Source organism: Verminephrobacter eiseniae EF01-2, assembly GCF_000015565.1.
Classification (GTDB): Bacteria; Pseudomonadota; Gammaproteobacteria; order Burkholderiales; family Burkholderiaceae_C; genus Acidovorax; species Acidovorax eiseniae.
In genome coordinates this window covers 4,769,314-4,826,397 of the sequence record NC_008786.1, presented here as the reverse complement: position 1 = coordinate 4,826,397, position 57,084 = coordinate 4,769,314, and the positions used below count along the sequence as shown (strand labels likewise).

The window sequence follows — 57,084 nt, the reverse complement described above, 5'->3', positions numbered from 1 at the left end:
AGAAACCGATGCCGGTGCGCAGCTTGGCCTGGCCGGTGCCGTCGAGGTTGACGCGCACGCTGACGCGGGTCTCGGCGGTGTTGCGGCTGACCTCGGCGATGCGGTCGAGCGAACCGGGCAGGCCCGAGGGCACGAGGGCGGAGGAGGTCATGAAGAGGCCTGGAGTGCAGCCAGCATTTGTGCGTTGTCGTCGGCACTGCCGACCGTCAGGCGCAGGCAGTTGCTCAGCAAGGGGTGCATTGTAGAAACGTTCCGGACCAAGACCTTCAGGGTTTTCATGCCCTCGTAGGTGCGGCTGGCATCGGCCACCCGCACCAGCACCATGTTGGCCTGGCTGTCCCAGCATTTTGCGATGCCGGGCAACTGGCGCAGCGCACCGATCAGCAGGTCGCGCTGGGTGCGCAGTTCGGCCGCCTGGGCGGCGAACACCGGGGCATGTTCGAGCGCAAACAGCGCGGTTTCGCAACTGAGCAGGTTCACGTTGTAGGGCGGGCGCACCTTGTCGATCTCGTTGACCAGGGCCGCCGGGCCGATCAGGTAGCCCAGGCGCACACCGGCCAGGCCGAACTTGCTGAGCGTGCGCATCAGCAGCACATGGGCATTGCGCCCGGGTTCGGCGTGCAGGCGCCCGATCCAGCTACGGCAGGCAAAGGGCTGATAGGCTTCATCCATCACCACGATGCCGCCCTGCGTGCCGACCGCGTCGATGATGCGCTGCACCGCGCCTTCGTCCCACAGCGTGGCCGTGGGGTTGTTGGGGTAGGCGATGTAGGTGAGCGCGGGCCGGTGCCGGGCGATGGCGGCCAGCATCGCCGGCTCGTCCAGCTCGAAATCGGCCGTCAGCGGCACGCCGACGAAGTCCAGGCCCTGCAATTGCGCGCTCAACGCATACATCACAAAGCCGGGCAGCGGAGCCAGCACGCCGGGGCGCTCGCCGCTGCCGGGCCGGGCGCAGGCCAGGGCCAGCAGCGCGATGAGTTCGTCCGAGCCATTGCCGAGCATGATGCGATGGCCTTCGGGCAGGCCGGCGTAGCGCGCCAGCGCGGCCTGCAGCTCGGCCAGGCGCGCGTCGCTCGGGTAGCGGTTGAGCGCCAGAGCGCCCAGGCGCTGGCCGAGCGCGGTTTGCAGATCGGCCGGCAGCCGGAACGGGTTTTCCATCGCGTCCATCTTGAGCATGCCGGTGGCCGGCTGCACATGGTATGCGCGCATGGCGCGCACATCGGGGCGGATATGGGTCAGGGGGGTCGGGGATGGAGCGGGCATTCGGGGGAGTCTGCAGTGCGCGGGCTGAATCGGGGTGCGGCAAGCAGCCAAGCGTGGCGGGCTGCAAAAAGCCATTGTTCCATGGCGCAGCCGCTGCGTTGCGTTCCTGCCTGTGGCTATCGGCCGGTGTCGCGGTCTGCCCTGGTCCGGATGCCACTTCGCGCGTGCACATGCAGCGACGGGTCAACGGGGCCGTGGAGCGGGGCGCGCGATTCTTGCGATCGAGGCTGGGCTGGACGGACTGCGGTATCGGTGAGAACCGTCGTGTGCTGCAACACAGGCGTCCGTGTGGATCTGAAAGGCGCGGTCCGGAGTCGAACCGGACTGACCGGATTTGCAATCCGGGGCATAACCGCTTTGCTACCGCGCCGAAACCAGGCTCCTCTGACAAAAAAAGAAGGGAAGCGGTTGCTTCCCTTGCTTGGAAATTGGAGCGGGAAAAGAGTCTCGAACTCTCGACCTCAACCTTGGCAAGGTTGCGCTCTACCAACTGAGCTACTCCCGCAGGTCTCGCGCTGATCGCCAGCGCTCTACCGAAGCCTTGCATTGTAAATGCAGTTGGCCGCGATGGCTTCGATTGTAGCGTGTTTTTTTGGGGTGCCTGGAAAAAATGGGGCGTCAATGCTTCAGGCCATCGGTGAGCACCGCTGCGGCCACGGTCTTGTCTGCCGCAGCGGCGGCGACCATCACGGTCACTTCTTCGTCTGTCAGCGGCACGGGCTTGCGTTCCAGCGCCACTTCCAGCACCTTGTCGATCCAGCGCACGGGCACGATCTCCAGGCCGTTTTTGACGTTGTCCGGAATTTCCTGCAAGTCCTTGACATTTTCCTGGGGGATCAGCACGGTCTTGATGCCGCCGCGCAATGCGGCCAGCAGTTTTTCCTTCAGGCCACCAATGGCCGTGACTTCGCCGCGCAGCGTGATTTCGCCGGTCATCGCCACATCGCCGCGCACGGGGATGCCGGTGAGGGCCGAAACGAACGCCGTGGTCATCGCGGCGCCGGCGCTCGGGCCGTCTTTGGGCGTGGCGCCGTCCGGCACATGGATATGGATGTCGCGCTTCTCGAAGGTCTCATCCTTGATGCCGAGCATGCGCGAGCGGCTGCGCACCACCGTGCGTGCCGCCTCGACGGATTCCTTCATCACATCGCCGAGCGAGCCGGTGCGCGTGATCACGCCCTTGCCGGGCATGGTGGCCACTTCGATGGTCAGCAGGTCGCCGCCGACTTCGGTCCAGGCCAGGCCCACCACCTGCCCGACCTGGTTTTGCAGTTCGGCGCGGCCGTAGGTGTATTTGTGCACGCCCAGGTAGTCGGGCAGGTTGTCGGCTGTCAGCACCACCTGCGGTTCGAGCTTCTTGAGTTGCAGGCCCTTGACCAGTTTGCGGCAGATCTTGGACAGCTCGCGTTCGAGCGAGCGCACGCCGGCCTCGCGGGTGTAGTAGCGCACCATGTCGCGCACGGCGGCCTCGGTGACCAGCAGTTCCTCGTCCTTGACGCCATTGTTCTTGAGCTGCTTGGGCAGCAGGTACTTCATCGCGATGCTGATCTTTTCGTCCTCGGTGTAGCCCGACAGGCGGATGACTTCCATGCGGTCGAGCAACGCGGGCGGGATGCTCATCGAGTTCGAGGTGGCGACGAACATCACGTCCGAGAGGTCGAAGTCGACCTCCACATAGTGGTCGCCGAAGGTGTGGTTCTGTTCCGGATCCAGCACCTCCAGCAGCGCACTGGCGGGGTCGCCCCGGAAGTCGGTGCCCAGTTTGTCGATCTCGTCGAGCAGGAACAGCGGGTTGCGCGTGCCGACCTTGGACAGGCTTTGCAGCACCTTGCCCGGCAGCGCGCCGATGTAGGTGCGGCGGTGGCCGCGAATCTCGGCCTCGTCGCGCATGCCGCCCAGGGCCATGCGCACATATTTGCGGCCGGTGGCCCGGGCGATCGACTGGCCCAGCGAGGTCTTGCCCACGCCGGGCGGGCCGACCAGACACAGGATCGGCGCTTTGACCTTGTCCACGCGCTGCTGCACGGCCAGGTATTCCAGGATGCGGTCCTTGACCTTGTCCAGGCCGAAGTGGTCGGCGTTGAGCACCTCCTCGGCATTGACCAGGTCGTACTTGATCTTGGTTTTCTTGCTCCAGGGCAGGTTGGAGAGCACGTCGATGTAGTTGCGCACCACGGTCGCCTCGGCAGACATGGGCGACATCAGCTTGAGTTTTTTGAGCTCGCCATCGGCCTTCTTGCGCGCTTCGGCGGGCATCTTGGCGAGTTTGATTTTTTTCTCGATCTCGTCGATGTCGGCGCCTTCTTCGCCCTCGCCGAGTTCCTTTTGTATGGCCTTGACCTGCTCGTTCAGGTAGAAGTCGCGCTGGTTCTTTTCCATCTGGCGCTTCACGCGCCCGCGGATTTTCCGGTCCACGTTCAGGATGTCGACCTCGCGGTCGAGCTGCTCGAACAGGTATTCCAGACGGGCTTTCACGTCGGCCAGGTCCAGCACCAACTGTTTGTTTTCCAGCTTGAGCGGCAGATGGGCGGCAATGGTGTCGGCCAGGCGGCCGGGATCATCGATGCTGGCGATCGAGGTCAGGATCTCCGGCGGAATCTTCTTGTTGATCTTGACGTATTGGTCAAACTGCTGCATTACCGCGCGGCGCAGGGCTTCTATCTCCCGGGAGGGCATGCGGGTCTCGGTCTCGCCGGGCTTGCTCGCCTCGACCGGTGTCACGGTGGCCGTGAAATGGGTCTGGGCGTCTTCGATCGCTGCCACCTGGGCACGCTGCTGGCCTTCGACCAGCACCTTGACCGTGCCGTCGGGCAGCTTGAGCATCTGCAAGATGGTCGAGACGCAGCCGACATCGAACATGTCCGACACCGAGGGCTCGTCCTTGGCCGCCGCTTTCTGCGCCACCAGCATGATGCGGCGGTCGGCCTCCATCGCTTTTTCCAGCGCCTTGATGCTCTTGGGGCGGCCGACGAACAGCGGGATGACCATGTGGGGGAACACCACCACATCGCGCAGCGGCAACAGCGGCAGGTTCAGGGCGATGGCTGGCAGGGGGGTATATCCGGGCATGGGAGTCCTCAAAGTGCTCTGTGGAATATGGCCCGCAAGCGGGGTTTTTCAATCCCTTGCACGGCAACTGTATCCGGGGTGCAGGGGCTGCGGGCAGCAAAGGCGCCCGCGATCCGGGGATTTCAGGCTTTCCTGGCCGTCTCGCGGTAAACGAGCAGCGGGGGTTTGTTTTCTTCGATGGTGGACTCGTCGATCACCACCCTTTCGACATTGCTGGTGTTGGGCAGGTCGAACATGGTGCCGATCAGCGATTGCTCCAGGATCGAGCGCAGGCCGCGGGCGCCGGTCTTGCGTGCCAGGGCCTTGCGGGCAATCGACTGCATCGCTGCCGGGCGAATCTCCAGGTTCACGCCTTCCATCGCCAACAGCTTGCCGTACTGCTTGATCAGCGCGTTTCTCGGCTCGGTCAGGATCTGTATCAGCGCTTGCTCGCTCAGTTCGGCCAGGGCCGTCACCACCGGCATGCGGCCCACCAACTCGGGGATCAGGCCGAACTTGATCAGGTCTTCCGGTTCGACCTCGGCAAACACATCGGTCAGCGAGCGCTGCTTTTTGCTTTTGACCGAGGCGCCGAAACCGATGCCCGAGGCTTCGGTGCGGTTTTCTATGACCTTTTCCAGCCCGGCAAACGCGCCTCCGCAAATGAACAGGATGTCGCTGGTGTCGATTTGCAGGAAGTCCTGGTTCGGGTGCTTGCGCCCGCCCTGCGGCGGCACGCTGACCATGGTGCCTTCGATGAGCTTGAGCAACGCCTGCTGCACCCCCTCGCCCGATACATCGCGGGTGATGCTGGGGTTGTCCGACTTGCGCGAGATCTTGTCGATCTCGTCGATGTAGACGATGCCGCGCTGGGCCGGTTCGACTTTGTAGCCGCAGCTTTGCAGCAGCTTCTGGATGATGTTCTCCACATCTTCGCCCACATAACCGGCCTCGGTCAGCGTCGTGGCGTCTGCCATCACGAAGGGCACATCGAGCATGCGGGCCAGGGTTTGCGCCAGCAGCGTCTTGCCCGAGCCTGTGGGGCCGATCAGCAAGATGTTGCTCTTGGACAGCTCGACATCGTTCTTGCGCGCCTTTTCCTTGTAGCGCAGGCGCTTGTAGTGGTTGTACACCGCCACGGCCAGCGTGCGCTTGGCCTCCTCCTGGCCGATCACATAGTTGTCCAGGTTGTTCTTGATCTCTGCCGGGGTGGGCAGGCCATTGAGGATTTCCCGCGCCGGATGAGCCACCGGCAAGTCATGGCGGATGATCTCGTTGCACAGGTCGATGCACTCGTCGCAGATAAAGACCGACGGGCCAGCGATCAGCTTTCGCACTTCATGCTGGCTTTTGCTGCAGAAAGAGCAGTAAAGGGATTTTTCGCTGGGGGCGCCTTTTATCTCGGCCATGGGGGCAATGCCTTGCTTGTGACGGAAAGTGGTCGGGATGATAACCAAATGACAGTGGCGCCCTGCCCAACAGGACAATGCCGCCGTGACCCGGCGGGCGTCAGGATCGTCGGTGGATCACCTGATCGACCAGACCGTATTCCCGCGACTCGTCGGCCGACAGGAAATAGTCGCGCTCGGTGTCGCGCTGGATCTTCTCCAGCGGCTGGCCGGTGCGCTCGGCCAGTATCTTGTTGAGCTGCTCGCGGGTCTTGAGGATTTCGCGCGCGTGGATCTCGATCTCGGTCGCCTGGCCCTGCATGCCGCCCAGGGGCTGGTGGATCATGACCTTGGAGTTGGGCAGTGCAAAACGCTTGCCCTTGGCCCCGGCCGCCAGCAGGAAGGCGCCCATGCTGGCCGCCATGCCGGTGCACAGGGTCGAGACATCGGGCTTGATGAAATTCATGGTGTCGAAGATCGCCATGCCCGCGCTCACCGAGCCGCCCGGGGAGTTGATGTAAAACGAGATGTCCTTGTCCGGGTTCTCGCTTTCGAGAAACAGCAACTGCGCCACCACCAGGTTGGCGGTCTGGTCATTGACCGGTCCGACCAGAAAAATCACGCGCTCCTTGAGCAGGCGCGAGTAGATGTCGTAGGACCGCTCGCCACGGCCCGACTGCTCGATGACCATGGGGATCATCCCCAGGCCCTGTGTTTCCAATGCATTCATGTCTTTTCTCCCGTCGGGCAGATGCCTGTAGTCAGAAACCGGTCCGTGGCGTCAGTCCTTTGGATCCTTTGGATTGAGCAACTCGTCGACCGAGATGGTCCTTGCGACCACTTTGGCCCGGGCGAAAACGAATTCGGTCACGTTGTCCTCGCTCACGGAGGATTCGATTTCGAGCATCCGCCGACGGTCGCCGTAGTACCCGCGCACCATCTCGGCGGGCTTTTCGTAGCTGGCCGCCAATTCCTCGACATAGGCCCTGACCTGCTCGGGCTTGGCCCGCAGTCCATGGGCGCGCACCATTTCCGAAAAGATCAGTCGCAGGCGCACATTGCGCTCGGCCGTGGGCCGCACCTTGTCTTCGGGAATCTCGAGCCTTTCGGGGTCCTTGACGCCTCTTTGCTTGAGGTCGGCGTAGGCGTTGGCCTTCAGGCGGGCGATTTCGTCCTGCACGCTGGCCTTGGGCAGTTCCAGATCGGCGTTGGCGAGCAGGGCGTTCATTACGGCCCGCCTGTTGCGCGCGCGCAGGTGGGATCTGATTTCGCGCTCCAGGGTCTTCCTGATGTCAGCGCGCAGGCCCTCGATGGAACCGTCGGCGCTACCGAGCGACCTGGCCAGGGCCTCGCCCACTTCGGGCAGGTGGGCGGATTCGATCTTCTTGACCGTCACCAGGAAGTCCGCCGTCTTGCCGGCCACCTCCTGGCCATGGTATTGGGTCGGGAATGCCAGCGGAAAGGTCTTGCTCTCGCCCGACTTCATGCCGCGCACGGCGTCCTCGAATTCCTTGGGCATCGGGCCTTCGCCGATCACGAAACGGAAGTTCTCCGCCTTGCCATTGGCAAACGGCTCGCCATCGATCTTGCCCTCGAAGTCGACCGTCACGCCGTCGCCATCTTGCGCCGGCGCATCATGGGCGCGCTGCGCAAAGCTGCGGCGCTGCTTGCGCAGCCCCTGCAGCGTCTTGTCGATGGAGGCTTCGGTCACTTCGGTAGACAGCTTTTCGATTTCGACATTGGCCAGATCGGCAATCCTGACTTCAGGGAACACCTCGAAGATGGCGTCAAACGTGACATGGCCTTCGGCAGTGCCTTGCGTCTCGGTGATGCGCGGCCGGCCGGCGACGCGCAGATTGGCCTCGTTGGCCGCCACGGTAAAGGCTTCGCCGACCTTGTTGGTGAGCACTTCGTACTGCACCGCGTCGCCATAGCGCCGGGCGACCACGGCCATCGGCACCTTGCCCGGACGAAAGCCATCCATCTTGACCGTGCGTGCCATGCGCCGCAGGCGCATGTCGACTTCGGACTGGATCAGGGTGACGGGCAGGCTCAGCGTCATCTTGCGCTCGAGCTTGTCAAGGGTTTCAACAGTAACGGCCATGGCTCTTCCTCTGTATGACTCTGTATGAATGTGGACCGTGCCGGCTGCGCAAAGTCTCGCATGGATGGTGCGCGGGGGGGGACTCGAACCCCCACACCATTGCTGGCGTCAGGACCTAAACCTGGTGCGTCTACCAATTTCGCCACCCGCGCAGATCTTGCAGCCCTGCCCACAGGCGGCCGACTGAACTGCCGCCTGCGTGAAATCGGCCAAGCCCGCGATTTTACCCTGTGATGCGGGCAGGCCCGAAGTCATGCAGGCCCATGCCGTGATGCGGCCGCTACCCCCTTGTCCGGCGACAATCCGGGCGGTGAACCAACGCTTCGATTCCATGCCCGGCGCCGCCACGGCCGCGCCGGTGACGCATTACGAGAATTTCCCGGTGGCGTCGCTGCTCTGCCCGGCGCCGTTGCGCCAGCCGATTGCCGCCATCTATGCCTTTGCGCGCACCGCCGACGACATCGCCGACGAGGGCGACGCCCCCGCTGCCAGCCGTCTGGCGGACTTGGCCGCCTACCAGGCCGACCTGCAGGCCATTGCGCGGGATCTGCCGCCCTCGCCCCGATGGCCCGGGGTGTTCGTGCCGCTGCGCGCCTGGCTGCGCAGCCGGCATTTGCCGCTGCCGCTGCTGGCCGACCTGCTGAGCGCCTTTGTCCAAGATGTGGAGAAAACCCGGGATGGCGCAGGCTATGCCGACCGCGCCGAACTGCTGGACTATTGCCGCCGCTCCGCCAACCCCGTGGGCCGCCTGTTATTGCACCTGTATCGCGTGACGGACGCCCGGTCGCTGCAAGAAAGCGACGCCATCTGCACCGCCTTGCAACTGACCAACTTCTGGCAAGACCTGAGCCTGGACATCCCGCGCGGGCGCTACTACCTGCCGCGCGCCGATTGCGCCGCGCATGGCGTCAGCCCGGCGCAGCTACTGGCGCTGCATGGCACCCCGCAGAGCGCCCGCCTGATCGCTGACTGCATCGACTGGGCCCGCGCCTGCATGCACGGCGGCGCCCCGCTGGTGCACCGCCTGCCCGGCCGCGCAGGCTGGGAACTGCGCCTGGTCGTGCAAGGCGGCCTGCGCATTCTCGACAAGCTCGACGCGCTCCAGGGCCGCAACCTGCGCATTCGCCCCCGGCTGCATGCCCGGGACTGGTGGGGCATGATCGGCCGCGCGTTGGTGATGTGAAAAAACGAGCAACGAGCAACAACCGGAGCGAACAGCACCGGCAGCACCGGCAGCACCGGCAACGGCGCGCTGCACACGCGCGTCAGCTCATGAATTGGCCGCCTTGAGCAACGGCGGCAACTGTGCGACGGCCCTGAGCGCGCCTCTGTGGCGCCCGGTGCTGGTGGGCTGGGAGGAAATTTCCAGCCGGTAGGCCAGCGCAACGAACAGGCTTTGCGCCAGACCCATGGTGGCCGTGAGGGCGCGAAAACCGAAGGTGGCGCTGTCTTGCACGATCAGCGTCGCCTCGGCCGTGCGCGCCAGCGGGCCCATGCGGCTGTCGGTGATGGCGATCACCCGCGCGCCGCGCTGCGTGGCCTGCTGCGCCACCTGCAGGGTTTCTTCGGCGTAGGGGTTGAACGAGATCGCGATCAGCACATCGCCGGCGCGCACCGAGCGTATCTGCCCCTGCTGCATGCTGCCCAGCGCATTGAGCAGGCCGATGCGCTTTTCGGTGTGCTGCAAGGCGTAGTCCAGGTACACCGCCACCGGAAAAGAGCGGCGCGAGCCGGCGATCCAGATCGCCTGCGTGTCCGCCAGCAGTTCCACGGCGCGGGCGAAGGCCTGCTGGTCCAACTCCTGGCGCAACTGCTGCATCCCGGCGATGCTGCCTTTGATGAACTCATCGGCGATCTGCGGCGACTGCAGGCTGGTCGAGCCAGCCTCGATCACGTCGCGCAAGCGCAGGTTGTAAGCGCGCCCCGGCGCGATCTGCTCGGCCAGCCCTTCGCGAAACAGCCGCTGCATCTCCGAAAAACCCGAAAAACCGAAATGCTTGGCAAAGCGCACCATCGCCGACGGCTGCACACCGCATTGCTCGGCCACCGACTGTATGCCCTGCAGCCCCAGGTGGTCGCGGTGGGCCTCGACATGGCGCGAGATAGCCTTGAGCTGTTTGCTCAGGCCCTCGTATTCCTGCGAGATGCATTGCAGGAACTGCTCGACGGATGCGGGTGGTGTATGGGGTGGATTCATCGCAACGCGCGCAGTGGATGATTGCAAAATGCTCCGGGCCGTAATCGCATGTGTCTGCCCGATGGCCAATGATGCCACGAAGACCCATGCGGCCCATGACCCTGGTGGTCGATGCCCCTGCCGAAAAACCGCGCACGCCGTTCATCCACGAACGGAAATGACGAAGACGACAAGCAGGGCGCGTGATACGCCGGAATGCAAGCAACAGGCAGTGCCGGCTGGTGCACGCCGTCCCCGGCGCTCTGCTCCGCCCCGAAATGTCAGGCGTCGGCGTACTTGCGCATCGATGGCCGTGGGAACGATTCGAGCACCTGATCGCAGCCGCGCCGTTGTCGCGTACCCGACAGCGCGGGTCGTTGACCGGCCGAGTCGCCGTCAGGTCGTTGCCGGCGCTGGACCCCAGGAAACGAGAGGCGTCTGTCGGTCAGTAAGCGCGTAGAAATACGCGCGAACATGGCCGTATTCCGTCACGGTCGCCTGCGATTTGGCGATGGCGCCGTCGGTGCGGAACGCCTGCACCGCAGAGGCGCCATAACGTCCAACGAAAGCCCGCGAGCGGTGGACCCTTCGGGGCGGAAAACGAAAAACGGGTTACAGCGACAGCGCTGTAACCCGTTGATTTCATTGGTAGGCGCGATTGGACTCGAACCAACGACCCCCACCATGTCAAGGTGGTGCTCTAACCAGCTGAGCTACGCGCCTGTCGTTTGTCTGGCCGGCGATTATAGCCAGCAAAATCGGGCTGTGATCACCACTCTCCAAGGCCGCCCATCGGCTGCGGCGGTCTCAGGGGCGGCGCGCCGAGCGCACGCCCGGCACGTCGGCCACGATGCCCAGCACCTTGTTCAGGCGGATGGCGTCGGTGACCTCCACGGTAAAGGTCATCCATGCCGTGCCTTTGACCGAGCGGGTCTGCACGCCGATCACATTGGTCTTTTCGCGCGCGAAGACTTCCGAGATGTCGCGCAGCAGGCCCTGGCGGTCGGCGGCCTGCACCGCGACGTTGACCGGGTAGACGGCGGCCGATACGGCTGGCCGGGGCTGGCCCCACTCGACATCGATCACGCGCTCGATGCTGCGCGCGGCCATCTCGCGCAGGTTGCTGCAATCGGCGCGGTGCACGCTGACCCCCTTGCCGCGTGTGACGAAGCCGACGATGGCGTCGGGCGGCGCGGGGCGGCAGCATTTGGCCAGTTCGGTCAGCAGCGATTCGATGCCCACCACCAGCACGCCGTCTTTGCGCGGCGGGTCGTGGCTGCGCGTCTTTTTGTGCAGCAACTGCGTGCTCGGTGGCGGGGCGGGTTCGGGCGGGCGCAGCACGGCCTCGATGCTGCGCAGCGAGAACTCGTCCTTGCCCACCACCTCGAACAGCGCGTCGGCCGATTTGAAGCCCAACTGTGCGGCCAGGTCGTCGAGCTTGAGGGCGGTCTTGCCCTCACGCTGCAACAGTTTTTCTACCGCTTCGCGGCCCCGGGCCATGGTTTCGTGCGTGGCCTGGGCGTTGAACCAGGCGCGCACCTTGGCCTTGGCGCGGTAGCTGACCAGGTAGCCCAACTCGGCGTTGAGCCAGTCGCGCGAGGGGCGGCCTTCCTTGACGGTGGAGATCTCCACCGTCTGCCCGTTTTGCAACGCCGTGTTCAGCGGCACGATGGCGCCGTCCACGCGCGCGCCCCGGCAGCGGTGCCCGACGCTGGTGTGCACGGCATAGGCAAAGTCGACCGGCGTCGCGCCCTGGGGCAGTTCCACCACGGCGGCATCGGGCGTCAGCACGTAGATGCGGTCTTCGAACAGGGCCCGCTGGGGCAGGGCGCCTGACAGGTCACGCTCCCAGGCCAGCAGTTGGCGCAGCACGGCAATCTTGGCGTCATAGGCGCTGCTGGCAGACACGCCGGCGTAACCTTTGCTGCCGGCCTCCTTGTAGACCCAGTGCGCGGCCATGCCATGCTCGGCATGTCGGTGCATGGCCTGGGTGCGGAGCTGGATCTCGATCGGCTTGCCGTTGTCGTCGCGCACGACGGTGTGCAGCGACTGATAGCCGTTGGGCTTGGGCCGGGCGATGTAGTCGTCGAATTCTTGCTCGATGGGCTTGAACTGCTGGTGCACCCAACTCAGCGCGGCGTAGCAGTCCTTGACCGTGGGCACCACCACGCGCAGCGCGCGGATGTCGAACACCTGGTCGAAGTTCAGCGCCTTGCCGCGCATCTTTCTGACGATGCTGTAGATATGCTTGGGGCGCCCCTGCACGCTGGCGCTGATGCTGCGCGCGCGCAACTCGGCTTCGAGCCGGGCGCGCAACTGCTCTATGCACAGTTCGCGTTCGCCGCGCTTTTCGTCGAGCAGGCGGGCCACCTGCTTGTAGACATCGGGTTCGAGAAAGCGCAGGCACAGGTCTTCCAACTCCCATTTCATCTGCCAGATGCCCAGGCGGTTGGCCAGCGGCGCAAATACCTGCAGCGATTCGCGCACCAGGCCGGGTGAGACGGGGCGTTTGCTGGCCGCATGAAAGCGCAGCGTCTGCAAGCGCGAGGCCAGGTGCAGCAGCACCACGCGCAGGTCGCGCGAGAAGGCCAGCAGCATCTTGCGCACGTTCTCGGTCTGTAGCGCAGGGTCGTCGACCGGCTGCGCCGCGCGCGCTTGCCGCTGCACGCGCATGAGTTGGGTGGTCTCCAGCGCCAGCGTGGCAAAGTTGGCGCCAAAGGTCTTGGTGATCAGTTCTTCGGGTTTGTTCAGGTGGATGCAGGCTTGCACCAGGTAGCTGGCGGCCTGCATCGCCTCGGAGCCGCCAATGCCTTTGAGGATGGCGGCCACGGCGTCGGCGTGGGCCAAGGTGTTCTCGCCGGAGTCCAGGCTTGCGCCGGCCAGCAGCGGCTCGGCAAAGGCGCGCGCGTGCGCCAGCGCATGCGCTGGCTCGGGCAACGGGTGTGGTGCGGTGGCGGCGATGAGCTGCGCCGCAGCGTCGGACAGGGCTGGGGGCTGGGTTGGCGGGTGGATTTTCATTGCGCCAGCAGGAACTGCGTGACGGCGGCGAGTTGATCGGCCGCCATCAGCATGGGGGCATGCCCCACGCCTTCGAACTCGACGACATGCGCCCGGGGTCCGCGCCCGGCCATCGCCTGCGCCGTCGCTGGCGCGAGCAGGTCGGACTGCACGCCGCGCAGCAGCAGCGTGCGGGCCGTGATCTGATCGTACAAGCGCCACAGGGCGGCCTCGCCCGCAGTGACAGACTCTGGCGTGGAGTACGCGGACCTGAATGGCACGGCAATCGCCGGGTCGTAGTGCAGTGCCAACCCGCCTTGCGGCAGGGGCCGCACCATGGCGCGCGACAGCTCCAGCCACTGCGCGGGCGTGTGCGGCCCGAAACTGCTGGAAACGCTCCACAGCGCGTCGGCGGCCTGCTGCAACGAATCGAACTGCCCCCACCGGCCCAGGTACTGTGCAATGCGCTGCAATGCCTGCCACTGAATCACCGGGCCTACATCGTTGAGCACCAGTCGGCGCACCGGCACCGGCAACGGCAGCCCCGGCTGGCCGGCGATGACCAGGCCGATCAGCCCCCCCATGCTGGTGCCCACCCAGTCCAGCGTGCTGATCGGGCCGCTTTGCTGCAGTTGCGCCAGCAGGGCCAGCATGTCGCTGGCGTACTGCGGGATCTGGTAGGCCATCGGGTCGGCCAGCCAGTCGCTTTGGCCGCGCCCGGCCACGTCGGGGCAAATCACGCGCGCATGCGGGCTGAGGGCGCGGGCCAGGCTGTCGAAATCCCGCCCCTGGCGCGCCAGGCCATGCACGCACACCACCACCCGGGAATGGGCCGGGTGGCCGGTGTCATTCCACGCTCCCCACCCGCGCCACTCCCAATAGGCCATGCGGTGCATGCCTGCCGGGGCGGGCGCATCGGTGCCGGATGTGGCCGGGGTGGCCGGCGACGCAGGGCCGGGGCACAGTACGCGATGGAGCCTGGGTTCGATCATGGGTGTAGCATCCGGCAAGAGCGCGCTGGCGCTGGAATAATGGGCGGCAGGTGCATCGTTAATTGCATCGTAATTGCATCGTAATTCATTCGGAGGAAATCCCATGCTACAAGGCAAAACCGCCCTCGTCACCGGCTCCACCAGTGGCATTGGCCTGGGCCTGGCCAAGGCCCTGGCGCGCCAGGGCGCGAACATCGTGCTCAACGGCTTTGGCGACATCGACGGCGCGCGCGCCGAACTGCTGGCCATCGGCGTTCAGGTGGCCTACCACGGCGCCGACATGGGCCGCATGGCCGACATCGAAGACCTGATGAAGTACAGCGCCGCGCAGTTCGGGCGCGTCGACATCCTGGTGAACAACGCCGGCATACAGCATGTGGACGATGTGCAGGATTTTCCGCCCGCGCGCTGGGATGCGGTGATCGCCATCAACCTCACGAGCGCCTTTCACACCGCCCGCCTGGCGCTGCCGGCGATGAGAAGCGCCAACTGGGGCCGCATCATCAACCTGGCATCGGTGCATGGCCTGGTCGGCTCGGCCGGCAAATCGGCCTATGTGGCCGCCAAGCATGGCCTGGTGGGCCTGACCAAGGTCATCGCGCTGGAGAACGCCACCACCGGCGTCACCTGCAACGCCATCTGCCCCGGCTGGGTGCTGACGCCGCTGGTGCAGCAGCAGGTGGACGCCAAGGCCGTGCAGCATGGCCTGTCGAACGAACAAGCCAAGCAACAGCTGCTGCGCGAGAAAGAGCCCTCGATGCAGTTCACCACGCCCGAAGAACTGGGCGAGTTGGCCCTGTTCCTGTGTTCCCCCGCCGCCAACAACGTGCGCGGCGTGGCCTGGAACATGGACGGCGGCTGGGCTGCGCAGTGACTTCGGTTCAAAGGGAGAAATCGTGTCGATCCACGAGATGCCCGGCGACGGCATCGCGATAGGCGGGGTCGGTGTCCGAAAGTTCAAGGAGCGCCTGGCGCAAGAGCGCGCAGCGGCAGGCCAGCCGAAACAAGTCTGAATGAGGCGCTCCCGTGGCGCTGCCCGACGCGCCGCCACGGGATGACAACAGCGGGTTACTGTTTCCCCGGGTACCCGGATGGGGTGTGCCAAGGCCCATGGCCGACCGGATTCCGCTCGCCCGGCCCGTGGCGTGTTCATATCGGCCCTGCCGTTCCCCGGAAACCCCGGTGGTTCGTGTCGCCGTCCGGCTACCGGCGTGGTCTGTCCTGGCAAACCCCACGGTCAGACCGGGATTGCCCGCGCCTTGACAGCCGCCGCTGAGCGACAACAAAATCCGGCCCTGCCCCAACGGGGCGGCCCGTGTTTCAGACGTTTGAAACACTTGAATCCGGATGGCGCTGCCATTTTTGATAGCTGATGGAGCGTATGCCTCCTGCGCCCGGCGGCCGTCTTTGCAGCGAAATCGGGTGAGCGCGTGCGCGCCCGGGATACAACATTCAAGCGCCGACCCTCGCCGTGGCAAGCTGGTGCAAAGCTTGTAACAGTTGGTCAGGTTGCGCGACGAAACCGGAATTTCGGTTTTCAAAGTGGTCAGAATCGGCTTACAAATTCGACCAAGGATTGACAGATGACCACAACAACCAATCGCACCGACAAAGTGCTGGTGGTAGATGACGATGCCCGCATTCGTGATCTGCTGCACCGATACCTGACGCAGGAGGGCTTCGATGTCATGGCCGCCGAGGACGGCAAGGCGCTCAACCGCCTGTTGCTGCGCGAAACGGTGGACATCATCGTGCTCGACCTGATGATGCCCGGCGAAGACGGCCTATCGATCTGCCGCCGTCTGCGCGCGGCCAATGACCGCACGCCGATCATCATGCTCACCGCCAAGGGCGAGGATGTCGATCGCATCGTCGGCCTGGAGGTGGGGGCCGACGACTACCTGGGCAAGCCCTTCAACCCGCGCGAGTTGCTCGCGCGCATCCACGCGGTGCTGCGCCGCCGGCCGGCGCAGGAAGCGCCGGGCGCGCCCTCCGGGGACAACGAGGTGGTCACCTTCGGCCCCTTCGTCTTCGACCTGGGCACCCGCGCGCTGCAGCGCAATGGCGAGGAACTGGTCCTGACCACCGGCGAATTCGCGATGCTCAAGGCCCTGGTGCGCCACCCGCGCCAGCCGCTGTCGCGCGAAAAGCTGGCCTTGCTGGCGCGTGGCCGCGAGTTCGAGCCGTTCGACCGCAGCCTCGACGTGCAGGTCTCGCGCCTGCGCAAGATGGTCGAGGCAGACGCCGCCGCGCCGCGCTATATACAGACCGTGTGGGGTGTGGGCTACGTGTTCGTGCCGGACGGAACCAATTGATCGCGCATGCCCATGCACATGGACATGCACATGGACATACACATGGGCAAAGGCTGGTGGGTGCCGCTGACGGCCCTGCGCCGGGCGCGCGAGCAATGCACGCGCCTGGGCAAGAGCCTTTTTTGGCGCACCTTCTTCCTGCTGGCCGTGCTGCTGGTGGGCAGCATCCTGGCCTGGTTGCAGACGCTGCGCGCGCTGGAGTTCGAGCCGCGCACGCTGCAAACCGCGCAGCAGATCGCTTCGCTGGTCAACCTGAGTCGGGCGGCGCTGGTGCATGCGGACGCGATAACGCGCGTGTCGCTGATGAAAACCATGGTCGACCAAGAGAGCGTGCGCATCCTGCCGCGCGAGCCCAGGGACAAATATGCGCTGCTCGACCCGACAGCGCTGGGCCATCGCCTGACCGAGGAACTGACGCAGCGCCTCGGGCCTGACACCATCGTCGCCCAGAGCGTCAACGGCGAAGACGGGCTGTGGGTCGGATTCGACATCAATGGCGCCCCCAACTGGCTGCTGATGGAGCGCTCGCGCTTCAGTCCGACCGATGGCGGCACCTGGCTGGTCTGGCTGATCATGGCGACAGCACTGTCGCTGACCGGGGCCGCCGCGATTGCGCGGCTGGTCAACCGGCCGCTGAAACAACTGTCATACGCCGCCAACCGGGTCAAGGACGGCGACTTTGCCGCCAGCCATCTGGACGAAGAAGTGGCGGCCAGCGAGATCCGCGAGGTCAACATCGGCTTCAACCGCATGGCCCAAAAGCTGGCCAAACTCGAACAAGACCGGGCCGTGATGCTGGCCGGCATTTCGCACGACCTGCGCACGCCGCTGGCGCGGCTGCGGCTGGAAACCGAAATGAGCGTCGCCGACGAGGTGGCGCGCGAGCATATGGTGGCCGACATCGTGCAGCTCGACGCCACCATCGACAAATTCCTGGACTACGCCCGGCCCGACCATGTGACGCTGGAGCCGATCAACCTGCATGCCGTGGTGTCATCGTGCGTCTACGCCGTGCAGGAGCACCACGAGTTGCAAATCACGCTGTCGGTGCCCGAAGACCTGAACGTGCTGGTCGACGAAGTGGAACTCGCGCGCGTGATCTCCAACCTGCTGGAGAACGCCAGGCGCTATGGCAAGACGCCAGACACCGGCATCGCCAGCGTGGACATCGAGGCCAAAAGCAGCGAGGACCAGGTGCTGGTCAAACTGCGCGACCATGGCGCAGGGGTGCCGCCCGAGCAACTGTCTTACCTGATCAAGCCGTTCTTTCGCGGCGACATGGCGCGCACATCGGCCACCGGCGCGGGCCTGGGGCTATCGATCGTCGACAAGACCATGCAGCGCATGGGCGGCGTTCTGTCGTTGACCAATGCCAACGACAGCGCCGGCGGCCTGGTGGTCCTTTTGCGATTGCAGCGCGCCATCGTGCCGCCCAAGGCGACGGGCCTCAAGCAGCGCCTGCTGCGGCCTGCGATCAAGCGCCAACTGCCGCCGCTTCAGGCGCCCGAGCCCGACCAGGCGCTCGACACGCGCTGAGCCGCCGGCCCGATTGCGCCGGCCCCCGGCGTGGCGCAGATCAGTGCCACGGCCCGCGCCTCGATCGCCAGATTCTGCCCCACCGGCCCCAAGCCCTCGGCCGTCTTGGCCTTCACGTTGACCTGGCCCTGATCCACGCCCAGCGCGCGGGCGATGGCCAGGCGCATCGCCGGAATATGCGCCGCCAGGCGCGGCGCCTGCGCCACCACGGTGCTGTCGATGTTGCCGATCTCGTAGCCGGCAGCGCGCACGCGCCGCGCCGCCTCGGCCAGCAGCAGGCGCGAATCCGCAGCCCGAAACGCGGCATCGGTGTCGGGGAAATGGCGGCCGATATCGCCCAACGCGGCGGCGCCCAGCAGCGCATCGGTGATCGCATGCAGCAGCACATCGGCATCCGAGTGGCCGAGCAACCCCAACCCCATCGGGTGCTCCAACTCCACGCCGCCGATGACCAACCTGCGGCCGGGCACCAGGGCGTGCACATCCCAACCTTCGCCGATTCTGAGATTCATCATCTGCTCCCGTGTCGTCATCGCACGAGCGACTCTGCCCGCTGCCCGCCCGGCACGCGCTGTGCCAGCACCGCCGCCGCCAGCGCGAAGTCATCGGGATAAGTCACCTTGAAGTTCTGCGCCCCGCCGGGCACCAGGCGCGGCCGCAGGCCCTGCGCCTCCATCGCGCTGGCCTCGTCGGTAATGTCGCCGCCCGCTTGCTCGATGGCCGCCAGCAGCGGGCCGATGCGAAACATCTGCGGCGTCTGCGCCAGCCATTTGTCGCTGCGCTCGAGCGTGCCGGCCACGCGCAGGCCGCCCGGGCCGTCGCTGGCGGCCTTCAGGGTATCGGTCAGCCGCAGCGCCAGCAAGCCGCCGACGCTGTCGTTGGCGCATTGCTCCATCAGCGCCTCGATCTGCCCGGAGGTCACCAGACAGCGCGCGGCATCGTGCACCAGCACCCAGTCATCGGGCTGCGCGCCGCGCGCGAGCAAGGCCCGCAGACCGCCCAGCACCGTGTCGGCACGCCGGGGGCCGCCGCATGGCACGACAAAGAAAGCCGGCTGCGCATGCTGCGCCAGAAAATGATCCCCGGGCGCCACCGCCACCAGCGTGCCCAGCAGCCGACCCACCCCGGCAAAAGCGGCCAGCGTGTGCAGCACCATCGGGCGCCCGGCGAGCAACTGGTACTGCTTGGGCAGCGCAGGCGCGAGGGCAGGGCAGGGGGCCGACACGGGGCAGGAACTGGCAGCGCCGCCCGCCGCCGCAGCCCGCGTGCCCACCCCGGCGCAGGGCAGCAGCGCCCAAAAGCGCGCCGGGGCAGACCGGGATGGAGACGGCGGCAAAGAAGGGGCGAGCGGGGAAGATGACGGCAAGGGATCGGTCATCGGGCCATTGTAAGAAGCGCAAGACGCGCAAAAAGCACGGCCCCCGGGCCGGCGCTGCCAGCCTTGGCCCGCCCGGCAGGGGTTTGAACGGGGGCCTGGCACGCTCCATCCGCTTTCTGTCGCACATGGTGTCATGCATGGCGCTCTGCCGCAGGCCGTGGTTTGCCGTGGCGTGCCATGGCGGTGCGGGCAGCGGGCGGCCAAGCGCCCTGGCGGCGGAATTTAAAATGGCCGCTGCTTGCCCATCTGGCCCGTGCGCGCTCCGCGTCCCGGGGGGTGCGGCGAGTTCGACACCAGCGTCTGCATGGAACTGCCCACACTCTCCCCCGGAAAACGATTCACCCTGGCCCGCCCTGCGGGCAGCGCCGATTCCCTGCTGCTGGCCCGCCTGGCCGAACGCGAACGCGCCGCCGGGCGCGCCACGGCCATCGTGGTGGCCGACGCCAGCGACGCGCAGCGCCTGATCGACGAGTTCGCGTTTTTTGCCCCGGCCCTGCGCTGCGCGCTGTTTCCCGACTGGGAAACGCTGCCCTATGACAGTTTCTCGCCGCACCAGGACCTGATCAGCGAGCGGCTGGCGACGCTGTGGCGCATCCGGCAGGGCCAGGCCGATGTGGTGCTGGTGCCGGCCACCACGGCGCTGTACCGGCTGGCGCCGCCGGCGTTTCTGGCCGGCTATACCTTTCACTTTGCGCTCGGGCAAAAGCTCGATGCGGCCCAATTCAAGGCCCAGCTCACGCTGGCCGGCTACAGCCATGTATCGCAGGTGGTCAGCCCCGGCGAGTACGCAGTGCGCGGCGGGCTGATCGACCTGTTCCCGATGGGCGCGAGCGTGCCGTACCGGGTGGACCTGTTCGACGACGAGATCGACTCGATCCGCAGCTTCGACCCCGACAACCAGCGCAGCCTGCACCCGGTGCCCGAAGTGCGCCTGCTGCCCGGGCGCGAGTTTCCGATGGACGAGGCCGCGCGCGCCAAGTTCAGAAGCCGCTGGCGCGAACTGATCGAGGGCGACCCGACCAAGAGCCGCATCTACAAGGACATGGGCAACGGCGTGGCCACGGCCGGTATCGAGTATTACCTGCCGTTGTTCTTTGACGACACCGCCAGCATGTTCGACTACCTGGGCAGCGCCGCCATCGTGGTGCTGCATGGCGACCTGGAGCCGGTTTTCCAGCGCTTCTGGCAAGACACCAAAGAGCGCTTTCGCCTGACCAGCGCCGACCCTGAACGCCCCGCGCTGCCGCCCGAGGCGCTGTTTTTGTCGATCGAGCAGTTCTACACCCGGGCCAATGCGTATGCGCAGTTGTCGCTGCGCCCGGGCGCGCCGGAGCAGGCCGGGGACGGGGCTTTTTGCCGCTTGGGCGATTTGTCCGTGCTGCGCGCCGCCGATGACCCGCTGGCCCGCTTGCAGGCCCATATCCGCAGCACGCCGCGCCGCGTGCTGCTGCTGGCCGAAAGCGCTGGCCGGCGCGAGAGCCTGCTCGATTTTCTGCGCGCCGCGCAGATCGACCCGCCGGTGTTCGACTCGCTGGCCGCGTTCCAGGGCGCCGCCGGCGCGCCGCTGGGCATTGCCACGGCAGCGCTGAGCGTGGGCTTTGGCGCCATCGCCGAGGGCATCGATTTCGTCACCGAAACCGAGCTGTTCGCCGCCGGCCCGAGCACGCGCCGGCGCAAAAAGCAAGAGCAGGTCAGCGATGTCGAGGCGCTGATCAAAGACCTGGCGGAACTGAACCTTGGCGACCCGGTGGTGCACAGCGCGCATGGCATTGGCCGCTACCGGGGGCTGGTCCATATGGACCTGGGCCAGCCGAACCCCGACGGCACACCGGCGCTGCAGGAGTTCTTGCACCTGGAATACGCCGACCAGGCCGTGCTGTACGTGCCCGTGAGCCAGTTGCAGCAGATCAGCCGCTACACCGGCGTAGGCGCCGACGAGGCCCCGCTGCACAAGCTCGGCAGCGGCCAGTGGGAAAAGGCCAGGCGCAAGGCCGCCGAGCAGGTGCGCGACAGCGCCGCCGAACTGCTCGACATCTACGCGCGCCGTGCCGCGCGCGAGGGCCATGCGTTTCGCCTGGCAACGCAGGACTACGAGGCTTTTGCCGACGAATTCGGTTTCGAGGAAACCGCCGACCAGCGCGCCGCGATCGAGGCCGTGATCCAGGACATGGTCTCGCCGCGCCCGATGGACCGCCTGGTCTGCGGCGATGTCGGCTTCGGCAAAACCGAGGTGGCGCTGCGCGCGGCCTTCGTGGCGGTCAGCGGCGGCCGGCAGGTGGCGTTCCTGGCGCCGACCACGCTGCTGGCCGAGCAGCATTACCAGACCCTGCTCGACCGCTTTGGCCCATGGCCGGTGAAGGTGGCCGAGGTCTCGCGCTTTCGCTCGGGCAAGGAGGTCGCGGCCAGCCTGGCGGGCATTGGCGACGGCACGGTGGACATCGTGGTCGGCACGCACAAGCTGCTGTCCGGCGCGATCCGGTTCCACGACCTGGGCCTGTTGATCATCGACGAGGAGCACCGCTTTGGCGTGCGCCACAAGGAGCAGATGAAGCAGTTGCGCGCCGAGGTCGACGTGCTCACCCTCACCGCCACGCCGATCCCGCGCACGCTGGGCATGGCGCTCGAAGGACTGCGCGACCTGAGCGTGATCGCCACCGCGCCGCAGCGGCGCCTGGCCATCAAGACCTTCGTGCGCAACGAAGGCACGGGCGTGATCCGCGAGGCCGTGCTGCGCGAGCTCAAGCGCGGCGGGCAGGTGTACTTCCTGCACAACGAGGTCGAGACCATAGAACACCGGCGCCAAAGGCTCGAAGAAATACTGCCCGAGGCGCGCATCGCCGTGGCCCATGGCCAGATGCCCGAGCGCGCGCTCGAGCGCGTGATGCGCGACTTCGTGGCCCAGCGCTACAACCTGCTGCTGTGCTCGACCATCATCGAGACCGGCATCGATGTGCCCACGGCCAACACCATCCTGATGAGCCGGGCCGACAAGTTCGGCCTGGCGCAGTTGCACCAGTTGCGCGGGCGCGTGGGCCGCAGCCACCACCAGGCCTACGCCTACCTGATGGTGCCCGACACCGAGGGCCTGACCAGGCAGGCGGCCCAGCGGCTCGACGCGATACAGCAGATGGAGGAATTGGGCAGCGGCTTTTACCTGGCGCTGCACGACCTGGAGATCCGTGGCGCGGGCCAGGTGCTGGGCGAAAACCAGAGCGGCAACATGCTGGAGGTGGGCTTTCAGTTGTACAACGAAATGCTGGCCGAAGCCGTCAAGGCGCTGCGGGCCGGCAAGGAGCCCGACCTGCTCGGCCCGTTGAGCGCGACCACCGACATCAACCTGCACGCCCCGGCATTGCTGCCCGAGCACTACTGCGGCGACGTGCAACTGCGCCTGTCGTTCTACAAGAAACTGGCCAGCGCGAAGACGCCCGAGCAGATCGACGGCCTGCTCGAAGAACTCGTCGACCGCTTCGGCAAACTGCCGCCGCAGGCGCAAACGCTGATCGACGTGCACCGCCTGCGCGTGCTCAGCCGGCCCTATGGCGTGGTGAAGGTGGATGCGGCGCCGGGCGTGATCCACATCACCTTCCGCCCCCAGCCCCCGGTGGACAGCCTGCGCATCATCGAACTGATCCGCAAGAACGCGCACATCAAACTGGTGGGCAACGAAAAGCTGCGCATCGAGCGCGCCACCGCGCAGCCCGCAGAACGCGCCCGGCTGGTGCGCGAGGTGCTGCGCCAGTTCGGCGCGCCGCTCGCCGAGGTCGCGCCGCCGTGAGGTGGCCCATGTGGCCCATATGGCCAACGGCGTTGCGGCCTAGGCCGCAACGCCGTTGGCCGCGCTGGCGTATTCCTCGATCTGGTCGAAGTTCAGATAGCGGTAGGTGTCGGCCGCATCCTGGGCGATGATGCCCATGGCCTGCTGGTACTCGGCCAGCGTCGGCAGCCGGCCCAGCTTGGACGCCACCGCAGCCAGTTCCGCCGAGGCCAGGAACACCTGGGTGTTCTTGCCCAGGCGGTTCGGGAAGTTGCGCGTGGAGGTCGAGACCACAGTGGCGCCTTCCCGAACCTGGGCCTGATTGCCCATGCACAGCGAGCAGCCGGGCATTTCGGTGCGGGCGCCGGCGGCGCCGAAGCTCGCATAGTGGCCTTCCTTGATCAACTCGCTCTGGTCCATCCGGGTCGGCGGCGCCACCCACAGCTTGACGGGAATGTCGCGGCTGCCGCCGAGCAGCTTCGCGGCGGCACGGAAATGGCCGATATTGGTCATGCAGGAACCGATGAACGCCTCATCGATCTTCGTGCCGGCCACCTCGGACAGGGTCTTGGCGTCGTCCGGGTCGTTCGGGCAGCACAAGACAGGCTCCTCGATGTCGGCCAGATCGATGTCGATCACGGCCGCGTATTCGGCGTCCCGGTCGGCTTGGAGCAACTTGGGCTGGTCCAGCCAGGCCTGAACCTTGTCGATGCGCCGTTGCAGCGTGCGGGCGTCGGCATAACCGTCGGCAATCATGCGCTTCATCAGCACCAGGTTGCTGCGCAGATACTCTTGGACCGGGGCCGGGTTCAGCGCAATCGTGCAGCCTGCGGCAGAGCGCTCTGCCGACGCATCCGACAGCTCGAAAGCCTGCTCGACCTTCAAGTCCGGCAGACCCTCGATTTCCAGAATGCGGCCCGAGAAGATGTTCTTCTTGCCGGCCTTGGCCACGGTCAGCAGACCGGCGCGGATCGCGTACAGCGCAATCGCGTGCACCAGGTCGCGCAGCGTCACGCCCGGCTGCATCCGGCCTTTGAAGCGCACCAGCACCGATTCGGGCATGTCCAGCGGCATCACGCCGGTGGCCGCGCCGAAGGCCACCAGGCCCGAGCCTGCGGGGAATGAAATGCCGATCGGAAAGCGCGTGTGCGAGTCGGCGCCGGTGCCCACGGTGTCGGGCAGCAACAAGCGGTTGAGCCAACTGTGGATCACGCCGTCGCCGGGGCGCAGCGCCACGCCGCCACGGTGGCTGATGAAGGCCGGCAGTTCGCGGTGCGTCTTCACGTCCACCGGCTTGGGGTAAGCGGCGGTGTGGCAAAACGACTGCATCACCAGATCGGCCGAAAAACCCAGGCAGGCCAGGTCTTTCAACTCATCGCGGGTCATCGGGCCGGTGGTGTCTTGCGAGCCTACGGTCGTCATCCGGGGCTCGCAGTAGGTGCCGGGGCGCACGCCCTGGCCTTCGGGCAGGCCGACGGCGCGGCCGACCATCTTTTGCGCCAGCGTGAAACCGGCCTGGGTGGCCACCGGGGCGGCCGGCAGACGAAAGCAGGTGGCGGCCGCCAGGCCCAGGAATTCGCGCGCCTTGGCGGTCAGCGAGCGGCCAATGATCAGGTTGATGCGGCCGCCGGCGCGTACTTCGTCCAACAGCACCTGGCTCTTGAGCCGGAACTCGGCCACGGTCTGGCCACCGCGCAGGATCAGTCCCTCGTAGGGCAGGATGTCGAGCACATCGCCCATTTCCAGCCGCGACACATCGACCTCGATCGGCAGCGCGCCGGAATCTTCCTGGGTGTTGAAAAAGATCGGCGCGATCTTGCCGCCCAAAGTCACCCCGCCAAAGCGCTTGTTCGGCACGAACGGAATGTCCTGGCCCGTGGCCCAGATCAGACTGTTGGAGGCGGACTTGCGGCTCGACCCCGTGCCCACCACATCGCCCACATAGGCCACCAGATGGCCCCGGCTCTTGAGGTCTGCAATGAACTGCATCGGGCCGCGCTGGCCGTCTTTTTCGGGCGTGAAGGCCGCGCCCTCGCGGCGGTTCTTGAGCATCGCCAGCGCGTGCAGCGGAATGTCCGGGCGGCTCCAGGCGTCAGGCGCCGGCGACAGGTCATCGGTATTGGTCTCGCCGGGCACCTTGAACACGGTGACGGTGATCTTTTGGGCGACCTCGGGCCGGCAGGTGAACCACTGGGCATCGGCCCAGCCGTGCATCACCTCCAGCGCCTTGGCGTGGCCGGCCCGGGCCTTGGCCGCGACATCGTTGAAGAAGTCGAACATCAGCAGGGTTTTCTTCAGGCCCTCGGCGGCCACGTCAGCCACTGGCGCGTCATCGAGCAACTCGATCAACGGCTGCACGTTGTAGCCGCCGACCATGGTGCCCAACAACTCGGTCGCCCGGGCCTTGGAGATCGACTCGACCGCCAACTCGCCATGCGCGACCGCAGCCAGAAAACTGGCCTTGACCTTGGCCGCGTCGTCCACCCCCGGCGGCACGCGCCGGGCCAGCAGATCGAGCAAGAAAGCGGCTTCGCCAGCCGGCGGATTCCGGATCAGATCGACCAATGCGGCAACCTGCCCGGCATTCAGGGGCAGCGGGGGAATGCCCAGGGCAGCGCGCTCGGCGGCATGGTCTCTGTAGGCTTGCAACATCTTTTTTCTCCAGTGAGGGGAGTCATTCGAATCGGGGGGAGGGGGCGCGCCGCGTGGCTTGCCGGGTCACTGGGGGGCCACTTGGGCGTCAGTCGGGTATTCCGTGGGTGCCGCCCGGGGCGCCACCGGGGGCGCAGGCAGCGGCTCCAGAAGGCTCGGCGGCGGGTTCTTGCCGAAGGCCTCGGCCGCCAGCATCTGCGCCGGGCTCATGCACGCATCGGCCAGGCGCCGGCCCAGCCGCTGGCTCATCAGCATCGACTTGTTCGCAATTTGCAGCCAGACGGCGCCGCCCTTGGTGTCCTCCAGCCGCGCCGTGCCGGTGGACGTGAGCACCGGCGCCATGTGGTACTTGAAGCCCTTGCCCTGCACATGAAAGTAACCGGGCGTGGCAGGATCGGCCGTGACCGTCACGAAAGCGCCCAACTCGCAAGGCATGCGGCCCACATGCACATGCTCGGCGATGGCCAATTCGGCCGCCGAGAGCGTGGCCTTGATGGCGCCAAGTGAGGCCGAGGTGGCCGGGGTCCGGCGCGCGCTTTTGGCGCGCAGCGGCCTCCTGTCAGCCGGCGCCGGGGCGGCAGATGTCTTGGCGACGGTCTCGACCGCCGGCACCTGCGCCAGCGCGGCGACCGGTGCAATCACCAGCGCCAGGGCGCAGGCGAGCGGGGCTGGCGCCGTGCGCTGCTGCGCCAGCGTGGACGGGGTGCGGGCTTGTGGCGTCGGCAGCATGGCGTGCGCTCGGTGGCTTACAGCAGATGCCTGACGCCGTCTTGCTCGGCCTGAAGCTCGGCCAGCGTGGCCTGGATGCGCTGTTGCGAGAACGCATCCAGCGCCAGGCCCTGCACCAGTTGGTACTCGCCGTTGGCGCAGGTGACCGGGAAGCCGAACACGATGTCTTTCGGAATGCCGTACTGGCCATCCGAAGCAATGCCCATCGTGACCCATCTGCCGTTGCTGCCCAAGGCCCAGTCACGCATATGGTCGATGGCCGCGTTGGCCGCCGAAGCCGCTGACGACAGGCCGCGCGCTTCGATGATCGCCGCCCCCCGCTTGCCCACGGTGGGCAGAAAGACATTCGCGTTCCACGCCTGGTCGTTGATCATCGCCGCCACGCTCTGGCCGCCGGCGGTGGCGAAACGGTAGTCGGCATACATCGTCGGCGAGTGGTTGCCCCAGACCGTCAGTTTTTCGATGTCGGCCACGGCCTGGCCGGTCTTGGCCGCGATCTGGCTGACAGCGCGGTTATGGTCCAGGCGCAGCATGGCCGTGAAATTCTTGCGCGGCAGGTCGGGCGCGCTCTGCATCGCAATGAAAGCGTTGGTGTTGGCCGGGTTGCCCACCACCAGCACCTTCACCTGGCGGCTGGCCACGGCGTTCAGGGCCTTGCCCTGCGCGATGAAGATGGCGCCGTTGACGGCCAGCAACTCGGCGCGTTCCATGCCCGGCCCGCGCGGGCGCGAGCCGACCAGCAGCGCGTAGTCCGCGTCCTTGAACGCCGCCATCGGGTCGCTGTGCGCCGTCATGCCGGCCAGCAGCGGGAAGGCGCAATCGTCAAGCTCCATCATCACGCCGTTGAGCGCTTTTTGCGGGCCTTCTGCGGGCACTTCGAGCAGTTGCAAGATGACGGGCTGGTCCTTGCCCAGCATCTCGCCCGAGGCAATGCGAAACAGCAGCGCGTAACCGATCTGGCCAGCGGCGCCGGTGACGGCCACGCGAACAGGCTTCTTGTTCATGGTGAAAACTCCAGGAAATGAAAACACACCGGGGGCTGCAACGCGGGCACCGGCGCCTGTGCTGCGCCTGTGGCAGCCGCCTGACCAGCCGCCCATGCCCGGCCCCGAAGACCCCGCAAAACGGCCCGCAGTGTACCCTGTTCAAGCCCTGATCCGGCGGGTCGGCCAATTTGTCTTATGTCTTATATAAGATATGATCACCGACCATGTCATCCTCCGTTGCGCCCATCCCCGACGAGCAGAACGGCGCCACCCCGGCGTTCAGCCCGCTGTACCAGCAGATCAAGGGCCTGATCCTGCAAAGCCTGCAACAGGGCCAGTGGAAGCCCGGCGAGGTGATTCCCAGCGAGACCGAGTTGGCCGCCCGATTCCGCGTCAGCCAGGGCACGGTGCGCAAGGCCATCGACGAGTTGGCGGCGGAAAACCTGGTGATGCGGCGCCAGGGCAAGGGCACTTTTGTCGCCACCCATGCGACGCCGCAGGTGCAATACCGCTTTTTGAAACTGCTGCCCGACACCGGCAACGACCGCATCGCAGGCCCGGCCCAGCGCCGCGTGATCGAATGCCGGCGCGTGCGCGCCAGTGCCGACGTGGCGCGCGCGCTGGCGCTGCGCAGCACCGATGCCGTGGTGCAGGCCCGGCGCATCCTGTCGTTTGCCGGCGTGCCCACCATCCTCGAAGACATCTGGCTGCCCGGGCAGGCGTTCAAAGGGCTGAGCGCAGAGCAACTGGCCAACTACCCGGGCCCGACCTACGCCATGTTCGAGCTCGACTTCGGCGTGCGCATGGTGCGGGCCGAAGAGAAAATCCGCGCCGTCCTGCCCGACGCGCAGCAGGCGCAGTGGCTGCAAATCGGCGCCGGCACGCCGCTGCTCAGCGTGGAGCGGATTGCCTACACCTACAACGACATGCCGATGGAGTTGCGCCGCGGGCTGTACCGCACCGAAAACCACCATTACCGCAACGCGCTGAACTGAACTGCCGGGCACCCGCGCGCAGACCCATGTACAGACATCCAGTTGAGCCACGTTGCAATAGAATCGCGCACTGCTTGCCCGGCCCCGATGAAACGGCCCCCACGGAACGGACCCAGGAACGGCTGCATTGGAAACGGGCAACGCAACGACCTCCACGAAAGCGACAGACATGACGAAAACCGCCCCCGAACGGCCAGAATTTCGCAACCTCCACCTCTTGCAGGACCTGAGAACCTACCGCTTGCCGGCGGCCGGCTGGGTCTCCATCCTGCACCGCGTCAGTGGCTTGGCCATGTTCTTGCTGCTGCCGTTCATCGTCTGGATGTTCGACACCTCGCTGTCGTCTGAAATCTCGTTCGCCAGGTTCACCGCCATCTTCAAGGCCGGCGCCGGTGTCGTGCCTGGCTGGTGCTTCAAACTGCTGGCCTTGGCGCTGATCTGGTCCTTTCTGCACCACTTTTGCGCCGGATTGCGCCATCTGTGGCTGGACATCCACCACGCCGCCGCCACCAGGGAATTCGGCAGAAGATCGGCGCTGGCCGTGCTGGCGCTCAGCCTGGCCCTGACCCTGGTGCTGGGCGCCAAGCTGTTCGGAATGTATTGAAAACACCCAGGCACCACACCAAAGCCCCACGAAGGAGGAACACCATGTCTGTCGTCAATTACGGCTCCAAGCGCATCGTCGTCGGCGCCCACTACGGTCTGCGCGACTGGCTCTGCCAGCGCGTGACCGCCGCGCTGATGGCCCTGTTCACGCTGGTGCTGCTGGCCCGGCTGATCTTCAGCAAAGGCCCCATCGGCTACCACCAATGGGCCGGCATCTTCCACAGCCAGTGGATGAAGTCCCTGACCTTCGCCATCATCGTCGCCTTGGCCTGGCATGCCTGGGTCGGCGTGCGCGACATCCTCATGGACTACATCCACCCCGTGGGCCTGCGCCTGGTGCTACAGGTCGGCGCGCTGGTCTGGCTCGTCGGCTGCGCCGGCTGGGGCATCCAGGTGTTGTGGCGGCTTTGAATCCCGCGCTGCAAGGTACTACCACCATGAGCTACTCGCAAGCCCACATCACCCGGCGCAAGTTTGATGTCGTCATCGTCGGTGCCGGCGGCTCCGGCATGCGCGCCGCGCTGGAACTCGCGCGCGCCGGCCTGAACGTGGCCGCGCTGTCCAAGGTATTTCCCACCCGCTCGCACACCGTGGCCGCGCAAGGCGGTGTCGGTGCCGCGTTGGGCAATATGGGCGAGGACAACTGGCACTACCACTTCTACGACACCGTCAAAGGCTCGGACTGGCTCGGCGACCAGGACGCCATCGAGTTCATGTGCCGCCAAGCCCCTCAGGTGGTGTACGAACTGGAGCATTTCGGCATGCCGTTCGACCGCAACCCCGATGGCAGCATCTACCAGCGCCCGTTCGGCGGCCACACCGCCAACTACGGCGAAAAGCCCGTGCAGCGCGCCTGCGCCGCGGCCGACCGCACCGGCCACGCGATGCTGCACACGCTGTACCAGCAAAACCTCAAGGCCAGGACCAACTTCTTTGTCGAATGGATGGCCCTGGACCTGATCCGCGACGCCGACGGCGACGTGGTCGGCGTCACCGCGCTCGAAATGGAAAGCGGCGAACTGCATATCCTGCAAGCCAAGACCGTGTTGCTGGCCACCGGCGGCGCGGGCCGCATCTTCGCGGCCAGCACCAACGCCTTCATCAACACCGGAGACGGCCTGGGCATGGCGGCGCGCGCCGGCGTCCCGCTGCAAGACATGGAGTTCTGGCAGTTCCACCCCACCGGCGTGGCCGGCGCCGGCGTGCTGCTGACCGAAGGCTGCCGGGGCGAAGGCGCGATCCTGGTCAACAGCAAAGGCGAGCGCTTCATGGAGCGCTATGCGCCCACCTACAAAGACCTGGCGCCGCGCGATTTCGTCTCGCGCGCGATGGACCAGGAAATCAAGGAAGGCCGTGGCTGCGGCCCGAACAAAGACTACGTGCTGCTCAAGCTCGACCACCTGGGCGCGGAGACCATCCACAAGCGCCTGCCCTCGGTGTACGAAATCGGCGTCAACTTCGCCAACGTCGACATCACCCGCGAGCCGATCCCGGTGGTGCCCACCATCCACTACCAGATGGGCGGCGTGCCGACCAACATCCACGGCCAGGTCGTGACCCACGACGGCACGGCCAACCAGGTCGTCAACGGCCTGTACGCGGTCGGCGAATGCTCCTGCGTGAGCGTGCACGGCGCCAACCGCCTGGGCACCAATTCGCTGCTCGACCTGCTGGTGTTCGGCAAGGCCGCTGGCCGCCACATCGTCGAGTTCAACCAGCGCCAGCGGGAGCACAAACCCCTGCCCGCGAATGCCGCCGAGCGCACGCTCGAGCGGCTGAACCAACTCGACCAATCCAGCGGCGGCATCTACTCGCAGACCCTGGCCGGCGACATCCGCGCCGCGATGCAGCAGCACGCCGGCGTGTTCCGCACCCAGGCCGGCATGGACGAAGGCGTGCGCAAAATCGCCGCGCTGCGCGCGCAGGCGGGCGCCGTCACGCTGCAAGACAAATCCCGGGTGTTCAACACGGCGCGTGTCGAAGCGCTGGAAGTGGACAACCTGATCGAAGTCGCCCAAGCGACCATGGTCTCGGCCGCCGCCCGCAAGGAATGCCGTGGCGCGCACACGGTGCACGACTACGAGCACCCCGACGACCACCCGACCGCACCGCTGGGCCGCAACGACGCGCAGTGGCTCAAGCACAGCCTCTGGCACAGCGCCGGCAACCGGCTCAGCTACAAGCCGGTGAACCTCAAGCCGCTGACGGTGGACAGCATTCCTCCGAAGGTCCGGACATTCTGAGCAGAGCAGCCCCAGGAGAGCACAAGCCATGCAACAGCGCACATTCCACATCTACCGCTACGACCCGGACAAGGACGCCAAGCCCCGCATGCAGACCGTCGAGATCGGGCTCGACGGCCACGAACGCATGCTGCTCGACGCGCTGCTCAAGCTCAAGCAGCAAGACCCCTCGCTGTCGTTTCGCCGCTCCTGCCGCGAGGGCGTCTGCGGCTCGGACGCGATGAACATCAACGGCAAGAACGGCCTGGCCTGCCTGACCAACATGAACACCCTGACCGGCGCGATCACGCTCAAGCCGCTGCCCGGGCTGCCCGTGATCCGCGACCTGATCGTGGACATGACCCAGTTCTTCAAGCAATACAACTCGGTCAAGCCCTACCTGATCAACAACGGGCTGCTGCCCGAAAAAGAGCGCCTGCAAAGCCCGCAAGAGCGCGACGAACTGGACGGCCTGTACGAATGCATCCTGTGCGCCAGTTGCTCGACCAGTTGCCCGAGCTTTTGGTGGAACCCCGACAAATTCGTCGGCCCCGCCGGCCTGCTGCAAGCCTACCGCTTCATCGCCGACAGCCGCGACGACGCCACCGGCGAACGGCTCGACGACCTGCAAGACCCGTACCGCCTGTTTCGCTGCCACACCATCATGAACTGCGTCGACGTCTGCCCCAAGGGACTGAACCCCACCAAGGCCATAGGCAAGATCAAGGAACTCATGGTGCGCCGCGCCATCTGACCGGTCATGCGCCGCAGCATCCGACGGCCGAGCCATCCGACCGATCACGCGCCGCGCGCCATCGACTGAACCGCGCGCTGCCGCAGCCCCGACCGCCACACCATGCCCTCCCGGCCCCCGCCTGCGCCGCTGCTTGATCGACGCCAATTGAGCCGGTTGCACTGGCGCAGCCGGCGCGGCCTGCTCGAAAACGACCTGTTCATCGCCCGTTTTTTCGCCCGCCATGAGGCCACGCTGACCCTGCGCCATGCGCAGGGCCTGTGCGCGCTGCTGGAACTGGCCGACCACGACCTGCTCGACCTGCTGCTCGCCCGGCGCGAGCCGCAGGGCGCGCAAGACACGCCAGCCGCGCGCGAAGTGCTGGCCATGCTGCGCCAACGCGGCAGCGCCTACGACCTGATACAAGCCCGGACCCCAAGTCTGATACAACTTCGAGCCGCAGGACCGACCCCACCTCAGGCCGCAGGACCGACCCGACACCAAGCCCCCGGCAACCCCATCATCGGCAACCCGAAGAAAGTGAACGCCACCATGAAGCTCGCTGACAACAAAGCCACCCTGTCCTTCAGCAACGGCAGCCCCGGCGTCGAACTGCCGGTCTACCAGGGCAACATGGGCCCGGACGTGATCGACATCCGCAAGCTGTACGCGCAAACCGGCATGTTCACCTACGACCCGGGTTTTTTATCGACCGCCGCCACCCAATCGGCCATCACCTACATCGACGGCGACAAGGGCGAACTGCTATACCGTGGCTACCCGATCGAGCAACTGGCGCTGCACTGCGACTTCATGGAAACCTGCCACCTGCTGCTCTACGCCGACCTGCCCACCGCCAGCCAGAAAGAGCAATTCAGCAAGCTCGTGACCAACCACACCATGGTCAACGAGCAAATGCAATTCTTCCTGCGCGGCTTTCGCCGTGATGCCCACCCGATGGCCGTGCTGACCGGCCTGGTGGGCGCGCTGTCATCGTTCTACCACGACAGCACCGACATCAACAACCCGCAACACCGCGAGATCTCGGCCATACGCCTGATCGCCAAAATGCCCACGCTGGTGGCCATGGCCTACAAATACAGCATGGGCCAACCCTACATGTACCCGCAAAACCGGCTCAGCTACGCCGGCAACTTCCTGCACATGATGTTCGGCACGCCCTGCGAGCCTTACCAGGTCAGCCCGGTGCTCGAACATGCGCTCGACCGCATCTTCATCCTGCACGCAGACCATGAGCAAAACGCCTCGACCTCCACCGTGCGGCTGTGCGGCTCCTCGGGCACCAACCCGTTCGCGGCCATCGCCGCCGGCGTGGCCTGCCTCTGGGGCCCGGCCCATGGCGGCGCCAACGAAGCGGCGCTGAACATGCTGCACGACATCCAGGCCCAGGGCGGCGTGGAGAAAATCGGCGAATTCATCCGCCAGGTCAAAGACAAAAACTCCGGCGTCAAACTGATGGGCTTTGGCCACCGCGTGTACAAAAACTACGACCCCCGCGCCAAGCTGATGCAAGAAACCTGCAACCAGGTGCTGGCCGAACTGGGCCTGGAAAAAGACCCGCTGTTCAAGCTGGCCAAGGCGCTGGAGAAAATCGCGCTCGAAGACGACTACTTCGTGCAGCGCAAGCTCTACCCGAACGTGGATTTTTACTCCGGCATCGTGCAGCGCGCGATCGGCATCCCGGTCAAGCTGTTTACCGGCGTCTTTGCGCTGGCGCGCACCGTCGGCTGGATTGCGCAGCTCAACGAAATGATCGGCGACCCCGAGTACAAAATCGGCCGCCCACGCCAACTGTTCACCGGCGCCGAGCGCCGCGACGTGCCGCCGCTGGACCAGCGCTGAGCCGCCGCAACACCCCGGTGGCCATGCTGTCGACCCTGCGGCGCCTGCTGCCGATGGCCCTGCGCAGCGCGTTTGCACGCCGCCCCGGCGACCCCGCCAGCCCCTCTGGCCGCCGTCCGATCCACCCGGCCCAGGTGGTGCTGCTGACCAGCGCCTGGCTGGCCAGCGCCTGCAATCTGCCGCTGTGGCAGGCCGTGGCCCGGCTGCCCGGGCAGGGCAGCCTGCGCGGCTGGGGCTTTGCGCTGGCCTTCTGGCTCATCGTGATGGCCGGCAACACCGCCCTGCTGAGCCTGCTGGCCTGGCGCTGGACGCTCAAGCCCGCCGTCGTGCTGCTGCTGCTGATGGCGGCGTTTGGCGCGTATTTCATGCTCGCCTATGGCATCGTGATCGACGCCGGCATGCTGGTCAATGTGCAGCAGACCGACCCGCGCGAAGCCCGCGACCTGCTCAGCGGGCGCATGGCGGTGACCGTCTCGGCGCTGGCCCTGCCCCCGCTGCTGTGGCTGCGCCGCCGCCCGTTGCAGCGCCTGGGCGCGCTGCGCCAACTGCGCAGCAACAGCCTGCTGCTCGGCGGCTCGATCACGGTCGGCCTGCTCAGCCTGCTGCTGGTCTTTCAGGACTTCGCCTCCGCGATGCGCAACCACAGCCAGATGCGCTACCTGATCAACCCGCTCAACAGCGTGTACGCGCTGGGCCATCTGGCCGCCCAACCGCTGCGCATGGACACCAGCGTGCTGCTGCCCCTCGGGCGCGACGCCCGGCTCGGCGCCAGCTATGCCGGCCAGACCCAGGCGCCGCTGCTGATCCTGGTGCTCGGCGAAACCGGCCGCAGCCAGAACTTCGGCATCAACGGCTACGAGCGCGACACCACTGCGCTGCTCGCGGCGCGCAAAGACCTGATCAGCGCGCGCAACGCCTGGTCTTGCGGCACCAGCACCGCCGCATCGCTGCCGTGCATGTTCTCGCACCTGGGGCGCGCAGGCTATGCCGGGCGCTCGGCCAACCATGAGAACCTGCTCGACGTGCTGCAACACGCGGGCCTGGCCCTGCTGTGGGTGGACAACCAGGCCGGCTGCAAAGGCGTGTGCGCGCGCATCGCGCAAACCCGCCCGGCCACCGATCCGGCGCTCTGCCCCGACGGCGAATGCCTGGACCGCGCGATGCTCGACGGCCTGTCCGCCCAAATCGCCGCGCTGCCCGCCGCGCGGCGCCAGCGCGGCACCGTGGTCGTGCTGCACCAGATCGGCAGCCACGGCCCGGCCTACTACAAGCGCTCGGCGCCACAGAACAAGAAGTTCATGCCCGAATGCCACTCGGCCGCGCTGCAAGAATGCGCGCGCCAGCAGGTGGTCAACGCCTACGACAACAGCATCGTCGAGACCGACCAGTTTCTCGCTGCGCTGCTGCAATGGCTGGCAGCACCGGGCCACGCGCAGGACCATGCCCAGGCCGCGATGATCTATGTCTCCGACCATGGCGAATCGCTCGGCGAAAACAACCTGTACCTGCACGGCCTGCCCTACGCCATCGCCCCCGACGTGCAAAAGCATGTGCCCTGGATCACCTGGCTATCCCCCGCGATGCAGGCGCGCACCGGCCTTGCCACCGGCTGCCTGCAGCGCGACCTGGGCCAGCGGCAGATCAGCCACGACAACTACTTCCACTCGGTGCTCGGCCTGATGGATGTGCAAACCAGCGCCTACGACCCGGCGCTGGACATGTTTGCGCGCTGCAAGGCCAGGGGCGAAAAGGAATAGCCGAATAGCCTCGGAAAACGGAAAGAAATCGCACGCCAAGCGCCTCCCGCCAACGAAGGTTTGCAAGAAGTCTTGCCGAGAATGTGGCGCTGCCCAGCGCCGATGCGGTCTGGATGTTCTCGAAAACCGTTCTCGCTCGACGCAGAGCAGAACGGCGAGTTTCGAGAAGGTCAGGCGACTTCGAGCACCCGCATTTCGATGTGAAGCCCGGCAGCCGTCGCCATGTTCACCAGTGCATCGAGGCCGAACAGGTTGATCTTGCCGCGCATCAGGTCTGAGACACGCGGCTGAGTCACGCCAAAGAGCTTGGCGGCTTGCGCTTGGCTCATCTCGGTGCGAGTGAGGTGGTTCTTCAGCGCCATCAGCAGGACGGAGCGCAGTTTCATGTTTTCCGCTTCTTCCGGGGTGTCCTCGATGGCATCCCAGACGCTGGCAAATCGTTGGTTGCTCATTGGCCTGGCTCCTTCAACAAGTCACGGTAACGCTTGGCAGCCAAGTCCAGATCAACTTTGCTGGTCTTTTCTCTGTCTTCTTCTTGAAACAGTGACGCACGTAGACGGCATCAGCGAACTTGGCAACGTAGATGACCCGAAACGCCCCGGCAGCATCCCGAATCCGAATTTCCTTCACGCCTTGGCCCACGGTGTTCATGGGCTTCCAGTCGTCCGGTTCTTGTCCGCTCTGTACCTGGTCGAGCTGATGACCTGCCTCGCGCCTGGCCGAAAGCGGAAAAGCGCGAAGGTCATCAAGGGAGTTGCCCCGAAACTCGACGGGCTTGGAATCGGTCATGCCGCAATCATACAAAATTTTGTATTTTTTTTGGCACGTCGCATCAGGAAGCAATGGAACAACCCACCGGCTGAGCGTACGATTTTTCCGTTTTCTGAGACGACCCCAGGCAGAACGCAGCCTCATGTTTTCCGCTTCTTCCGGGGTGTCCTCGATGGCATCCCGGACGCTGGCAACTCGTTGATTGCTCATTGGCCTGGCTCCTTCAACGCGCCACGGTAACGCTTGGCAGCCAAGTCCAGATCAACGTTGCTGGTTTTCTCGGTATTTTGCTGGCAGTGGGCAAGCACGCAGACGGCATTGGCCACGCAGATGATTCTGATACGACCCCCTGGGCCAACGCAGGCGGGCCGGGGCCAGGGCCACCGGCTGTGCGTTGGCACGAGTCCGGGGGCCTTGCCACACAGCCGTGTTGCGGCGCCAAAGGCGATGTCCATGCGCGGTGCTTGCCACCCCCCGCCAGGAGGGGTTTCCGGTCTGCGCTGCCCCCCCGCCAGCAGGGGGCAGCGCAGCGGCGCATTACTGCGTTGCGGCTGCTTTGGCGCCAAAGAAAATCGCCACGCCCTTCTTGGTGTCGGCGGTGATCGCCGTCACGGTCAGGCGGGTTTTGGGCGCATCCACCGTGGCGATGCCGCTGAAGTTGGTGGTGACGCCGTCGGAGCAGCTTTCAGCGATCTGCGCGCTGAAGGCATTGCTGCTGCTCATCGCGGTCAGTTTGCCGGTAAAGCTGCAACCGGTGGTCGAGCTGCCGGAGATGGCGCCGTCGCTGGCCACCGTCCAGGTCGTGGTGCGGGCATTGCCGCCGGCGATCGACTCCCAGGTTTTGGCCGCGTCGGCCTGCTCCGCCGCCTTGGCCAGCGCGTCGCTTTGGTCGAACGCCAAAGCCGCGCTGCTCACACCGGTCAGAGACATGCGCTTGGGGCTGCTCGTCAGCGTGCCCGTCACCGTGCCGAGCACGGACTGGCCATCGGTATTCGTCGGCGCCAGCGTGTAAGACGTGCCGTTGGCGCTGCTGTCGCTGAACAGCACCAGTTTGACCAGCCGGCTCGCATCATTGGCCAGCAACCAGGCGCTGGCCGTCGTGCCCGAGGCATCGGGCAGAACCACGGCGGTCATCACGGGCGTCACAGCGGCAGCGGTGGCCCAGCGGCCTTTGAATTGCGTCGGGTCGATGGTGGTCGCCGGGGTGCTGGGGCTGCCGCCATCGCCGCCACCACCGCCGCCGCCACATGCCGCCAACGTGGCGACGGTGGCAATGGTCAGGACGGTGCGCAAGGGGAAGCGGCGGGTTTGTGGTGTCATCATGTTTTCTCCGTGATGGGGTTGAAAAAAATTGCCAAGGAAATCGTCAAACGGTGGACAAGGGATTATCCGTTGTTTTCCAGCAGGGTTTCATGCGCCAGCAGTTGGCGCTTGCGCAATCTCCAAATCGTTGGACTGTATGCCGACGGCGCGCCGCACCCTGTTGCGCATCTGTCGCATGGGGTGTTGCATCGTTGGGCGCCCGCGCAACCCGCACAAGCCCTTGGTGCCTTTAATACCAGAAGCCATGCGTATCGGCCTGGGGCGCCTGCCCGACGATGGACAGCGGCATTTTCGCCACAGCCCCGGGGGTGGTGATGCTGCCGTTGACCTGGCCGTCGGCATCGTACTGGCCGCCGTCCTGGATCTGAAAGTCCAGCCGCGTGCGCCCGCCTTCGCTGGCCACCTTGCCGCCGTAGGGTTCGCTGGCCAGGTTCACCCAGGTGCCGGTGCTGTCCTTGATCCAGTAGCCGGTGGCGCCGAGCGCCGGGTCTGCGTACAGGCTGAAGCTCTCGGTGCTGCGGCCTTCGGCCAGCGACACCGTGAATGACGTCAGGCCGACGGGCATTTCCATGCCCTTGGGCATGGTGGCGGGGGCTGCGCTGTGCTCCATTTTGCTGATGCGCGCGTTGCTGTCGGGGATCAGCTTGCCGTCCTGGCTGCCAGCCACCAGGGTCTGGCTGCGGGTCGAACTGACGGCGGCCTGCTGGCTGTCTTTGATACCGTCGCCGTTGCCATCGCCAGCCATGCCGGCCGAGCCATCGGGGCGCAGCAGGCCGGTGGCCTGGTCCTCCTGGTCGTTGGGCACACCGTCGCGGTCGGAGTCCGGTGCGTCTGGCGCATTCGATGCATTCGATGTATCCGGTGCGGGGGGGGGGGGGGGGGGTAACGTTGGTCGCCGGTTTGGCCGCGAAGCTGGCCGCGTCGGTGCCGGTGGTGGCTTCTTGCACCGCTTGCGGGTCGTCACCGGTGCTGGGGTCGTTGTAGGCGACGCTCACCTGCTGGCCCCGGGTCACGGCGCTGTCGAGCGTCAGCGTGATGGTCTTGGCCGCTGCATCCACGAGCACGCCGGTGACGTTGTTGCGCACGCCATCGACCAGCACCACAAACGCATCGTTGGGTGCGTTATGGGTCTGCTCCGGGTCCAGCGCGGTTTCATCGCTGTACTGCAATACCAACTGCCTGCCGTTCACCGTGGCGCTGATGATGGCAAAGACGGCGGTGTCGACGGTGTAGCTGCGGGCTGTGCTCGTACCACTGTTGCTGTTGCCGTGGCGGTCTCTGATGCCCTCGTAATTCACGCTGATCTGGCTGCGGGTGTTGGACAGGCTGGCCGTGGGGGTGAAAGTGCCTCTCCAGATTTTGCCGTCGGCTGTGTCCTGCCTCAGGTTGCCCAGAGTGCCGTTGGCGCCATCCACGACGATGGAAGTGTCGCTGAAGCCGGTGACGGTCTCGCTGAAGGTGAAAGTGACGGTGGCGGTTTCGCCAGCGGTCAGGCGCTCTTTGTCCATCGCGATCGTGACCGTGGGCGCCCGGGTGTCGATCTCGAAGTTGTTGCTGGTGGGGTTGACCGTTGCGACGTTGCCTGCGGCGTCGCGAATGGTATTGAGGTTGCGCAGGCTGATGGTGTTGGTGGCATCCTCGGTGTCCGCAGCGGCCGTGTAGGTGATGGAGTAGGCGCGGCGGCCGTCGATCGCGCGGACCAGCGTTTCTGTGCGGCCGGCGCCGGGACGGGTACCGACATTGGCGTTGCTGAGATCGATGTTGTCTGCCGTGAAGCCGGTGACTTCCTCGTCGAAGGTGATGATAACGGTGACCAGTCTGTCGTTGTTGTTCGTGACGGGGTTGGGTGTGACGGCGATGGTGGCGCTGGGCGGCTTGGTGTCGATGTTGTAGGTGATGAGGGTGTGGTATTCCGTCCCCCCCGACCGCACCGCGCCTGCGTTGCCCGGGATATCGTTGATGCCGGCCATGTCGATGGTGATCCGGATGTCCTTCACCTCGGTGTTGGCCGCCAGGTTGGCCGGTGCCCTCAGGTCTACCTTCCAAGTCCTGCCGTCGTCGGTGCTGCGCAGGTTTTCCAGCGTGCCCCTGTCCGGCTGTTGTATCGCCAGGTCCTCCAGTGTGAAGTTGGTTATCCGCTCGTGGAAGGTAAAGGTGATGGTGGTTACCTGGCCGGCCCTGGTCAGGCTGGGGGCATCGATCGTGGTGGTGCCGACGATCGTGGGCCGCTTGGTGTCGATGTCGAAGGTTTGGCTGATGACATCCATAGCAGGTACGCTGCCGGAGGCGGCACGGACGAAGCGGATGTAGTTGCCGGTGGACTCCACGCCCTGGTTGGCATTGAACTCGCCGGTCCAACGGCCAAACGTCCAGTGCCAACTGTAATCTTTTATGCGGCCATTGGCATGACTGTAGTCCAGCTGCAGACACTCTTTGAGGCTGTTATTGCCTCCTGTGACGTCCATGGCGTCTATGTTCTCAAAATCGAAAGCGATTCTCTGGGTTTCGCCGATCGTGATGGAGCGGTCTGGAACGGTGATGACATTGGCCATAGTGTTTTCTTTCCGGTGAAATGGCGAAGAGGTTGATCGGGTTTCGGTCATCCGCCGTGGTCACCGCCACAGCGCAGGCGTGTCGGTGATGCCCCTTTTCCGCCCGGCGGCGTGACATCTTTGACAACTGGAAACGAATTTCGCGCTGCGGAGTATAGCGCAGGCGCAGCCCGCAATCTACCAATCTGTCACATGTTGGTTTTCAGTCATGCGAAAAAAACGCCCACCGGCCCGCGCCGCCCGGCAGCAGACCGGTCATCGCAGGCCGCTGCACCGGGGCGAGTTCTCGATCTTGCGCGAGCGCAACCCGGCGGCCTGTGCAGCGGCGGGACTGAGCTACGACACCCAGTTCAACCTCCAGCAGGCTATCGACCTGCCCTGCGGCACCGAGTGGTTTTCAGTGCCGCCAGCCGCGTTCCACGGGCCAACGCCTGCGTGCTGAACACCCCCCCCCTACTTTCCAGCAGGTCGTCGTCATGCCTGGGCATTTGGCGCCCGCAGAATCGTTAGAACCAGTACCCATGCGAATCGACCTGGGGCGTCTGCCCGAGGATGGACAGCGGCATCTTCGCCACGGCGCCGGGGGCGGTGATGCTGCCATCGGCCTGGCCGTCGGCGTCGTACTCGCCGCCGTCCTGGATCTGAAAGTCCAGCCGCGTGCGCCCGCCTTCGCTGCTCACTTTGCCGCCGTAGGGTTCGCTGGCCAGGTTCACCCAGGTGCCGGCGCCGTTCTTGAGCCAGTAGCCGTTGGCGCCGAGCGCCGAATCTACGTACAGGCTGAAGCTCTCGGTGCTGCGGCCTTCGGCCAGCGATACCTTGAATGAGGTCAGGCCGAGCGGCATCTCCATGCCCTTGGGCAGCTTGGCCGGGGCATCGCTGCGCACCAGTTCGGTGATGCGCGCGTTGCTGTCGGGGATCAGTTTGCCGTCCCGGCTGCCGGCCACCAGGGTCAGGTCGCGGGTCGAAGCGACGGCGACCTGCAGGCTGTCTTTGACGCCATCGCCGTTGCCGTCGCCAGCCAGGCCGGCCGAGCCGTCGGGGCGCAGCAGGCCGGGGGCCTGGTCCTCCCGGTTGTTGGACAGACCGTCGCGGTCGGAGTCCGGCGCATCCGGCGCCTCCGGTGTGGCGGGTGCGACCGGGGGCCGGGTGAGGTTGGTCACCGGCTTGGCCGCGAAACTGGCCGCGTCGTGGCCGCTGGTGGTGCCGGTGCCGGCCTCCTGCACCGCTTGCGGGTCGTTGCCGGTGCTGGGGTCGTTGTAGGCGACGGTCACCTGCTGGTCCTTGCTCACCGCGCCCTCAAGCGTCAGCGTGACGGTCTTGGCCGCTGCATCCACGGCCACGCCGGTGACGTTGTTGCGCACGCCATCGACCAGCACCACGAAGGCATCGTTGGGCGCGTTGTGGGTCTGGTCCGGGTCCAGCATGGTTTCATCGCTGTAGCGCAATACCAACTGCTTGCCGTTCACCGTGGCGGCGTTGACGACAAAGACCTTGGTGTCGATGACGATGGTGGAGTCGTAGAACGGCTGGGAACCAGAGCTGGTGTTGCCGGCGCGATCTCTGAGGCCGTCCACATTTACTGTGATCGAGCTGCTGGTGCGCGCCAGGTTGGCCGTGGGTGTGAAGGTGACTGTCCAGACTCTGCCGTCGGAGCCGGCGACCGACCTCAGGTTGCTCACAGAACCGTTGGCGATCTGAATGGCAGCTTCGGTGAGGCCACTGACGACGCTCTCGTTGAAAGTGATGGTGACGGTGGCGGTTTCGCCAGCGGTGAGGCGCGCTTTGTCAAACGTAGCGCTGGTGGGATGGGGATCCTCGGCATCGACCTCGTAGTTGTCGGTGCTGGCGCTGGAGTTAGGCACTGCGGCGTTGCCTGCGAGGTCACGCACGCCATCGAGGTTGCGGATGCTGACGGTGTTGGTGGAATCCGTGGTGCGCGGAGCGGCACGGTAGGTGATGGTCCAGGTGCGGCCACCATCTGCGCTGACCGGCGCTTTCGGGCTGTAGGTGATGTAGGGAGAGGCACTGGAGTTGTCCAAATTGATGTTGGCCAACGTGAAGCCGGTGACTGCCTCGCTGAAGGTGAAGGTAATGGTGACGTCGGTGTCGTCCAAGACGATGGAGGTGGGGCCGACCACAGAGACGATGCTGGGCGGCTTGTTGCCGAGGCTGTAGGTGGCAAGGGTTGCGCTTCCCGTGCCCGCGTTGCCCGCAGCATCGGTGATGCCGGCCATGTTGACGGTGATCTGGACATCCTCAGGGGTGTTGGCCGGCAAGGTGGCCGGCGCCCTCAGGTCTACCGTCCAAGTGGTGCCGCCGTCGGTGGTGCGCAGGTTGCTCAGCGTGCCCTTGCCCGTCGGTATCGTCAGGTCATCGATGGTGAAGCCGGTGACCGGCTCGGAAAAGCTGAAGGTGATGGTGGCTGTATCGCCGGCGGTCAAGTCGCAGTCGGGCGAGAACCGGTAGGTGGTGGCGAGAGTGGGCCGCTGGGTGTCGGCGGTGTAGGTCTTGCTCAGGTTGATGGCAGGGCGGTCACCTGAGGCGGGAATGCTCATGCGGATGGTGCCGCCGGCGTTCTGCGTGTTCGGGGTGGGGGTGAGGTCGAAGTAGTAATTGTCACCCCCGGCGACCGTCTCGCTGGTCACATACAGCACAGTGCCAGGGGCCTGCGAAAAGTCCAGGCCATCGAGCCGAAGGCGCGTCCCTGTGCCTCGCAATACCGGGTTGTAAGTGTTGTCGATGAAGACGGTGACTCTCGCCGTTTCGCCGGCTTTGAGGGCGGAGTTATCCATGGTGATGCTGTGGGCCACGGTGTGTTCCTTTCGATGGAATGAGAATGGATTGGTGGGATGAAGAGGGGTTGATCGGGCTTCGGTCATCCGCTTGTGCTCAGTGCCACAGCGCAAGTGTGTGTCAGTGCCGTACCTTGTCTGGCGGGGCTGCGTCTGCCCAGTGGCGGGCGATATCTCTGACAGATTGTCACGATTCTGGAACGAACGCCGTGGAGCGGAGTATAGACCGGGTGCGGCCCATCACCTACTGTTACTGTTGTTGCAGCCATGGGAGGGCGGCCCGGGTTGCTGCTGCGCAACGCCTTGCGATCGAGCGAGCGCAAGCGCGGGCAGGCAAGCGAAGCGGCAATGGTTTCAGGGGCCGTCATTGGAGTGCTGGGGGAATTCACGACGGGTATGCACCACGTTCACGACTTCGATGCGGGTCGCTGTGACCCGGTACAACACGAGGTAGTTGGGATGCGCGACGATTTCGCGCAGACCGGGAACACGCTCGCTGATGCGGTATAGGTATGGGTGCTCTGACAGCGGCAGGACGCAGTTGCGCAGGCGGTGCCACATGCGCTCTGCTGCATTGATGTCGCGCAGGCCGATGTATTGTGTGATGTCGGCCAGATCGGTGTCGGCTGTCTCTAGCCAGAAGATCGGCAGCATCAGGACACTTGGTGCTTGCGTAGCTGAGCCAGTCGTTGAGCCATACGCCGCTCTACCTCATCATGAGGAATAGCCGGGCGCGGGTCGGCAAGACTGGCCGCGACCTTGGCGCGTAGCCATTCGGTGTAGCTGGCTTGCTGGTCGGAGGTTTCGAACTCCGAGACGATCGGGGAAAGATCGGTGCTCATGGTGGGGGTCTCTTTCGCTGGAGGTGGGGCCGGAGTGTCAGGCAGTCGGGTCGATGTTGCCTGTTTTCAGCCGTTCGGAAAAACGCCCACTGGACGGCCTGTGCCAGCCCGGCAACGGGCCGGCCATCGCAGGCCACTGCCAGCGGCAACGCTGTGTTTGGGCGCCAGTGCGCACCGGGGATTTGTCAAGCAGTCGCGTGGGTTGCCCATGCCTGGATATTAGCCGTTTTGGCCGTGCCAGTCGCTGCGGCGGTGGTGAAAAGCCGGGTATTCGTCAAAGCCTGTCGTCGGGCACCGAAAGCGCAGCGGGTTCGTTATTCGATTCCTGAATCATCCATGCACTTTGTCGGCTTCGCTTGCCGCACATTTGCACTGTCTGCGCTTCGCCTTCGCGTGCACGAACGATTTTGGAAATGGAATTGGAACCAAAGCCCATGCGAATCGGCCTCGGGTGCCTGCCCGGCGACGGACAGTGGCACCTTCGCCGCAGTGCCGGGGGCTGCCATCGATCTGGCCGTCGGCATCGTATTGGCCGTCCCGGAGTTGAAAGTCCAGCCTTGTGCGCCCGCCTTCGGTGCCCACCTTGCCGCCGCAGGGTTCGCTGGCCAGGTTCACCCAGGTGCCGGTGTCGTCCTCGAGCCAGTCGCCATTGTTGGGCCGGCTGGCCGTGGGGGTGAAGGTGGCTGCCCAGACTTTGCCATGGACACTGGGTGCCTGCGTCGCCGGGCCAGCCGTCGAGCCAGACGCCGCCCTGCCTCATCCGCCACCGATCAAAATGACGGTGGCAACGTGCGAGCCAGTGGCCTCGATCGCGTTCCAGCCAGCCAGCGCGGATCGAGGCTCTTGTACTCGCCCGGTTCGGTGTCTTCCAGGTCGTATGGAACGGCATTGGCAAGTTGAATTTGCAATTGCTGCAAGGGTGATTCGCCACTGGCCTGCGGGTATCAACGATCAAACGACTGCAACGCATGTGCAATACTGTCATCGCCCATATGATCTGCCAGTGCAATGAAATCAAGGTAATCTCGTGTGGCGTTACACTTGAAAATCAATCATCCCTTGATGCGCAGAATTTCACCCTCGGTCGGCACGGTCATTCGTTCACCGTGGTAGTCCACGACCGTTGTTTCCAACGGTTCATATGAGAAAAACGATGCTTTGCATGAATTGCAGATGCCGTGCCGCCGACCCGCACGGCGTCAGGCGGGATGCGTTGAAGGCGCGCTGCGGATGACAGCACAAGCGCCCCATCAGGCAGCGGTGCGGTGTTCTTTGGCATGGTGCATCCAGAAATGGATGGCGTTGGGCGTATCCAGCCGGTTCAATGGTGTGTATCGTGCCGCGCGATATCGAGCAGGTGCCTGACCTCTTCGCGGTGCCTGACGCAGTTGTGCTGGTGCCACTGGCGGATGAGCCACATGCTGCCCCCGACCACCAGGCCAAATGTCGTGATCGCGGCAGACACCGACAGGCCGAGCTTGAGCGACAGGCTGTAGAACGCGCCCAGGCCCAGGATGCAGGCTTGTTCGTTGAAGTTTTGCACCGCGATCGAGCGGCCCGCGCCCATCAGGTTATGGCCCCGGTGCTGCAGCAACGCGTTCATCGGCACCACCAGGAAGCCGCCCAGGCCGCCGAGTAGGATGAGCAGCGGGATCGCCAGCCAGATGTCGTGGATGAACACCATCAGGATCAGCAGCAGCCCCATCGCAATGCCCAGCGAAATCACGCGGTCGGCCATGTACAGGCGCATGCGCAGTGACGCCAGCACGGCGCCCACCGCCGTGCCAATGGCGACCACGCCGGTCAATGCCGATGCCTCGGTGGTGTTGTAGCCCAGCGCCACGGCGGCCCAGGCCAGCACGATGAATTTGAGGTTGCCGCCCACGCCCCAGAACAATGTGGTGGTGGCCAGCGAGATCTGGCCGAGCTTGTCGCGCCACAGGCGGCGGTTGCAGGCATGAAAGTCGGGCAGCAGCGCCAGTGCGTTGGCGAACACGCTGCGCGCAGGGTCGGCGCGCAGCGGGCGCATTTCGACCCCGGTGTGCGGAATGCGGATATTGAACCAGGCCGCCAGCGCGTACACCGCGATCAGCACGGCGATGGCCGACTCGGCCGGGGTTTCCACCCCGGTGTCGATCAGCGGAATGTCGATGCTCAGCAGTTTGCTCGACAGGCTCGGGCCGACCAACTGGCCGCCCAGCAGCACGCCCAGGATGACGGACGCAATGGTCAGCCCCTCGATCCAGCCGTTGGCCTTGACCAATTGCGACGCCGGCAGCAGTTCGGTGAGGATGCCGTACTTGGCCGGCGAGTAGGCCGCAGCCCCCAGCCCGACCACGGCGTAGGCCATCAGCGGGTGCGAGCCGTACAGCATCATCAGGCAGCCTGCTGCCTTGATGGCATTGCTGACGAACATCACCCGGCCTTTGGGCAGCGCGTCGGCGAAAGCGCCCACGAAGGGCGCCAGCAGTACATAGAAAAGAGCAAACATCGGCACCAGCGCGGCATGTTGCCATTCGGGAACACCTTCGGTTCGCAGCAGTTCGACGGCCGCCACGAAAAGCGCGTTGTCGGCCAGCGAGCTGAAGAACTGCGCCGACATGATGGTGTAAAAACCGCGCTTCATCGAATGGCTGGTGGCTGCAGCAGCTTGGCTGATGACCTGTCGGATGGGGGGTGAAAAATCGTTATGGAACTGTCGCCACCGTGGCCGCCTCGTGCTGCACCGTCGCGTGGCTGCCGTGGCTGCCGGAGCCAGTGGCAGGCGGTTATATCACGCGGGTCAATGGCGGCGATGCCAGAATACGAGGCTTGGCCTTTGCCAGCGAAAGTCCCCATGCCACGCCCGATACAAGCTCGCATCCACAGCAGCGCATTGCAGGCCAACCTGCGGCGCGTGCGCCAGTCCGTGCCCGACGCCAAGGTCTGGGCGGTGGTCAAGGCCAATGCCTACGGGCATGGCATTGCGCGCGTGTTCGAGAGTCTGCGCGGCGCTGACGGCTTTGCGCTGCTGGACTTGGCCGAGGCCCAGGGTTTGCGCGGGTTGGGCTGGCGCGGCCCGATCCTGCTGCTCGAAGGCGTGTTCGAGCCGCGCGATCTGGAACTGTGCTCGCGCCTGGGGCTGTGGCATGTCGTGCACTGCGACGAGCAGATCGACATGCTGGCCGCGCACCGGAGCCAGGCGCCGCAGCATGTCTTTTTGAAGCTGAACGCGGGCATGAACCGCCTGGGCTTTGCCCCGCAGCGCTACCGCAGCGCCTGGGCGCGGCTGGGCGCGCTGGCGCAGGTCGACGAAATATCGCTCATGGCCCATTTCAGCGACGCCGATGGCCCGCGCGGCATCGCGCCGCAATTGGCTGCGTTCGTGCGCGCCACGCAAGACCTGCCCGGCGCGCGCAGCCTGTGCAACAGCGCGGCCACCCTGCGCCATGCGGCCGACGCCAGCGTGCGTGCCGACTGGGTGCGCGCCGGCATCGTGCTGTATGGCAGTGCCCCCGATTTTCCCGGGCACGACGCCGGCCACTGGGGCCTGCAACCGGCCATGACGCTGGCCACCCGCCTGATTGGCGTGCAGCAGTTGCAGGCCGGCGACACGGTGGGCTATGGCGCGCGCTTCGTGGCCCCGGGGCCGATGGCGATCGGCGTGGCCGCCTGCGGGTATGCCGACGGCTACCCATTGCATTGCGGCACCGGCACGCCGGTGCTGGTGGATGGCATACGCACCCGCGTCGTCGGGCGGGTGAGCATGGACATGCTGACCGTGGACCTCACGCCGCTGCAACGAGCCGGCCTGCAACCGGGCTTTGGCAGCGAGGTCACGCTCTGGGGGCGCGCCAGCAGCGGCGCTGTGCTGTCGATCGACGAAGTGGCGCAGGCGGGTGGCACCCTGGGCTATGAGCTGATGTGCGCGCTGGCGCAGCGGGTGCCGGTGACGCTGGACGGGCGCGCCTGAAATGGGCGCGCTGAATGTCCTTCAGGCCATCGTCCACGGCTTCACGTCCGGGGCCATGCTGATCATCGCCATCGGCGCCCAGAACGCTTTCGTGCTGCGCCAAGGGCTGCGGCGTGAGCAGGTGCCGGGGGTGGTGCTGGTGTGCGCGCTGTCGGACGCGCTGCTGATACAGGCCGGGGTCTGGGGGGTGGGCGTGGCGCTGGCCGCGCACCCGATGCTGGCCTGGGGTGCGCGCTGGCTGGGGGCGGCATTCCTGCTGCTCTACGCGCTCAAGACAGCGGTGCGCGTCTGTCGCCCGCAGGCCATGCCGTCGGGCGCCGCCGACGCCGGCAGTGCTGCCGGCGCCCGGGCCCGGGTGCTGCTGACGGCATTGGCGCTGACCTGGCTCAATCCGCATGTGTATCTGGACACCGTCTTGCTGCTCGGCACCATCGCCAGCCCCTACGACCCGACGGCCCGCGCCGGCTTTGCCGCCGGTGCCACGCTGGCCAGCGTGCTGTGGTTCGTTGCGCTGGGCTATGGCGCACGCTGGCTGGCGCCGGTGTTTGCGACCGCGCTGGCCTGGCGGATTCTGGACAGCGTGATCGCCCTGACCATGGTCGTGCTGGCGCTGGGACTGGTCTGCACTGATTGCTTATAAGCCAATACGAATAACGGCAGCAAGAAATAATAGTTTGCTTCCATAAACAAGCCCTCTACATTCGCCGCCATGCTCCCCCGCACCGCCGGGCTTGCCCTCGCCCGGGTGGGCGCCCAACCGATACCGTGATTCCATGTACCAGTACACCGCATTCGACAAGCAATTCGTGCAGCAGCGCGCCCGGCAGTTTCGCGACCAGCTCGGGCGCTGGCAGGCTGGCCTGCTCAGTGAAGACGACTTTCGCCCCTTGCGCTTGCAAAACGGCTGGTATGTGCAGCGCTATGCGCCGATGCTGCGCGTGGCCGTGCCGTATGGCGAGATCGCCAGCCGCCAGTTGCGCATGCTCGCGCGCATCGCGCGGGACTACGATGAGCCGCAAGCGGATGTGTACCAGGCCGCGATGCAGGGGCAGGGCAAGCTCGGCACCCTGTTTTTGCCGAAAAACTGCGCCCATTTCACCACCCGCACCAATGTGCAGTTCAACTGGATCGCGCTGGCCGACAGCGCCGAGGTGATGGACCTGCTGGCCAGCGTCGACATGCACGGCATACAGACCAGCGGCAACTGCATCCGCAATACCACTACCGACGCGCTGGCGGGGGTGGCGGTCGATGAAGTCGTAGACCCCCGCCCTTACGCCGAAATCCTGCGCCAGTGGAGCACGCTGCACCCCGAGTTCGCTTTTTTGCCGCGCAAGTTCAAGATCGCGGTCAGCGGCGCCAGCGATGACCGCGCTGCGACGGGCTGGCACGATATCGGCCTGCATCTGGTGCGCAACGGGGCGGGCGAGATCGGCTTCAAGGTGCTGGTGGGCGGCGGCATGGGGCGCACGCCGCTGATTGCGACGGTGATCCGCGGGTTTTTGCCGTGGCAGCAGATCATGAATTACATCGAGGCCATCGTGCGCGTGTACAACGCCCGTGGCCGCCGCGACAACAAGTACAAGGCGCGCATCAAGATTCTGGTCAAGGCCGAGGGCCAGCAGTACATCGACGATGTGGAGGAGGAGTTCCGCCAGATCGTCGAGATCGACGGCGGCCCCCACACCATTTCCCAGGCCGAGTTCGACCGCGTGGCCGCCTGCTTCGTCGCGCCGGTGCTGGCCACGCAGCCCGAGGCCGACCCGGCCGTGCTCCAGGCCAGGCTGTCGGCCCTTGCGGCCGAGCACCCGGCCTTTGGCCGCTGGCTGCGGCGCAATGTGCATGCGCACCGCAATCCGCAACTGCGCGCCGTGACGCTCTCGTTCAAGCGCCCCGGCCAGGCGCCCGGCGACGCCAGCAGCGCGCAGTTGCTGGCCTTGGCCGATCTGGTGGACCAGTATTCGGCAGGCGAAGCGCGCGTGACGCATGAGCAGAACATATTGCTGCCCTGGGTGCCTGCCAGCCGCCTGTTCGCGCTGTGGCAGCAAGCGCGCTCCCTGGGCCTGGCCAGTGCCAATGTGCAGTTGCTCACCGACATGATTGCCTGCCCCGGTGGCGACTTTTGCGCGCTGGCCAATGCCCGCTCGCTGCCGATTGCCGAGGCCATCACCCAGCGCTACCAGGACCTGGACGAGCTCGAGGACATCGGCCCGATCGACCTGCACATCAGCGGCTGCATCAACAGTTGCGGCCACCACCACAGCGGCCATATCGGCATTCTGGGCGTGGACAAGGACGGCCAGGAGTGGTACCAGGTCACGCTCGGCGGCTCGGATGGTTCCGATGCGTCCGGCCCGGCCAGCGCCGGCAGGGTGATTGGCCCGTCGTTCTCGGCCGCCGAGGTGCCCGATGTGATCGAGGCGGTGCTGCACACCTACCGCGCGCTGCGCGAGCATGGCGAGGGCTTTCAGTCCACCGTGCGCCGCGCGGGCCTGGAGCCTTTCAAACAAGCGGCCAAGTCGGCCCGCCACCAAGACGCGCTGGCCATGGCCTGAGCGCATCTGGCGCGCACCCGCACCCCCGGCATTCCCCCTGACCCCTGCGCTGACCTCAGCACCTGCGAGCCCGATGAAAATACTCAGCCACCAAGACCACCAGCCCCCCGCCGAGGGCGACCCGCGCAGCGTGGCCCTGGCCAACGATGCCAATGCCCTGGCGCTGCCGCTCGATGGCGTGGAGCGCGTAGACCTGCATTTCCCCAGCTTTACCGATGGCCGCGCGTTCAGCCAAGCCTATCTGCTGCGCCGCCGCCGGGGCTTTCGGGGCGAGATCCGCGCCACCGGCGAGGTGCTGATCGACCAGTTGCTGCAAATGCGGCGCACCGGCTTTTCGTGCGCCGTGCTGCGCGCCGGGGTGGATGCGGCCGACGCCCGGCGCCAGTTCAGCCTGTTTCCCGGTTTCTACCAGGGCGACGCGCTGAACGGCCAGCCGCAGTTGGCGCGGGGCGCATGATGGCCAGTCGTTCCAGCCTCACCGATCGGGGCCAGCCGCCGGCCAAGGCCACCGCGCTGTATGCCCGCGCCAGCGCCACGTTCGACGCCAAACTGGCCCAAACGCAGGCGCTGTTGCGCCAGGCGGCGGCGCTGGGCGCCGATGCCGTCACGCAGGCGTCCAGCCTGGGCGCCGAGGATGTGGTCATCACCCACCTGATCAACGCGCTGCAACTGGACATTCCGATCTTCGTGCTGGAAACCGGCGCGCTGCACACCGAAACGCTGGCGCTGCTGGAGCGCACCCAGGCCGGTTCGCGCGCGCCGGTCACGCCGTACCGGCCCGAGACCGGGGCGGTGATGCACTTCATCCGCAGCCACGGGCAGGATGCGATGTACCGGAGCATGGCTTTGCGCAAGTCCTGCTGCGGCATCCGCAAGCTGGAGCCGCTGGCGCGTGCGCTGGCCGGCAAAAGCGCCTGGATCACCGGCCTGCGCCGCGAGCAGTCCGGCGCCCGCGCCGACATGCCGCTGATCGACCTGTCCGAGGTGGCTGCCGATGGCGTTGACGGCGCCGACGGTGCCGATAGCGCCGCTGGTACTGCTGGTGCCGCTGGTGCCGGCGGCCATCGCGGCAGCGCCGGCCTGACCAAGTTCATCCCGCTGGCCCATTGGACCTGGGGCGACCTGTGGCATTACATCGCCACCCACGGCGTGGACTACAACCCGCTGCACGACCGGTTCTACCCCAGCATCGGCTGCGCGCCCTGCACCCGGGCCATCAGCCTGGGCGAGGATTTGCGCTCCGGCCGCTGGTGGTGGGAGCAAGAATCGGCCAAGGAATGCGGGCTGCACGCCAAGCCAGACACACCGACGGTCACCCGACAGAAAGCCCTGCCATGAATGCCCGCACCGACACCGCCGCGCTGCTGCCGAGCCAGCGCCATCGACTCAGCGATGCGCACCTCGATGCGCTGGAGGAAGAAACCATCTTCATCCTGCGCGAGGTGGCCGCCGCCTTCGAGCGGCCGGCGCTGCTGTTTTCCGGCGGCAAGGACTCGCTGGTCATGCTGCGCTGCGCCGAAAAAGCCTTCGGCACCAGGGCCGACGGCGGCTGCGGCATCCCTTACCCGCTGCTGATGATCGATACCGGCCACAATTTCCCGGAGGTGACCGATTTCCGCGACCTGCGCGCCCGGGAACTGGGCGCCGAACTGATCGTGCGCAGCGTCGAGGATTCGATGGCCCGTGGCAGCGTGCGCCTGGCCCACCCTGGCGAGTCGCGCAACGTGCACCAGTCGGTCACGCTGCTCGAAGCGATCGAGGAGTTCGGCTTCGACGCCTTGCTCGGCGGCGCCCGCCGCGATGAAGAAAAAGCCCGCGCCAAGGAGCGCATCTTCTCGCACCGCGACAGCTTCGGCCAATGGCAGCCCAAGGCCCAGCGCCCCGAGCTGTGGACGCTGTTCAACACCCGGCTGCAACCGGGCGAGCATTTTCGCGTGTTCCCGATCAGCAACTGGACCGAGCTCGATGTCTGGCAATACATCGCCCGCGAGCGCATCGCGCTGCCCGCGCTGTACTACACGCACCCGCGCCAGGTGGTGCAGCGCAAGGGCCTGTGGGTGCCGGTGACCGCGCTGACCCCGGCGCGCGCCGGCGAGCAGATCGAACTGCGCCAGGTGCGCTTTCGCACCGTGGGCGACATCAGTTGCACCTGCCCGGTGGAAAGCCGGGCCGCCACGGCCGCCGACATCGTGCTCGAAACCCTGGCCGCCGACATGAGCGAACGCGGCGCCACCCGCATGGACGACCAGACCAGCGAGGCGTCGATGGAAAAGCGCAAAAAGGACGGGTATTTCTGATGAGCACTATCGATTTGATATCTGCTGATGGAGATCGGTCGCGCACCAGTGGCCACGATGTGCCGCCCTCGGCGCTGAAGTTCATCACCTGCGGCAGCGTCGACGATGGCAAGAGCACGCTGATCGGCCGCTTGCTGCTGGACAGCCGCGCCGTGCTGCAAGACCATCTGGCCGGCGTGCAGCGTGGCGGCCAGACCGACCTGGCCTTGCTGACCGACGGCCTGTCGGCAGAACGCGAGCAGGGCATCACCATCGACGTGGCCTACCGCTACTTCGCCACCGAGGAGCGCAAGTTCATCATTGGCGACGCGCCCGGCCACGAGCAGTACACGCGCAACATGGTCACCGCCGCCAGCAGTGCCGACGCCGCCGTGGTGCTGGTGGACGCCAGCAAGCTCGACTGGCAAAACCCGCAACTGGCCTTGCTGCCGCAAACCCGCCGCCACGCCTTGCTGGCCCATCTGCTGCGCGTGCACTCGCTGGTCTTTGCCGTGAACAAGCTCGACGCGGTGGCAGACCCGGCCCTGGCCTACCGGCATATCCAGGGAGCGCTGGCCCGCTTCGCCCAGGCCGCAGGCATGGACATGGGCGCTGCGGTGCCGCTGTCGGCCCTCGAGGGCTGGAACGTGGTGGACGCGCATCCGGGTTGGTGCGGCTACGCCGGCCCGACGCTGCTGCAAGTGCTCGAGGCGCTGCCCAACACCCCGGCCGATACCGGTCTGCCGCTGTCCTTGCCGGTGCAGTGGGTCGAGAAGAACCCGGCATCGTCCGACATCTCCCGTGGCCGGCGCATCTTCTGGGGCCGTGTAGCCACGGGCAGCGTGGCGCCGGGCAGCGCGGTGCAGATTTTCCCGAGCGGCCAATCGGCCACGGTGGCCCAGGTGCTGGACCATGCCCGCCGCCCCGGCCCTGCGCTGGCCGGCCGCAGCGCCGGCATCATCCTCGACCGCGAGTTGGATGTCTCGCGCGGTGACTGGATACTGGCGGCCCCCATGTCCGTAGCGCCCGCGCCTGCCACGCCTGCCACGCCGGTATCCGCCCCTGCCACCGCCGCAACCGACCCGGCCTGCGCACCCGCCTGGCCCCCTCGCCGCGAACTGCGCACCACGGTGGCCTGGCTCGACGACGAGCCGCTGGTGGCCGGCCGCGTGTACTGGGCGCTGCATGGCCACCGCTGGGTCAAGGCCAAGGTCCGGGCCGTGCTGCACAAACTCGACATCGACACCCTGGCCGAAGAACCAGCCACACAGCTAGGCCCGAACGCCATCGGCCATGTCGACCTGCAATTGCAAGAAGCCCTGCCGACCATGCCGTTCCAGCAGGCGCGCGTGCCGGGGTCGCTGATTTTGGTCGACAGCGCCAGCCACAAAACGGCGGGCGCGGTGTTGGTGAACTGATCCGGCGCGGCGCTCGAACCCCGGTCCTGCCCGCGCCGCCGCAGGCACCGCCGCCGGTGCGGGTGTGCGGGTGGTGCGGGCATGTTCCTTCAGCGGCCGTTGCCCGATGTTTCGCGCCGCATCGGATGCGCTGCGGCAGGGTTGCGCTCAACGCGAACGGCGGATGGCAAAGAACGCGCCGGCCAGCACGATGAAGCTGCCGACGATCACCTTCTGCCAGGTGCTTGGCACGCCGACCAGGATCAGCACGTTGTTGACCAGCGTGACCAGCACCACGCCCAGCAGCGTGCCCGCCACCGTGCCGTTGCCGCCGGTGATGCGCGCGCCGCCCAGGATCACGGCGGCGATCACGTCGAGCTCCATGCCGTGCAGATCGAACGGGCTGGCCATGCGGTTGCTCGATACATGCACGATGCCGGCCACGCCCGCCAGCAGGCCGGCATAGGCGAACACGAACACCTGCACCGTGCGCAGTCGATAGCCCAGCCGCTGCGCGATCGACAGGCTGCCGCCGATCGCGAACACCGCGCGGCCCATGAGCGTGCGGTTGAGCAGCCACCAGGTCAGCGCCGCCGCCGCCGCCAGCACCAGCACGAAGGCCGGCAGCACCGAGCGCGTGCCCTGCGCCGACACCCGGTCGATCAGCGCCAGCGTGCCAAAGGCTTCCATCGAGGCCGGGATGTTCATGAACAGCGAGGTCCCGACGAAGGTCAGCAGCAGGCCCCGGTACAGGTACTGTGTGCCGATGGTCACGATCAGCGACGGGGTTTGCAGCGCATGCACCAGCAGCCCGTTGAGCGCGCCCAGCAGCGCGCCGCCGACGGCGCCGGCCAGCAAAATCACCGCGATCGGCGTGCCCGGCGCGTAGCGCAGCACGGCCTTGGTGATCGCGTACATGCACAGCGCCGCGATGGCGGTGAACGACACGTCCAGCCCGCCCGCCGCCAGCACGATCAGCACGCCCAGCGCGAACAGGCCGACCACCACGCAGGCGCGCGCCATGTCGAACAGATTCGACATCTGGAAAAAGACCGGGTTGATGCCGCCCACCACCGCGCACAGCGCCACGATCAGCAGCAGCGTGAAGGCCGAGGGCCGGCGCACCAGCCAGTCCTTGGCGCGCACGAGCGGGCCGGGCGTGAAGGCCATTGCAGACGCGCTCACCGGGGTACCTTCGCCTTCGGCTACGGTGCGAGCGCCTTCGGGCGGCCGGGCGGCGATCGATGGAATACCTTCGCCTTCGGCTGCGGTATGAGCACCTTCGGGCGGCCGGGCGGCGATCGATGGAATACCTTCGCCTCCGGCTGCGGTATGAGCGCCTTCGGGCGGCCGGGCGGCGAAGGATGGAACACCTTCGCCTCCGGCTACGGTATGAGCGCCTTCGGGCGGCCGGGCGGCGCTCATGCGGCGGCTCCAGTGGCTTGCCCGGTGCCGTCTGCGGTGGTCTCTTGCGTTGTCTCTTGCGTGGTTCGTTCGGTGGTTTCTTCGGCCAGCATGGCCGCATACAGCGTTTCCTGGCTCAGCGTGGCGGCGTCGTACTGCGCGCGCAGGCGGCCCTTGCGCATCACCAGCACGCGGTCGCAGTTTTGCAGCAGCTCGGGCAGGTCGTCGCTGATGATGAGCACGCCCAGGCCACGGTCGGCCAGCCGCTGGATGATGCTGTAGATGGTGTCCTTGGAGCCTACGTCCACGCCGACGGTCGGGCCGTGCAGCACCAGCACCCGGGGCTCGATGGTGAGCCAGCGGCCAATCAGCACGCGCTGCTGGTTGCCGCCCGAGAGCGACTGCACCGGCCGCGCCACGTCGGGCGTGGCCACTTGCAGGTCGGCCACGGTGCGCTCGGCCAATGCGCGGGCGCGCCGTCCGTCGAGCAGGCCCCAGCGGTTGCACAGGCGCGCGAGCACGGCGGCCACGATGTTGTCGGCGATCGGCTTGCCCAGGAACAGGCCCTCGTCGAGCCGGTCTTGCGGCACGTAGCCAATGCCGGCATCGATGGCCCCCGAAGGCGTGCGCAGGTCCAGCCTGCGGCTGCCCAGCATGACCTGCCCCCGGTCGGCCGGCGCCACGCCGGCCAGCGCCTGCGCGAGTTCGTTGCGGCCCGAATCGAGCAGGCCGGTGATGCCGAGGATCTCGCCCTGGTGCAGGTCGAGGTCGATGTCGGCGAAGCACCCGCGCCGCCCGAGGCCGCGCACCTGCAGCAGCCGATGGCGGCCGGGGCTTGCGGCGCGCAAGCGTTGTTCGTCCAACTGCTTGCCGGTCATGAGGTGGCTCAGGCTGGCCTTGGTCTGTTCGCGGATCGGGCCTTGCATCACCAGGCCGCCGTCGCGCAGCACGATCACCTCGCCGCCGATGGCCAGGCATTCGTCGAGCTTGTGGCTCACGAACAGCACCGACACGCCCTGCGCGCGCAGCCGCTCGATCACGCGCACGAGGCGGTCGACCTCGCGCCAGGTCAGCGCGGTGGTGGGCTCGTCCATGATCACCATGCGCGCGCGGGTGGCGATGGCGCGCGCGATGGCCACCAGTTGGCGCTGCGCGATCGGCAACTCGCCGACCTGCGTCGCGAGAAAGGCGTTGTCGTTCGGCAGATTCACCGTGGCCAGCGCGAGCCGGGCCGTCTGCGCCAGGCGCTGGCGGTCCAGCCGCCGCGCCAGGCGCCCGCCGTGGTGCACCAACTGCTCGGTGAGCGCGATATTCTCGGCCACGCTCAGGTTGACTATCAGCGACAGGTCTTGGTAGACCGTCTCGATGCCGGCCGCCAGCGCCTCGATCGGCGTGAGCTTGGCGCAGGCGCGGCCCTCGATCAGCAGTTCGCCTTCGTCGGCGGGTTGCGCGCCCGAGATGATCTTGATCAGCGTGCTCTTGCCGCAGCCGTTCTCTCCCACCAGGTGGTAGATGCGGCCGGGGTCGATGCGCAGGCTCACGCCGCGCAGCGCATGCACGCCGGCGAAGCGCTTGTGCACGCCGCGCACTTCGAGAAAGGGCACTGCCGCGTCCGGCGGGGCAGGAACTGGCGTCATCGCCGGGTCAGAACGGGTATTGCTTGTAGTTGGACTTGTCCACGTCCACCCAGGCCTGGCCGGTGATGACCACGCCCTTGCCCGGG

The 57,084-nt window shown here is 66.2% G+C and carries 46 protein-coding genes, 4 tRNA genes and 5 pseudogenes (2 of these 55 cut by a window edge); 21 read left to right on the top strand and 34 right to left on the bottom strand.

What is annotated here, in order from left to right; translation table 11 throughout:
• From hisB to VEIS_RS21130, 9 genes are all read right to left on the bottom strand, one after another.
• A protein-coding gene (hisB, locus tag VEIS_RS21170) for an imidazoleglycerol-phosphate dehydratase HisB (protein ID WP_011812064.1) crosses the window boundary here: on the bottom strand, positions 1-151 show its start. The gene continues 482 nt to the left of window position 1, outside the view; only the first 151 of its 633 coding nucleotides appear in the window; its start codon is at positions 149-151; its stop codon lies off the left edge, out of view.
• Positions 148-1,263, bottom strand: a complete 1,116-nt coding sequence (locus VEIS_RS21165; protein ID WP_041950252.1) for a pyridoxal phosphate-dependent aminotransferase — start codon at positions 1,261-1,263, stop codon at positions 148-150. Before VEIS_RS21165 ends, hisB begins: the two co-directional genes overlap by 4 nt.
• A gap of 299 nt (positions 1,264-1,562) precedes the next feature.
• Positions 1,563-1,633, bottom strand: a tRNA-Cys gene (locus tag VEIS_RS21160).
• A gap of 59 nt (positions 1,634-1,692) precedes the next feature.
• Positions 1,693-1,768, bottom strand: a tRNA-Gly gene (locus tag VEIS_RS21155).
• A 113-nt stretch (positions 1,769-1,881) separates the two neighbouring features.
• The gene (lon, locus tag VEIS_RS21150; protein ID WP_011812062.1) at positions 1,882-4,332 is read right to left on the bottom strand and encodes an endopeptidase La; all 2,451 of its coding nucleotides are present in this window, start codon (positions 4,330-4,332) and stop codon (positions 1,882-1,884) included.
• A 122-nt stretch (positions 4,333-4,454) separates the two neighbouring features.
• On the bottom strand, positions 4,455-5,720 hold the full coding sequence (gene clpX, locus VEIS_RS21145; protein ID WP_041950251.1) for an ATP-dependent Clp protease ATP-binding subunit ClpX: 1,266 nt from the start codon (positions 5,718-5,720) through the stop codon (positions 4,455-4,457).
• A gap of 100 nt (positions 5,721-5,820) precedes the next feature.
• Positions 5,821-6,429 (bottom strand): ATP-dependent Clp endopeptidase proteolytic subunit ClpP, encoded by a 609-nt coding sequence (gene clpP, locus VEIS_RS21140; protein ID WP_011812060.1) that lies wholly within the window; start codon positions 6,427-6,429, stop codon positions 5,821-5,823.
• Positions 6,430-6,480: 51 nt separating this feature from the next.
• Positions 6,481-7,803, bottom strand: coding sequence for a trigger factor (gene tig, locus VEIS_RS21135; protein WP_011812059.1), 1,323 nt, complete (start codon positions 7,801-7,803; stop codon positions 6,481-6,483).
• 65 nt (positions 7,804-7,868) lie between these two features.
• Positions 7,869-7,955 (bottom strand) — tRNA-Leu (locus VEIS_RS21130).
• A 179-nt stretch (positions 7,956-8,134) separates the two neighbouring features.
• Between VEIS_RS21130 and hpnC the strand changes: the two genes are divergently transcribed.
• The gene (gene hpnC, locus VEIS_RS21125; protein WP_049774102.1) at positions 8,135-8,986 is read left to right on the top strand and encodes a squalene synthase HpnC; all 852 of its coding nucleotides are present in this window, start codon (positions 8,135-8,137) and stop codon (positions 8,984-8,986) included.
• Positions 8,987-9,073: 87 nt separating this feature from the next.
• On the opposite strand, the gene VEIS_RS21120 is transcribed toward hpnC, so the two are convergent.
• The 4 genes from VEIS_RS21120 to VEIS_RS21105 form a co-directional block, all read right to left on the bottom strand.
• Positions 9,074-10,000 carry a MurR/RpiR family transcriptional regulator gene (locus VEIS_RS21120; RefSeq protein ID WP_049773989.1) on the bottom strand — a complete coding sequence of 309 codons (927 nt, stop codon included), beginning with the start codon at positions 9,998-10,000 and terminating at the stop codon, positions 9,074-9,076.
• Positions 10,001-10,625: 625 nt separating this feature from the next.
• Positions 10,626-10,702 (bottom strand) — tRNA-Val (locus VEIS_RS21115).
• An 84-nt stretch (positions 10,703-10,786) separates the two neighbouring features.
• Positions 10,787-12,997: a RelA/SpoT family protein gene (locus VEIS_RS21110; RefSeq protein WP_011812055.1), complete on the bottom strand. Its 2,211-nt coding sequence runs from the start codon at positions 12,995-12,997 to the stop codon at positions 10,787-10,789.
• Entirely contained in the window at positions 12,994-13,968 is a 975-nt protein-coding gene (locus VEIS_RS21105; RefSeq protein WP_041950249.1) for an alpha/beta fold hydrolase, read from the bottom strand. The genes VEIS_RS21110 and VEIS_RS21105 overlap by 4 nt, the downstream gene beginning before the upstream one ends.
• Positions 13,969-14,071: 103 nt before the next feature.
• Here VEIS_RS21105 and VEIS_RS21100 point away from each other — a divergent pair, with 103 nt between their 5' ends.
• From VEIS_RS21100 to VEIS_RS21090, 3 genes are all read left to right on the top strand, one after another.
• Positions 14,072-14,842, top strand: coding sequence for a 3-hydroxybutyrate dehydrogenase (locus VEIS_RS21100; RefSeq protein WP_011812053.1), 771 nt, complete (start codon positions 14,072-14,074; stop codon positions 14,840-14,842).
• Positions 14,843-15,551: 709 nt separating this feature from the next.
• Complete coding sequence (ompR, locus tag VEIS_RS21095) at positions 15,552-16,283, top strand: osmolarity response regulator transcription factor OmpR (protein WP_011812052.1); 732 nt, start codon at positions 15,552-15,554, stop codon at positions 16,281-16,283.
• Between the two features lie 24 nt (positions 16,284-16,307).
• The gene (locus VEIS_RS21090) at positions 16,308-17,819 is read left to right on the top strand and encodes an ATP-binding protein (RefSeq protein ID WP_083758764.1); all 1,512 of its coding nucleotides are present in this window, start codon (positions 16,308-16,310) and stop codon (positions 17,817-17,819) included.
• On the opposite strand, the gene ispF is transcribed toward VEIS_RS21090, so the two are convergent.
• Together ispF and VEIS_RS21080 are read right to left on the bottom strand one after the other, a co-directional pair.
• On the bottom strand, positions 17,780-18,331 hold the full coding sequence (ispF, locus tag VEIS_RS21085) for a 2-C-methyl-D-erythritol 2,4-cyclodiphosphate synthase (protein ID WP_011812050.1): 552 nt from the start codon (positions 18,329-18,331) through the stop codon (positions 17,780-17,782). The two genes, VEIS_RS21090 and ispF, sit on opposite strands and share 40 nt — an antisense overlap.
• A 17-nt stretch (positions 18,332-18,348) precedes the next feature.
• Positions 18,349-19,197, bottom strand: a complete 849-nt coding sequence (locus VEIS_RS21080; RefSeq protein WP_049773987.1) for an IspD/TarI family cytidylyltransferase — start codon at positions 19,195-19,197, stop codon at positions 18,349-18,351.
• Positions 19,198-19,501: 304 nt separating this feature from the next.
• Between VEIS_RS21080 and mfd the strand changes: the two genes are divergently transcribed.
• Positions 19,502-22,975: a transcription-repair coupling factor gene (mfd, locus tag VEIS_RS21075; protein WP_041950248.1), complete on the top strand. Its 3,474-nt coding sequence runs from the start codon at positions 19,502-19,504 to the stop codon at positions 22,973-22,975.
• A 39-nt stretch (positions 22,976-23,014) separates the two neighbouring features.
• Here the strand turns inward: mfd and acnB are convergent, their stop codons facing one another.
• The 3 genes from acnB to VEIS_RS21060 form a co-directional block, all read right to left on the bottom strand.
• Positions 23,015-25,606 (bottom strand): bifunctional aconitate hydratase 2/2-methylisocitrate dehydratase, encoded by a 2,592-nt coding sequence (gene acnB / locus VEIS_RS21070; RefSeq protein WP_011812047.1) that lies wholly within the window; start codon positions 25,604-25,606, stop codon positions 23,015-23,017.
• 66 nt (positions 25,607-25,672) lie between these two features.
• The gene (locus VEIS_RS21065; protein WP_011812046.1) at positions 25,673-26,335 is read right to left on the bottom strand and encodes a hypothetical protein; all 663 of its coding nucleotides are present in this window, start codon (positions 26,333-26,335) and stop codon (positions 25,673-25,675) included.
• A gap of 17 nt (positions 26,336-26,352) precedes the next feature.
• Positions 26,353-27,339, bottom strand: coding sequence for a malate dehydrogenase (locus tag VEIS_RS21060; RefSeq protein ID WP_011812045.1), 987 nt, complete (start codon positions 27,337-27,339; stop codon positions 26,353-26,355).
• Positions 27,340-27,545: 206 nt separating this feature from the next.
• Here VEIS_RS21060 and VEIS_RS21055 point away from each other — a divergent pair, with 206 nt between their 5' ends.
• From VEIS_RS21055 to VEIS_RS21025, 8 genes and pseudogenes are all read left to right on the top strand, one after another.
• Complete coding sequence (locus VEIS_RS21055) at positions 27,546-28,316, top strand: GntR family transcriptional regulator (RefSeq protein WP_011812044.1); 771 nt, start codon at positions 27,546-27,548, stop codon at positions 28,314-28,316.
• A gap of 169 nt (positions 28,317-28,485) precedes the next feature.
• Positions 28,486-28,920, top strand: a complete 435-nt coding sequence (gene sdhC, locus VEIS_RS21050; RefSeq protein ID WP_011812043.1) for a succinate dehydrogenase, cytochrome b556 subunit — start codon at positions 28,486-28,488, stop codon at positions 28,918-28,920.
• 44 nt (positions 28,921-28,964) lie between these two features.
• Positions 28,965-29,333, top strand: a complete 369-nt coding sequence (gene sdhD, locus VEIS_RS21045; protein WP_011812042.1) for a succinate dehydrogenase, hydrophobic membrane anchor protein — start codon at positions 28,965-28,967, stop codon at positions 29,331-29,333.
• 26 nt (positions 29,334-29,359) lie between these two features.
• Entirely contained in the window at positions 29,360-31,165 is a 1,806-nt protein-coding gene (sdhA, locus tag VEIS_RS21040) for a succinate dehydrogenase flavoprotein subunit (RefSeq protein ID WP_011812041.1), read from the top strand.
• 28 nt (positions 31,166-31,193) lie between these two features.
• Positions 31,194-31,898 carry a succinate dehydrogenase iron-sulfur subunit gene (locus VEIS_RS21035; RefSeq protein WP_011812040.1) on the top strand — a complete coding sequence of 235 codons (705 nt, stop codon included), beginning with the start codon at positions 31,194-31,196 and terminating at the stop codon, positions 31,896-31,898.
• Between the two features lie 102 nt (positions 31,899-32,000).
• Positions 32,001-32,261: pseudogene (locus VEIS_RS30825) on the top strand (FAD assembly factor SdhE); the annotation flags it as partial.
• Between the two features lie 168 nt (positions 32,262-32,429).
• Positions 32,430-33,740, top strand: coding sequence for a citrate synthase (locus tag VEIS_RS21030; RefSeq protein ID WP_011812039.1), 1,311 nt, complete (start codon positions 32,430-32,432; stop codon positions 33,738-33,740).
• A gap of 23 nt (positions 33,741-33,763) precedes the next feature.
• Positions 33,764-35,497 carry a phosphoethanolamine transferase gene (locus VEIS_RS21025; RefSeq protein ID WP_041950247.1) on the top strand — a complete coding sequence of 578 codons (1,734 nt, stop codon included), beginning with the start codon at positions 33,764-33,766 and terminating at the stop codon, positions 35,495-35,497.
• 170 nt (positions 35,498-35,667) lie between these two features.
• Here VEIS_RS21025 and VEIS_RS21020 read toward each other — a convergent pair whose 3' ends face one another.
• From VEIS_RS21020 to VEIS_RS31365, 6 genes and pseudogenes are all read right to left on the bottom strand, one after another.
• A complete protein-coding gene (locus VEIS_RS21020; protein WP_011812037.1) occupies positions 35,668-35,949 on the bottom strand; it encodes a helix-turn-helix domain-containing protein in 282 nt (93 codons plus the stop codon).
• Positions 35,946-36,286 (bottom strand): annotated as a pseudogene (locus VEIS_RS21015) (type II toxin-antitoxin system RelE/ParE family toxin). Before VEIS_RS21015 ends, VEIS_RS21020 begins: the two are co-directional and overlap by 4 nt.
• 111 nt (positions 36,287-36,397) lie before the next feature.
• Positions 36,398-36,478 (bottom strand): annotated as a pseudogene (locus VEIS_RS31740) (helix-turn-helix domain-containing protein); the annotation flags it as partial.
• 327 nt (positions 36,479-36,805) lie between these two features.
• Positions 36,806-37,588: a hypothetical protein gene (locus VEIS_RS21010; protein WP_157048623.1), complete on the bottom strand. Its 783-nt coding sequence runs from the start codon at positions 37,586-37,588 to the stop codon at positions 36,806-36,808.
• 232 nt (positions 37,589-37,820) lie between these two features.
• On the bottom strand, positions 37,821-38,156 hold the full coding sequence (locus tag VEIS_RS31370) for a choice-of-anchor U domain-containing protein (protein WP_321161656.1): 336 nt from the start codon (positions 38,154-38,156) through the stop codon (positions 37,821-37,823).
• A gap of 460 nt (positions 38,157-38,616) precedes the next feature.
• A pseudogene (locus VEIS_RS31365) lies at positions 38,617-39,858 on the bottom strand (Ig-like domain-containing protein); the annotation flags it as partial.
• Positions 39,859-40,351: 493 nt separating this feature from the next.
• On the opposite strand from VEIS_RS31365, the gene VEIS_RS20985 reads away from it, so the two are divergent.
• Positions 40,352-40,585 (top strand): hypothetical protein, encoded by a 234-nt coding sequence (locus VEIS_RS20985; RefSeq protein WP_041950242.1) that lies wholly within the window; start codon positions 40,352-40,354, stop codon positions 40,583-40,585.
• Between the two features lie 64 nt (positions 40,586-40,649).
• On the opposite strand, the gene VEIS_RS20980 is transcribed toward VEIS_RS20985, so the two are convergent.
• From VEIS_RS20980 to lplT, 7 genes and pseudogenes are all read right to left on the bottom strand, one after another.
• A complete protein-coding gene (locus VEIS_RS20980) occupies positions 40,650-42,953 on the bottom strand; it encodes an Ig-like domain-containing protein (protein WP_041950241.1) in 2,304 nt (767 codons plus the stop codon).
• A gap of 336 nt (positions 42,954-43,289) precedes the next feature.
• Entirely contained in the window at positions 43,290-43,589 is a 300-nt protein-coding gene (locus VEIS_RS20975) for a type II toxin-antitoxin system RelE/ParE family toxin (RefSeq protein WP_011812030.1), read from the bottom strand.
• Positions 43,589-43,777 (bottom strand): type II toxin-antitoxin system RelB family antitoxin, encoded by a 189-nt coding sequence (relB, locus tag VEIS_RS27075; RefSeq protein ID WP_011812029.1) that lies wholly within the window; start codon positions 43,775-43,777, stop codon positions 43,589-43,591. Before relB ends, VEIS_RS20975 begins: the two co-directional genes overlap by 1 nt.
• A gap of 274 nt (positions 43,778-44,051) precedes the next feature.
• Complete coding sequence (locus VEIS_RS29225; protein WP_157048622.1) at positions 44,052-44,213, bottom strand: hypothetical protein; 162 nt, start codon at positions 44,211-44,213, stop codon at positions 44,052-44,054.
• A pseudogene (locus tag VEIS_RS31735) lies at positions 44,200-44,428 on the bottom strand (Ig-like domain-containing protein); the annotation flags it as partial. The gene VEIS_RS29225 and the pseudogene VEIS_RS31735, both read right to left, overlap by 14 nt.
• 442 nt (positions 44,429-44,870) lie before the next feature.
• The gene (locus VEIS_RS29220) at positions 44,871-45,056 is read right to left on the bottom strand and encodes a hypothetical protein (RefSeq protein ID WP_157048621.1); all 186 of its coding nucleotides are present in this window, start codon (positions 45,054-45,056) and stop codon (positions 44,871-44,873) included.
• Positions 45,057-45,098: 42 nt separating this feature from the next.
• Positions 45,099-46,403 carry a lysophospholipid transporter LplT gene (gene lplT, locus VEIS_RS20970; protein WP_011812027.1) on the bottom strand — a complete coding sequence of 435 codons (1,305 nt, stop codon included), beginning with the start codon at positions 46,401-46,403 and terminating at the stop codon, positions 45,099-45,101.
• A 210-nt stretch (positions 46,404-46,613) separates the two neighbouring features.
• Here lplT and alr point away from each other — a divergent pair, with 210 nt between their 5' ends.
• The 7 genes from alr to VEIS_RS20935 all read left to right on the top strand — a co-directional run bounded on the left by alr (position 46,614) and on the right by VEIS_RS20935 (position 53,978).
• Positions 46,614-47,729 (top strand): alanine racemase, encoded by a 1,116-nt coding sequence (gene alr / locus VEIS_RS20965; protein WP_011812026.1) that lies wholly within the window; start codon positions 46,614-46,616, stop codon positions 47,727-47,729.
• Position 47,730: 1 nt separating this feature from the next.
• Entirely contained in the window at positions 47,731-48,369 is a 639-nt protein-coding gene (locus VEIS_RS20960; RefSeq protein WP_011812025.1) for a LysE/ArgO family amino acid transporter, read from the top strand.
• Between the two features lie 133 nt (positions 48,370-48,502).
• Positions 48,503-50,284 carry a nitrite/sulfite reductase gene (locus tag VEIS_RS20955; RefSeq protein ID WP_011812024.1) on the top strand — a complete coding sequence of 594 codons (1,782 nt, stop codon included), beginning with the start codon at positions 48,503-48,505 and terminating at the stop codon, positions 50,282-50,284.
• Positions 50,285-50,357: 73 nt separating this feature from the next.
• Positions 50,358-50,741, top strand: coding sequence for a DUF934 domain-containing protein (locus VEIS_RS20950; RefSeq protein WP_011812023.1), 384 nt, complete (start codon positions 50,358-50,360; stop codon positions 50,739-50,741).
• Positions 50,741-51,622 (top strand): phosphoadenylyl-sulfate reductase, encoded by an 882-nt coding sequence (locus VEIS_RS20945; protein WP_011812022.1) that lies wholly within the window; start codon positions 50,741-50,743, stop codon positions 51,620-51,622. The genes VEIS_RS20950 and VEIS_RS20945 overlap by 1 nt, the downstream gene beginning before the upstream one ends.
• Complete coding sequence (gene cysD / locus VEIS_RS20940; protein WP_011812021.1) at positions 51,619-52,581, top strand: sulfate adenylyltransferase subunit CysD; 963 nt, start codon at positions 51,619-51,621, stop codon at positions 52,579-52,581. Before VEIS_RS20945 ends, cysD begins: the two co-directional genes overlap by 4 nt.
• A complete protein-coding gene (locus VEIS_RS20935) occupies positions 52,581-53,978 on the top strand; it encodes a sulfate adenylyltransferase subunit 1 (RefSeq protein ID WP_011812020.1) in 1,398 nt (465 codons plus the stop codon). Before cysD ends, VEIS_RS20935 begins: the two co-directional genes overlap by 1 nt.
• Before the next feature lie 147 nt (positions 53,979-54,125).
• Here VEIS_RS20935 and VEIS_RS20930 read toward each other — a convergent pair whose 3' ends face one another.
• The 3 genes from VEIS_RS20930 to VEIS_RS20920 form a co-directional block, all read right to left on the bottom strand.
• Positions 54,126-55,127 carry an ABC transporter permease gene (locus tag VEIS_RS20930; RefSeq protein WP_011812019.1) on the bottom strand — a complete coding sequence of 334 codons (1,002 nt, stop codon included), beginning with the start codon at positions 55,125-55,127 and terminating at the stop codon, positions 54,126-54,128.
• Between the two features lie 251 nt (positions 55,128-55,378).
• Positions 55,379-56,998 carry a sugar ABC transporter ATP-binding protein gene (locus VEIS_RS20925; protein ID WP_011812018.1) on the bottom strand — a complete coding sequence of 540 codons (1,620 nt, stop codon included), beginning with the start codon at positions 56,996-56,998 and terminating at the stop codon, positions 55,379-55,381.
• A gap of 7 nt (positions 56,999-57,005) precedes the next feature.
• Positions 57,006-57,084, bottom strand: the end of a protein-coding gene (locus tag VEIS_RS20920; protein ID WP_011812017.1) for a substrate-binding domain-containing protein. The gene runs 911 nt beyond the window's last position; 79 of the gene's 990 nt are visible here — the last part of the coding sequence; its start codon lies beyond the right edge, outside the window — the gene reads right to left on this strand; it ends in the stop codon at positions 57,006-57,008.

Coding starts and splice junctions, on each gene's coding strand:
- VEIS_RS21165 (WP_041950252.1), bottom strand. CDS start 1,263: ATGCCCGCTCCATCCCCGACCCCCCTGACCCATATCCGCCCCGATGTG.
- lon (WP_011812062.1), bottom strand. CDS start 4,332: ATGCCCGGATATACCCCCCTGCCAGCCATCGCCCTGAACCTGCCGCTG.
- clpX (WP_041950251.1), bottom strand. CDS start 5,720: ATGGCCGAGATAAAAGGCGCCCCCAGCGAAAAATCCCTTTACTGCTCT.
- clpP (WP_011812060.1), bottom strand. CDS start 6,429: ATGAATGCATTGGAAACACAGGGCCTGGGGATGATCCCCATGGTCATC.
- tig (WP_011812059.1), bottom strand. CDS start 7,803: ATGGCCGTTACTGTTGAAACCCTTGACAAGCTCGAGCGCAAGATGACG.
- hpnC (WP_049774102.1), top strand. CDS start 8,135: ATGCCCGGCGCCGCCACGGCCGCGCCGGTGACGCATTACGAGAATTTC.
- VEIS_RS21120 (WP_049773989.1), bottom strand. CDS start 10,000: ATGAATCCACCCCATACACCACCCGCATCCGTCGAGCAGTTCCTGCAA.
- VEIS_RS21110 (WP_011812055.1), bottom strand. CDS start 12,997: ATGAAAATCCACCCGCCAACCCAGCCCCCAGCCCTGTCCGACGCTGCG.
- VEIS_RS21105 (WP_041950249.1), bottom strand. CDS start 13,968: ATGATCGAACCCAGGCTCCATCGCGTACTGTGCCCCGGCCCTGCGTCG.
- VEIS_RS21100 (WP_011812053.1), top strand. CDS start 14,072: ATGCTACAAGGCAAAACCGCCCTCGTCACCGGCTCCACCAGTGGCATT.
- ompR (WP_011812052.1), top strand. CDS start 15,552: ATGACCACAACAACCAATCGCACCGACAAAGTGCTGGTGGTAGATGAC.
- VEIS_RS21090 (WP_083758764.1), top strand. CDS start 16,308: ATGCACATGGACATACACATGGGCAAAGGCTGGTGGGTGCCGCTGACG.
- ispF (WP_011812050.1), bottom strand. CDS start 18,331: ATGAATCTCAGAATCGGCGAAGGTTGGGATGTGCACGCCCTGGTGCCC.
- VEIS_RS21080 (WP_049773987.1), bottom strand. CDS start 19,197: ATGACCGATCCCTTGCCGTCATCTTCCCCGCTCGCCCCTTCTTTGCCG.
- mfd (WP_041950248.1), top strand. CDS start 19,502: ATGGAACTGCCCACACTCTCCCCCGGAAAACGATTCACCCTGGCCCGC.
- acnB (WP_011812047.1), bottom strand. CDS start 25,606: ATGTTGCAAGCCTACAGAGACCATGCCGCCGAGCGCGCTGCCCTGGGC.
- VEIS_RS21065 (WP_011812046.1), bottom strand. CDS start 26,335: ATGCTGCCGACGCCACAAGCCCGCACCCCGTCCACGCTGGCGCAGCAG.
- VEIS_RS21060 (WP_011812045.1), bottom strand. CDS start 27,339: ATGAACAAGAAGCCTGTTCGCGTGGCCGTCACCGGCGCCGCTGGCCAG.
- VEIS_RS21055 (WP_011812044.1), top strand. CDS start 27,546: ATGTCATCCTCCGTTGCGCCCATCCCCGACGAGCAGAACGGCGCCACC.
- sdhC (WP_011812043.1), top strand. CDS start 28,486: ATGACGAAAACCGCCCCCGAACGGCCAGAATTTCGCAACCTCCACCTC.
- sdhD (WP_011812042.1), top strand. CDS start 28,965: ATGTCTGTCGTCAATTACGGCTCCAAGCGCATCGTCGTCGGCGCCCAC.
- sdhA (WP_011812041.1), top strand. CDS start 29,360: ATGAGCTACTCGCAAGCCCACATCACCCGGCGCAAGTTTGATGTCGTC.
- VEIS_RS21035 (WP_011812040.1), top strand. CDS start 31,194: ATGCAACAGCGCACATTCCACATCTACCGCTACGACCCGGACAAGGAC.
- VEIS_RS21030 (WP_011812039.1), top strand. CDS start 32,430: ATGAAGCTCGCTGACAACAAAGCCACCCTGTCCTTCAGCAACGGCAGC.
- VEIS_RS21025 (WP_041950247.1), top strand. CDS start 33,764: ATGCTGTCGACCCTGCGGCGCCTGCTGCCGATGGCCCTGCGCAGCGCG.
- VEIS_RS21020 (WP_011812037.1), bottom strand. CDS start 35,949: ATGAGCAACCAACGATTTGCCAGCGTCTGGGATGCCATCGAGGACACC.
- VEIS_RS21010 (WP_157048623.1), bottom strand. CDS start 37,588: ATGACACCACAAACCCGCCGCTTCCCCTTGCGCACCGTCCTGACCATT.
- VEIS_RS31370 (WP_321161656.1), bottom strand. CDS start 38,156: ATGCCCGTCGGCCTGACGTCATTCACGGTGTCGCTGGCCGAAGGCCGC.
- VEIS_RS20985 (WP_041950242.1), top strand. CDS start 40,352: ATGCGAAAAAAACGCCCACCGGCCCGCGCCGCCCGGCAGCAGACCGGT.
- VEIS_RS20975 (WP_011812030.1), bottom strand. CDS start 43,589: ATGCTGCCGATCTTCTGGCTAGAGACAGCCGACACCGATCTGGCCGAC.
- relB (WP_011812029.1), bottom strand. CDS start 43,777: ATGAGCACCGATCTTTCCCCGATCGTCTCGGAGTTCGAAACCTCCGAC.
- VEIS_RS29225 (WP_157048622.1), bottom strand. CDS start 44,213: ATGGGCTTTGGTTCCAATTCCATTTCCAAAATCGTTCGTGCACGCGAA.
- VEIS_RS29220 (WP_157048621.1), bottom strand. CDS start 45,056: ATGCCAAAGAACACCGCACCGCTGCCTGATGGGGCGCTTGTGCTGTCA.
- lplT (WP_011812027.1), bottom strand. CDS start 46,403: ATGAAGCGCGGTTTTTACACCATCATGTCGGCGCAGTTCTTCAGCTCG.
- alr (WP_011812026.1), top strand. CDS start 46,614: ATGCCACGCCCGATACAAGCTCGCATCCACAGCAGCGCATTGCAGGCC.
- VEIS_RS20960 (WP_011812025.1), top strand. CDS start 47,731: ATGGGCGCGCTGAATGTCCTTCAGGCCATCGTCCACGGCTTCACGTCC.
- VEIS_RS20955 (WP_011812024.1), top strand. CDS start 48,503: ATGTACCAGTACACCGCATTCGACAAGCAATTCGTGCAGCAGCGCGCC.
- VEIS_RS20950 (WP_011812023.1), top strand. CDS start 50,358: ATGAAAATACTCAGCCACCAAGACCACCAGCCCCCCGCCGAGGGCGAC.
- VEIS_RS20945 (WP_011812022.1), top strand. CDS start 50,741: ATGGCCAGTCGTTCCAGCCTCACCGATCGGGGCCAGCCGCCGGCCAAG.
- cysD (WP_011812021.1), top strand. CDS start 51,619: ATGAATGCCCGCACCGACACCGCCGCGCTGCTGCCGAGCCAGCGCCAT.
- VEIS_RS20935 (WP_011812020.1), top strand. CDS start 52,581: ATGAGCACTATCGATTTGATATCTGCTGATGGAGATCGGTCGCGCACC.
- VEIS_RS20930 (WP_011812019.1), bottom strand. CDS start 55,127: ATGGCCTTCACGCCCGGCCCGCTCGTGCGCGCCAAGGACTGGCTGGTG.
- VEIS_RS20925 (WP_011812018.1), bottom strand. CDS start 56,998: ATGACGCCAGTTCCTGCCCCGCCGGACGCGGCAGTGCCCTTTCTCGAA.